Source organism: Actinophytocola sp. KF-1 (assembly GCF_054661535.1).
The window spans coordinates 279,707-335,935 of record NZ_BAAFVK010000013.1 but is presented as its reverse complement, the minus strand read 5'-3'; the positions used below and the strand labels follow the sequence as shown (position 1 = coordinate 335,935).

The window sequence follows — 56,229 nt, the reverse complement described above, 5'->3', positions numbered from 1 at the left end:
TCTCCGACCTGCCCCGGTTGACGGCGACGGCGGACGAGGTGCGTGGCCACACCGCCGCCGCGCTCGCCGCCGCCTTGGCCCGCCTGCGTGAGGTGCACGCGAACTACTGGGAACGCGACTGGCGTCGGCAGCACCGCGGCAACTACCGGTACCCGGAGAACGCCCTTTGGGAAGCGGTGGACGGCTACCTCGACCTCTTGGATGCGGCACGGCCGTCCGACGAGTGAGGCTGTCACTGCCATGCACTGGCATGTCGCCGGTGTCTCGTGGTCGGAAGAAGAAAAAGAAGAGTCGGGGCGCGCCGCGTCCTCGTTCTTACAGAAAGCTGCTTCGGGGCGGCCAGTGGGCGGCCGCAGTGGTTCGGGGCGGCGCTCCAGGGGGTGCTTGACGGGGCCACGGCGCTCGGTTCAGCGGCCGGCCCGGCGGGAAGTCGAGCAGATCACGGCCAAGTTGATCGGGCCGAATCGCATCGCCTGAGCAGGCGGAGGTGTGCCGCAAGGCGTTGCAGGGGATTGCGGATGCAGCAGAGGGGCTGGACGACCTCCTGCACATCTCGGCGACCGGTGAGGTGCTACGGATGCGGGACGCTTACGGCACGAGGTTCGGGGAGGTCGCGGGCTTCTCGTACGGCGACACGCCGGTCGTGTGCCTGTTCGACATCGATGGGTCGGAGTCGGTACGGCTGCTTTCGCCGGTGTCTTCGACGACGTTGACCAGGCTGTCGCTGCCTGGCGCGCGGAGGTCGGGCGTCGGTGGGCGGGGTGACGCCGCGACCGGTCGGTGGGCTTGCGGACCTGCCGTGCCTGACCGAACTCGCGATCGGCGACCTTCACATCGTCGGTGACGAGTCCCGCGTGATGATGGACAACTGGTTCCGGGTACAACGCCGCGTCGACGACCTCGCGGACCTGCTGCCTCCCGCGGCGTCGCTGTACGACATCGACGCCACGCCGATGGTCGCCGCATTCACGGCCTGGTACGAGCACCAGCGCGGTGCGGAACCTGCCCCCGACGCCGTGGCCTCGTTGGCGGAGCAGTGGATGGAAGGCGTCCTGCCCGAAACCTGGTACTCGGTGTCCCCGCTGCGGATCCGCACACAGCGCGCGTTGATCGGCGACTGGCTGCCTGGCGACCCGGTGACGCTTGCCACGCAGGACCTGCCACCGGACTGGGCTACCTGGCTCAGCGAACGTGCGAAGGTCCCTGACCACCTGCGGGAGCGGGTGCTGGCCGCGACGAAGTAGAACTCAGGTCGTGAGCGGTGCTGTGCTGTTGCGGACGATCAGGTCCGTTGCCAGTTCCACCCGTGGGCTGTCCGTCTCCTCGCCGCGGGACAGCCGCAGCAGCATGCGAGCAGCCAACGTCCCCATCTCCGCCAGCGGCTGGCGGACCGTGGTCAACGGTGGCGATGCCCAGCGGGCTTCCGGAAGGTCGTCGAAGCCGACCACGCTCACGTCGTCCGGGACGCGCAAACCCTGCTGCCGCAGGCCTTCGTACACGCCGAACGCCATCTGGTCGCTCGACGCGAAGATGGCAGTGGGTGGCTCGGGGAGGGACATCAGCGCGGTCGCGCCACGGAAACCCGACTCGTGGTAGAAGTCGCCCGGTTGGATCAGTTCGTCGGCTACCGGCAGGCCTGCCGCGTCGAGGGCGGCTCGGTAGCCGTCCAGGCGGGCGCGGCTGCACAGCAGCGACGTCGGGCCCGCGATGAAGCCGATCCGGCGGTGGCCCAGGGACGTGAGGTGCTCCGTCGCGGCTCGGCCGCCTGCCCAGTTCGTCGCGCCGATGGTCGGGACCTCCAGCGCCGGGCCGCCCGCCGGGTCGATCACGACAGCCGGGACGTTCAGGCGACGTAATTCTGCCTGGTGGGAGGGCTGCAGTGTGGACGTCACCAGGATCACGCCGTCCGACTTCCTTGCCCGGAGGTTGTCCAGCCACTGGCGGGTGGCCGCTGAGTGGCGGTGGATCGCGCTGACCACGGTGCCTACCTGGGCCGCGTGGGCGACGTCCTCGACGCCGCGGATGATCTCCACCGCCCACGGGCTGTCCAGGTCGTTGAAGACCAGGTCGACCAGGCCCGCGTGTTCGCCCCGCCGGGAACCTCTGCGCTGGTAGCCGTGCTGGGCCAGCAGCGCCTCGATGCGCGCCCTGGTCGTCGGGGACACGTCTGACCTGCCGTTCAGCACCCTGGACACGGTGGGCACCGACACGCCTGCTTCCGCTGCGATGACGTTGATCGTCACCTTGCGTTCTTTCGCCACGTCGCACTCCCCGAAACGTTCCGAAACTTTCGGAATACTACTTGCTGCCCATGCCTGCGAGGCCCGCGATCAGCCACCGGCGCGCCACCAGGTACAGGACGAACACCGGCAGGGCGGTGAGCATGACCGCCATCATCATCCCCGGCACGTTGATCTGGAACTCCTGCTTGTAGCTGGTCAGGCTGAGCGTGAGCACCCGCATCGACGGGTCCTGCGTCAGCACCAGCGGGAACAGGAACTGGTTCCACGCGCCCAGCGCGGTATACGTGCCGACCGCGGCGATCGCGCCCTTCGACATCGGGATGACGAGCTGCCACAGGATCCGGAACGGGCCTGCGCCGTCGACGGTCATCGCGTCGTACAGCTCGTTGGACACGTCCCGCAGCGAACCGACGAGGACCAGGATGACCAGCGGTAACCCAAAAGCAACAGTGGGCAGGATGATCGCGGTCAGCGAGTCGTACAGCTGCATCCGGTTGATGATCAGGTACAGCGGGATGATCGTCGCCTGCGCCGGGATCGCGAGGCCGGCCAGGAACACGCGGAACATGGCGCCGGAGAACCAGCTCATGGACCGGACGATCGCGTACGCGGCGGGGATGGCGATCACGAGCGTCAGTGCCACGGAAGCAGCGGTGACGATCGCGGTGTTCAGCAGGTAGCGCATGAACCCGCTGTCGAACACCTCTGCCACGTTGGCGAACGTGATCGAGCCGGGCAGTGCGAGCGGGCCGCGGTCGAGGAAGCTGTCCCTCGTCTGCAGGCTCCACGACACCATCGCGTAGACGGGCACCCCGACGATCACGAGCCACACCGCGGCCATCAGACCCGCGAGGTAGTTCGGCCTGGTCTTCACAGCCCCTCCATGGTGGACCGCATCTTCGCGAAGCCGGAGAACCGCACGATGAGCAGCGAGATCGTCGTCGCCACGAGCACCAGCACGGACGCGATCGCGGACGCGTACCCGAACTCGTAGGACCGGAACGACCGGAAGTACATCTCCAGCGGCAGCGTGCGCGTCGACGTGCCGGGCCCGCCGTTCGTCAGCAGGAAGATGGTCTCGAAGTAGGTCAGGGAACCCACGATCATGATCGTCGACGACGTGATGACCGTGTTCCGCAGCTGCGGCAACGTGATGTACCAGAACGTGTACCAGCGCCCCGCACCGTCCACTGTGGCCGCGTCGTACATGACCTTGGGGATGTTCCGCGCCGCCGCCTGGTACAGCAGGGTGTGGAACGGGATGAACTGCCAGCCGACCACGATGACGATCGCCGTGACCGCGCCGGACGTGGTGCCGAGGATGTTGCGGAACGGCTCCAGCCCGCGGCCGATCCCGACGTACGGGTCGAACATCCGGTTGAACAGCAACGCGATCGCGGCCGTCGACAGCAGCAGCGGCAGGAAGAACAGCGCCGACAGCACGGCCCGGTTGCGCTGCGGCCCGGCCGCCCACACGCCGAGCAGGATGGACAGCGGCGTCTGCGTGACCCAGAAGAGCACGGTCAGCAGCAACGTCGTCGACGTGACGTCCCAGATCGCGTCGTTGTCGAACATGCGCACCCAGTTGTCCACGCCGACGAACGCGGGCGTGCCGATGCCGCTCCAGTCGGTCAACGACAGGTACAGCACGAGGACCAGCGGGAACGCCGCGAACAGGCCGAAGAACACCGCGGCGGGCAGGAGGTACCAGGAGCCGGGGCGGTTCACACGCCGGGTGCGCCGCCGCGACGGCGCCGGTGCGGTCCGCACCGGCGCCCGCGACTCCGTCATGACCGCCATCTACGCCGCGTCCTCGTTCGCCTTGACGAACCCGGCCGCGTCCAGCTCACCGAGGAACACCTTCGACAGCGCGTCGAGCATCGGCTGCGCCTGCGCGCGTTCGATGGCCTGGTCCCAGGACAGCTGGAACGTCGGCGCCTGCGTGACCATGTCGTAGACGACCTTGGCGAACGCCGGGTCCGCGGCCTTGTCCATCTTGTCCTCGAGCCCGGTCACCGCCGGCACGTCGCCCATCTCGAGCCACTGGTCGATGTAGGCGTCGGACGCCATCTCCTGCTTCAGGAACTCGATCGCCGCGTCGACGTGCTTCGAGTCCTTGCTGACGGAGAAGTAGTTGGTGGGGTTGCCGACGATCGCCTTCGGGTCGCCGACCCCGCCGTCGACGGTCGGGAAGGTGGTGAAGCCCTGGTCGTTCTTCGCGTACTCCGGCTGGTCGTTGACCTGGTTCGTGTACTCCCACGACCCCATCAGGTGCATCGCCGCCTTGCCCTGCGCGATCAGCGTCGACGCGCCCGCGCCGTCCCACCGCACGGACGCGAAGCTGTCGCCGAAGCCGCCGCGGTCGACCAGGTCGCGGATCATGTCGATGGCCTTCGCGATGGCCGGGTCGCGCCACGCGTTCGGCTCACCCGCGGCGACCTTCTGGAACACCTCGTACCCGCCGATGCGGTCGACGAGGTACTCCGGCCACACCAGTTCGGTCCACGGGTCGCCGCCCGCGAGCGCGAACGGGATGATGCCGTTCGACTTGGCGCGGTCGACGATCCGGATCAGCTCGGTCCACGTCGTCGGCGGCTGCACGCCGAGGTCGGCGAAGACCGCCTTGTTGTAGAACAGGATGATCGGCTGCATGCCGCGGGCGGGCACGCCGTAGTACTTGCCGTCGATGGTGCCCGCCTCGAGGACCGACGGCAGGAAACTGTCCTTCCACGCCTTGTCCTCGTCGAAGTACTTGGTGAGGTCGACCAGGAGGTCGTCGCGGGCGTAGGTGCGGATGCTGCCGCCGCCCCAGTTGTAGAACACGTCCGGCTTGTTGCCGCTGCCCATGGAGACGTGCAGCTTGTCGGTGTAGCCGTCGTTGGGGGACGCGACGATCCGCGCCTTGACGCCGGAGTTCTTGTTGAACCGGTCGACGGCGCCCTCGTGCGCGACGTTCTGGCTCTCCTCCTGGAGAACCCACACCTGGAAGCTGCCGCCGTCGCCGCCCGCGGTGGAGTCAGTGCCGCACGCGCTCGTGCCGAGGACGCTCGCGCCGACACCCGCGCCGAGCAGACCGAGGAAGGATCGTCTGGGTAGCCGATGGGGAACCATGGGCGCGCCTTTCAGAAGTGGCCCGCGCGCCGAGGCGGACAGCAGCTCGCCCCAGCGCGATCAACCTGCCGTAAGTTTCGGAATACATCCGGTAGTTGGCCGGAGATTACGGCGATCGTCTCGGCGAGGTCAATACCTTGATACCGGTACAGGTCGCCGATAACTTGGGCTTCGGTCGGTCGTAACCGATCGAAACTTTCGGGATTGGAGTGCGCGATGCGCGACGAGCCGTGGCGGGATCCGGCGCGCTCAGTCGACGAGCGGGTCGCCGACCTGGTCGGCCGGATGACGCTGCGCGAGAAGCTGGGCCAGCTGTACGGGGTGTGGCTTGGACAGTCCTCTTCGGACGAGGAGGTGGCGCCGTTCCAGCACGAGCTGGTGGACGACGACCTCGACTGGCCCGAGCTGATCAAGAACGGGCTCGGTCAGCTGACCAGGCCGTTCGGCAGCGCGCCGGTCGAGCCGGCCGAGGGGGCGGAACGGCTGGTGCGGCTGCAGCGGGAGGTCATGGCGGCCGGCCGGTTCGGCATCCCCGCCGTCGTCCACGAGGAGTGCCTCTCGGGGTTCATGACCCACGGCGCCACGATCTACCCGACCGCGCTCGCGTGGGGTGCCGCGTGGGACCCGGAGCTGATCGAGCGGGTCGCGGCGACCGTCGGCGCGTCGATGCGGGACGTCGGTGTGCACCAGGGGCTCGCGCCCGTGCTCGACGTGACGCGGGACGTGCGCTGGGGCCGCACCGAGGAGACCATCGGCGAGGACCCGCACCTGGTCACCGCCATCGGCACGGCGTACGTGCGGGGCATGCGGTCGGCGGGGATCATCCCGACGCTCAAGCACTTCGTCGGCTATTCGGCGTCGCGCGGCGCACGCAACTTCGCGCCGGTCGCGGCCGGTCCGCGCGAGGTCGCCGACGTGCTGCTGCCGCCGTTCCTCGCGGCGCTGAAGGAAGGCGCGGAGTCGGTCATGCACTCCTACGCCGACGTCGACGGCGTGCCGCCCGCCGCCGACCGCGCCCTGCTCACCGGGCTGCTGCGGGAGCGGTGGGGGTTCGAGGGGACCGTCGTCTCGGACTACTTCGGCGTCACGTTCATCGAGAAGCAGCACGGTCTCGCCGCCGACGCCGGCGGGGCCGCCGCGCTCGCGCTCACGGCCGGTGTCGACGTCGAGCTGCCGCAGGTGCGCTGCTACGGCACGCCACTGCTGGACGCGGTGCTCGCCGGTGAGGTCCCGGAGTCCGTCGTGGACGCCGCCGTCACCCGCGTGCTGCGGCAGAAGTGCCTGCTCGGCATGCTCGACCCGGGCTGGCAGCCGACCACGACGTCCACTGTGGACTTCGACCCGCCGCCGGCGAGGGCGTTGGCGCGGAAGGTCGCCGAGGAGTCGGTGATCCTGCTCTCGAACGACGGCGTGCTGCCGTTGCGGGACGGTGTGAAGGTCGCGCTCGTCGGCGCGCAGGCCGACACCGACGCGGCGATGCTCGGCTGCTACACGTTCCCGCGCCACATCCCGTCCGCGCCCGACGGTGTCGCGATCCCGACGCTGCGGTCGGCACTGCCGCACGACGTGTACGCCGCCGACGGCCCGGAGGCGGTCGCCGCGGCACGGGACGCCGACGTGTGCGTCGTGGCGCTCGGCGACGAGTCCGGCCTGTTCGGCCGCGGCACCTCCGGCGAGGGCACCGACGCGTCCGACCTGCGCATACCCGGGCACGAGCTGCTGGACGCCGTGCTGGCGACGGGCACCCCGGTCGTCCTGGTGCTGCTGACCGGGCGGCCGTACGCGCTCGGCCAGTACGCGGGCCGGTGCGCCGCGATCGTGCAGGCGTTCTTCCCCGGCGAGGAGGGTGGACCGGCGGTCGCGAACGTGCTGACCGGGCTGGTCTCACCGTCGGGCAGGCTGCCGGTGAGCGTACCGGCCGATCCGTTCGCGCCGCCGTCCCCGTACCTCGGCGCGCCGCTGGCCAGGCTGAACGGCAGCAGCTCGGTCGACCCGACGCCAGCGTTCCCGTTCGGGCACGGGCTGTCGTACACGAGTTTCGAGTGGACGGACGTGACCGGCGACGGGCTCTCGGTCGGCGTGACCGTCACCAACACCGGGGACCGGGACGGCGCCGAGGTCGTGCAGCTGTACCTGCACGACCCGGTCGCGCAGGTCGCCCGGCCCGTGCAGAAGCTGATCGGGTTCGCGAAGGTGTGGCTGGCGCCCGGCGAGTCGCGGCGGGTCCAGTTCGACGTGCCGCCCGAGGCGACCGCGTTCACCGGCCTCGCGGGCACGCGGATCGTGGAGCCGGGTGACGTCGAGCTGTGGCTCGGCGCGTCGAGCGCGGACGTGCGGCACGTCCTGCCCGCGCGCGTCGAGGGTCCGGTGCGTGAGATCTCTCCCGGCGAGGAGCGTGACACGCGCGTTACGGTGACTTGATGGAGCTGTCGTGCGCGATCGTGGGCACCGGCGTGATCGCCGGGTTCCACGCCGAGGCACTGGCGGGCCGGGCCCGCATCGTCGCCGCCACCGACATCGACGCCGCCGCGCTCGCCACGTACGCGTCGAAGTGGTCGGTGCCCTCGGTCTACCCGACCCTGGACGACCTGCTGGAACACGAGAAGCCGGACCTCGCCACGCTGTGCACGCCGCCGGGACTGCACGCGCCGCAAGCGATTGCGTGCCTGTCCCGCGGGGTGTCGGTGCTGTGCGAGAAGCCGCCGGTGCTGAGCCTCGCCGAGCTGGACGCGATCGAGGCCGCGACCGGGGACGCGTTCTTCGCGACCGTGTTCCAGCACCGGTTCGGCAGCGGCGCCGAGCGGCTGCGCGCGCTCGTCGGCGACCCGCGCCTCGGCAGGCCGACCACGGCCGTGTGCCACACGCTGTGGTTCCGCCCGGACGAGTACTTCGCGGTGCCGTGGCGCGGGAAGTGGGCGGTCGAGGGCGGCGGGCCCACGATGGGGCACGGGATCCACCAGTTCGACCTGCTGCTGTCGGTGCTGGGCGAGTGGAGCGAGGTCGTGGCGGTCGCGGCCAGGCAGGCGAAACCGACCGCGACCGAGGATCTGTCGGCCGCGATCGTGACCTTCGAGAACGGCACCGTCGCGACCGTCGTGAACAGCGTCGTGTCCCCGCGTGAGCAGAGCTACCTGCGGTTCGACTTCGAGCACGCGTCGATCGAGCTGGACCACGTGTACGGCTACGCCGACCACAACTGGCGGGTCACGGCCGCGCCGGGACACGAGTCGTCGGTGACGGCGGCGTGGTCGGAAGGGCCGTCGGGCGTGGCGAGCGGGCACAAGGCGCAGTTCGCGGCGGTGCTGGACGCGATGTCGGCGGGCGTGGCGCCGCCGGTCACGCTGCCCGAGACGCGCAGGACGGTCGAGCTGATCGCGGCGATCTACGCGTCGGCGTTCACCGGCGCCCGGGTCCGGCGCGGCGAGCTGACCCCGGACTCGCCGTTCTACCACCGCATGGACGGGACGGGCGCGCCGTGGAACTGACCGACGACGGCGCCGCGCTGACCGCGGTGCACGACGGCGTGCCGCTGTGCCGGTACGTCTACCGGCCGCCGGAGCCGGCGGTGGAGTCGCCGCGGCCGTACTTCCACCCGGTCCGCACGCTGACCGGCGACGAGGTGTCGATCTACCGGCCGCACGACCACGTGTGGCACAAGGGCATCTCGTGGTCGCTGCCGCACGTGGGCACGCAGAACTTCTGGGGCGGGCCGACGTTCGTGCGCGACAAGGGGTACGTGCAGCTGGACAACAACGGGCGGCAGGTGCACCGCGCCCTGTCCATCTCGGGCGGCGCCGTGCGCCAGGAACTGGACTGGCTCGCCGCCGACGGGTCGTCGTGGTTCCACGAGGAGCGCGGGCTGCGGCTGTCGCTTGTGGACGGCGGCTGGGCACTGGTGTTCACGACGGCGATGACGAACGTGACCGACGCGGTGATCCCCATCGGCAGCCCCACGACGGCGGGCCGCCCCAACGCCGGCTACGGCGGGCTGATGTGGCGGGGCCCGCGGTCGTTCACGGACGGCGAGGTGCTGCTGCCGACGGGCACCGGCGGTGACGAGCTGATGGGCTGCCGCGCACCGTGGCTCGCGTACCGCGGCCGGCACGACGGCCACGGCCGGACGTCGACACTCACTTTCGTGGACGCGCCGGGGAACCCGGGGCACCCGGTCATGTGGTTCGTGCGGGCGACGCCGTTCGCGTGCGTGTGCCCGGCGCCGTTCTTCGCCGCGGAGGTACCGGTCGAACCCGGTTCGACGTTGCGGCTGGCATACGCGGTCGTGGTGGCGGACGGGTCACCGCAACCGGAGAAGCTCGTCTCCCAGGTGGACTTCACATAGTTGTCCACAGCCCACCCGGTTGTCCACAGCTCGCGGCTGAGCCCCTGGTTCTGTCGGTGGGTACCGGTAGACTGGCATGGCGGGTGGCCCCCGGGATCGGGTGGGGGTTGGCATCGCGCGCGCGAGCGGTGTGAGCTGACCCGGGATGCCGATCCCGGCATGAGGATGCCGACCTCGGAATGCCGGGCGCGCAGCGCCCGAACCCTGCGAAGCGGGCGAAGCCCCTATCACCCCGTGAGGGGTGCCTGCCATCCCGTCGACCTGGCGAAGCCCGATCACACCGTGTCAAGGGGGTCCGAAGCTCGACGCAACCCCGTGCCCAAGCCGTCGGGCCCCCCTTGACGCGGTGTGATAGCCCCGCGGGAGGTCGACGGGATGGCAGGCAGCCATGGACACCAGTCCTTGCCAACCCAGCCCCGTGCCCGACCCGCCGCCATCCCGGAGACCAGCCCGTCCGGCGAGGACCCCCCGGAGGGAAAACCCAGGCAAGGCACACCCCGGAGAGGGCTGCGCACACTCCGCGCCCCCGGCGTCTACTCCTCTTCGAGCGTTCGTTGCGCGATGGCGAACGCCGCGTTGGCGGCCGGGGCGCCGGTGTACACGGCCGTGTGCAGGAGGATCTCCGCGATCTCCGCCTCGGTCAGGCCGTGGCGGCGGGCCGCGCGGACGTGCATCGGCAGTTCCTCGTGCGCGCGCAACGCGGTCAGCGCCGCCAGCGTCACCGCACTGCGCGTCCTGCGGTCCAGGCCCGGGCGCGACCACACCGAACCCCATGCGCCCTCGGTGATGTACTCCTGGAACGGCCGCGTGAACTCGGTCGTCCGCGCCTCCGCTCGGGCCACGTGCTCGTCGCCCAGCACCTCTCTGCGGGTGGCCATGCCTGCGGCGCGGCGGTCGGGGCGGAGGTGGTCGATGATCAGGCCGGTGAACGCCGTCGGCTGCTCGACGTTCCCCAGGTGCGCGGCGTCCGGGACGATCGCGAACCGCGCGCCGGGGATGGCGTCGGCGATGCGGCGGCCGTGGTCCGGTGGGGTGGCCGGGTCGTCGGCGGCCGCGATCACCAGCGTCGGCGTGGTCACCGTCGGCAGGGAGTCCACAATGGACATCCGCTCGATCGCCGTGCAGCAGGACGCGTAGCCCTCGCCCGGGTGGCTCGCCACCATGTCACGCAGCCACCGCACCCGGTCCGGGTGCTTCTCCTTGAACGACGGCGTCACCCAGCGGTCGACGGCCGCGTCCGCCAGTGGCGCCATGCCTTCCGTCCGCGCGATCCGTGCGCGTTCCCGCCACATCGACGCGGGTCCGAGCGACGCCGACGTGCAGCACAGCACCAGCCGCTCCAGCCGCTCCGGCGCGTTCTCGGCCAGCCACATGCCGACCATCCCGCCGAGTGACAGGCCCACCAGCGAGACGCGCCGCAGGCCGAGCTCGTCGAGCAGCTCCAGCAGGTCCTCCGCCAGCTCCCGCAGCGTGTACGGGCCCGCCGGGGCGGGGGAGCGGCCGTGCCCGCGGTGGTCGTACCTGATCACCTGGAAACCGGCCGCCACCAGCGGCGCCACCTGCGGGTCCCACATGCGCAGGTCGCTGCCGAGCGAACCGGACAGCACCACGGGTGTGCCTTCGCCGGCGACCTCGTGGTGGAGGGTCATGCCATCAGGTCCGTCTCCGTGATGCCGGGGCCCTGACCGGCGCGGATGAACCACTCGGTGCCGAACGCGAACCCGAACGCCTCGTCCGGCAGCGCCAGGAAGAACGACTGCTCGCTGATCTGGCTGGCGTGCGCGCGCATCGCCTTGCGCTTGTGCTCGGTGTACGCGGTGACGTCGACCGCGCACGTGATCTCCTGCTCCGGGGTGCCGAAGTCGGGGCCGAGGTCGGGCATCTCGATCCCGGCGCGCTCGGCGAACTCCCGCTGGCCCGCGAGCGCGCGGTCGCGGTTGATCGTCGACTGGTAGACCTTCGGCGTGCCGGCCAGCTCGGCGGCACGCATGCCGACGCGGTGCACCTGGATGTGGTCGGGGTGGCCGTAGCCGCCGTGGTCGTCGTACACGGTCAGGACGTCCGCGTTCTCCTCGCGCAGGATCGCGGCGAGCTTCTCCGCGGCCTCCTCGACGTCCGCGGTCCAGAACGTGCCGGGCGCGTCGTTGGTGGGTTCGCCCATCATCCCGGAGTCGGTGTACCCGAGGAACTCGACGCGGTCGACGCCGAGGATGTCGGCGGCCGCGTGGGTCTCGACGACGCGGCGCTGCCACAGCTCCTCACCGTCGTCGAGGAAGCCGTCGGGCACTTCGCCCAGCTCACCGCGGGTGGCGACGACGAGGACGACGCGGTGGCCCTCCTCGTGCGCCTTGCGCATGACGCCGCCGCAGGTAATGCACTCGTCGTCGGGGTGGGCGTGGAAGGAAACCAGCGTGGCCATGACCTGAAAACTACGCGAGGTGGGTGCCGCGCGGCTCGTGACGGGGTGGTGTCACTATCCCTGCGTGACCAACGAACGGAGCTTGCCGGAGTGAGCATCAACCCCGAGTTCATCGCCGCCGAAGTCGTCTACTGCGAGGGCTGGGACCCCGGGTCGGGGACGGTCGTGCGGCCACTTCCCGAGTCCGTGGCGCGTGAGCGGGACGCGGCGGGCGAGCAGTACGCCGTGGTGTTGCTGGCCGGGGACGCGCCCCTCGCGCTCGTCGAGGTGTGCTGGCAGGCGCACCACGCCGCCGCCTGGCTGTTCGACGACCACGGCAGGCGCGACCGGCTGGTCGAGCTGCGCCGGTTCCCGACCGCCGACGGGGTGGGCCAGCTCGTGCTGCGCCTCGTCGAGCAGTGGTTGTACACCACGCCCGACCAGCCGGAGTTCGACGCGGACGCGCCGCGGCTGTCGAGCGAGTACAGCCTCGACGGCGACCGCCACGACTGGAACTGGTCGGACGAGGACGACGATGACGTCGAGCTGCTGGAGCTCGCGAAGACGTCCCGGCCGATGCCGCGCTTCGGCGACTGGTCGACGCTCGCGTACCTCGACGAGCTGCTGCAGGCGCCGGTCCGGCTGACGGTCCGCGAGGTCGAGGACGCCGGGCCGGACCCGGCCGAGCTGCCGTGGCAGCCGCCGTCGCCGATGCGGCCCGTCGGCCTGGACGAGGCGTTCACGGCGGGCGCGCGGTTCGAGCTGGACGACGACGGCCGCGAGGTGACGGTCGAGGTCGCCGAGGGCGGCAAGCTGTGGCTGCCGAGCGGCACGCTGGTCGCTGGTGATCCGGACCCGTGGCTGTTCGAGCAGGAGCCGTACGTCGACGTGGTGGAGCCGGGGGAGTACCCGCTGCTGCTGTCGGTCGTCCGGTTCGCCGACGACGCCGAGCACACCCGGGTGGCGGCGGCGAAGCTGGTGGTCGGCGACGCGCCGACGGTCCGCTGGGAGCCCGCACTGCGGGAGGGCGAGGACGTCCGGATGCTCGGCGACGACAGCTACTTCTCGGTCGGCGTCGACGGTGGGTTCCTCGCGCTGGTGGACGCGGAGGTGGCGGAGTCGTACGAGGACGTCATCGAGGACGTCGAGCTGGCGGGGCCGGTGACGGACGTGCCGGAACCGGAGTCGGGCGCGAACCTGCTGGCCGTGGAGACGGGCTGGGGCGACGGCGGCTACCCGGTGTGGGTGGGGCGCGCGGAGTCGGGCGAGGTCACGGCCTTCGTGTTCGACTTCCTGATCCTGCGGCACGCAACGCCGCTGGCCTGATCTGCCGGTGGCCGGGCGGTGGGTCTGCCGCCCGGCCACGGACGGTCGCTTGGTCGCGGATGGCTGCTTGGCCACGGATGGCTGCTTGGTCGCGGATGGCTGCTTGGCCACGGATGGCCGCTCGATCGCGGATGGCTGCTTGGTCGCGGATGGCTGCTTGGCCACGGATGGTCGCTTGGTCGCGGATGGTCGCTTGGTCGCGGGCGGCTGCCTGGCCACGGACGACTGCTCGGCCACGGTCTGCCGCTTAGCCACGGACGGCTGTTTGGTCGCGAACGACCGCTTGGTCGCGGGCGGCTGCTCGGCCACGGACGGCCACTTGGTCGCGGGTTCGGCTTCGGCGGCCGCCGGTCGGGAGACCGATTTCGGTCACCGCCCAGCCGGGGTGGTCGGCCCTGGCGGGCGCATGTCGGTGCCGGTGGTGGCTCGGTAGCGGAAGTCGCCGCCGACGTACTCCGCGGTGTCCACGCCGTCGGGTGACCGGCGTTGGCCTCCGGCCCCCGGTTGCCAGCCTCTCATGGGGCACCGACATTTCCCGGTCGTCGAGCGGGGGTTGTCCACAGGCGACCGAGTTGTCCACAGGTGACACCGACGACGCCTGGGCCTGTCGGTGGTCGCCCGTACGCTGGTGACCGGGGGCCGGAGGCCGCCCCCGCCGTCACGCGCGCGGCGCGGGTTCCTCCGTCACCGGTGCGGGCTCCACCTTCTTGGGCAGCGTCTCCGGCGCCGGGAACCACGCGAACGCGGCCAGCGCGCACAGCGACCCCGTCACCGCGAACGCCGCCGTGTACGACAGCCCGTCCGCCAGCAGGCCCGCCACGATCGGACCGAGAACCGCGCCGATGTCGGCCGTCATCTGGAACGTCGCCAGCACCGGGCCGCCGCGCCCGCGGGAGCCGATCACGTCCGCGACCGTCGCCTGCAGTGGTGGCGCCAGCAGGCCAGCGCCGAGCCCGGCGACGACCGTCGCGATCAGGAACGTCGGGACGTCCGTCGTGAAGCCGACCCACACCGTGCCGCCCGCGGAGACGACCAGCCCGAGCAGCACCGTCGGCTTGCGGCCCCACGAGTCGGCCATCCGCCCGGACACCAGCAGCATCAGCACGTTGCCCACCGCGAACACCGCCAGCGCCGTGCCCGCGAACGCGCCGTCCCGCCGCAGCACCTCCTCGACGAACAGCGGCACCAGCGACACGCGGACGCCGAACACCGCCCACCCGTTCGCGAACGACGAACCCAGCGCCGCCACGTACGACCGGTGCCGCACCGCCTCCCGCACGGTGAACGGCGACGACTCCGCGGTCACCCGGGCGGCGAGCGTCGAGTTGCGCAGGAACCACCACACGATGAGCACCGCGAGCAGCAGCAACAGCGCGTACACGACAAAAGGGGCACGCAGCGAGATGGTCAGCAGCCCGCCGCCGAGCAGCGGCCCCGCCACGTTGCCCATCAGGAACCCGGTGCCCCACAGCCCGGACGCCCGCCCGCGCATCGGCGCAGGCGTCAGCCGGATCAGCAGCGCGATGGCCGACACCGTGAACATGGTCGACCCGAACCCGCCGAGCGACCGGAACAGCAGCAGCTGCCAGTAGCTCGCGGCGAACGCGCACGCGCCGGTCGACACCGCCACGATCGTGATCCCCGTCAGGTACACACGGCGTTCACCGAGCGCGCTCACCAGTCGGCCACTTGCCGGGGCGAACACCAACCGGGCGACCGCGAACGCGCTCACCACGATCGACGCCGCGGTCACGCTCACGTCGAAGCTGCGGGCGAACGTCGGCAGCGCGGGCGCCACCAGCCCGAACCCAGCGGCGATGACGAAGTTGGCCGCGACGAGCACCCACACCTCGCTGGGCAGTCGTTCCTTGCGCGCGGTAACCGCGATCACCCCCACGTGTCTCGTCGTGACCCGATCCGGTCAACCTCGGACGTGCGCGCTTCATTCCTGATATACACGCTCGCATGTCACGGTCGGGGATCGCTCGGACGGCGGCGCTGGTCGCCGTCCTCATGGCGACGTGCGCCGGGGTCAGTGCCGCGGACGACGACGGCCCGGCCAACCGCGCGTTCGTCGACACCGCCGCCACCCAGGACGCGCTGGCCTCGGCCACGCGGCTCAGCGCGGACCTGTTCACGTTCGAGTACACCGACGTCAAGGCGCACGAGGCCAAGTTCGTCCGCCTCACCACCGGCGACTTCACCCGCGAGTACGGCAAGCTCTTCAACGACGTCATCGCACAGGCGAAGGCCCGGCAGACGTCGATGACCAGCACGGTCAACGCCGCCGCGGTGCGGGTGCTGCACGACGACCGGGCCGAGGTGCTCGTGTTCCTCGACCAGCGCGTCACGAGCGGGGCGAACGGTGACGAGACCGCGGCCAACGCCATGTTCACCGCCACGATCCAGCGGGTCGGCGGCACGTGGAAGGTCGCCGACATCGACCTCTACGAGGACCGATGACCTACCCGCAGCCGCAGCGCAAGAGCCGCGCCAACCTGGTCGCTGTCCTGGTGATCGTCGCCGTGCTCGTCGTGGGTGCCGTGGTCGCGATCGTCGTCACGACCACCCGCGACAACGACCGCGACAGCACCGCCGCGCCGACCCCGACGAGCACCGCGAACGCCGCCGAGGTGCGCACCGCGCGGGCCAGGGACGACGCGCTCGCCGACGGACGGGCCGCGGTCGAGGTGTTCAACACGCTCGACTACCGCCACGTCGACGAGGACCTGGACCGCTGGGAGTCCGTCGCCACCGGCGCGCTGCTGACCCAGCTGACCGAGGGCCGCGCCGCCGCCGCGGCTCAGATCCGGCAGGCGAAGTCGGCCACCACGGCCGAGATCCTCGACGCGGCGCTGTCGGAGTTCGACGAGGCGAAGGGCACCGCCACGCTGCTCGCCGCGGTCTCCGTCGAGGTCGCCGTGCCCGGCCAGGAACCGACGACGAAACGCCTGCGCATCGTCGCCACACTCGACCGGGACGGCGACGGTGACGGCGGCGAATGGAAGGTCAGCGACCTGCACCAGGCCGTGTGAAAGGGGCCCGGCCGGCCCGGGCCCCCTTCACTCACTCAGCCGATGTCCCTGCGGCGGAAGCCCGCCAGCCCGGCCGCGATGAACGCGGCGGCGACCAGCGTCAGCCACACCAGCGGGGTCGCGGTGAACTCGGCGCCGGGCAGCTTCGGCGTGTGCGTGAACGGCGAGATGTCCATCGCCCACTGCGGCAGCTCGAAGATCGGGCCCAGCTGGCCGAGCAGCAGGAACAGGACCAGCGCGCCCCAGCCCGCCATGACGAGTCCCGGCGCGACGCCGAACACCAGCACGGTGATGCCGGTCAGCACCCACACCGACGGCAGCTGCACCAGCGCCGCCACCAGCACGCGGCCGATCTCGCCCATGTCGCCGCTCGCCGCGCCGTGCGCGAAGCCACCGAACAGCCCGACGGTGAACAGCAGCAGCGTGGTGCCCGCGAGCGCGACGACGATGTGGCTCGCCGCCCACCGCACCCTGGCGATCCGGGTCGCCAGGATCGGCTCGGCCCGCAGCGCGGTCTCCTCCACCCGCAGCCGCATGGCCGAGGAGATCCCGAACGCCGACACGATCACCGCCAGGATGCCCATCTCCGCGGACAGGAACGCGTCGACCAGCCCCCGCTCGCCACCCAGCTTCTTGATCATGTCCTGCGCCTGCGGGGTGTCGAGGAACTCGCCGACCTGCGACGCGATGCTGCCCAGCACCATGCCGCCGACGACCATCCCGACCAGCCAGCCGACGACACCGCCGCGTTGCAGCCGCACCGCGAGCGCCAGCGGGCTGGACAGCGACCGCGCGGCCCGCGCCCGGCCGGGGCGCTGCGCGAGCAGGCCCGCGCCGTGGTCCCGGCGGGCGACCAGCGCGTACGCGGCGGCGGCCACCAGCACGGCGAACGCGACCAGGTACACGAGCACCCACCAGCGGTCACCCGCGAACGGCCGCACCTGCTGTGCCCAGCCGATCGGCGACACCCACGACAGCCACGTCGACGTGTCGGTGCCGGTCGCGTCGCCCGCGGCCCGCAGCAGGTACGCGGCGGCGAGCACGGCGGCCGCGATGCTCCTCGCGGTCCGCGCACCCTCGGTGACCTGCGCGGCGAGCCCGGCCACGGCGGCGAACGCGATACCCGCGCCCGCCCACGACAGGCCGAACGCGAGCGCGCCCTCGGCGGGCAGGCCGGTGCCGATGAGGCTGAGCCCGGTCAGCAGCGCCATCACGAGCGAGATGCCGACGGACAGCAGCAGCGCGGCGGTGAGCGCCGCGTACCGGCCGACGACCGTGGCACCGAGCAGCTCGGCGCGACCCGCCTCCTCCTCGGCGCGGGTGTGCCGCACCACGGTGAAGATCGCCAGCAGCCCGGCCAGCGCCGCGCCCATCGCACCCAGCTTGATCAGCGACACCGCGCCGAGCGACGTCGGGTCGAACACCCGGCCGTACAGCGCGACCATCGCGGGCGTGTCGTTGACCGCGTTCGCGGCCCGCACCCGCGACTCGAGCGTGGTGTAGAGGTCCTGCGACGCCGACGACGAGCTGGCCGCCATGATCACGAACAGCAGGATCCACACGGACGCGACGACCCGGTCGCGCCGCAGCGCCAGCCGCAGCAGCTGCCCCGTGCCCGCGAACCCGTCCCGCTGCGCGGCCTGCGCCGAGGTGGCGGGGCGCTCGGCGACCGTGGTGGTCATTTCGCCACCCCGGCCATGTCGCCCTCGTAGTGGCGCAGGAACAGCTCCTCCAGCGTGGGTGGCTGGCTGGTCAGCGTGCGCACGCCGACCCGGGTGAGCTGCTTGAGCACGCCGTCCAGCTCCTTGGTGTCCACGTCGAACTTCACGTGCGTGCCGTCGACCTCGAGGTCGTGCACACCGGGGTGGTCCGCGATGCCGTCCGGCGGCGCGGCCAGCTCGGCGGAGATCGACGTGCGGGTCAGGTGCCGCAGCTCGGCGAGCGTGCCGGTCTCGACCGTGCGGCCGAGGCGGATGATGCTCACCCGGTCGCACAGGGACTCGACCTCGGCGAGGATGTGGCTCGACAGCAGCACGGTGCGCCCGCGTTCCCGTTCTTCCTTGACGCAGTCCTGGAAGACGGCCTCCATCAGCGGGTCCAGCCCCGAGGTCGGCTCGTCGAGGATCAGCAGCTCCACGTTGGACGCGAGCGCCGCGACCAGTGCGACCTTCTGCCGGTTGCCCTTCGAGTAGGTGCGGCCCTTCTTCGTCGGGTCGAGGTCGAACCGTTCGAGCAGGTCCGCCCTGCGGGTCTCGTCGAGACCGCCGCGCAGGCGGCCGAGCAGGTCGATGACCTCACCGCCGGACAGGTTCGGCCACAGCGACACGTCGCCCGGCACGTACGCCAGCCTGCGGTGCAGCGACGTGGCGTCCGCCCAGGGGTCCCCGCCGAGCAGGCGGGTCTCGCCGGCGTCGGCGCGGAGCAGGCCGAGCAGCACCCGGATGGTGGTGGACTTGCCCGCCCCGTTGGGGCCGAGGAAGCCGTGTACCTCCCCGGTGCGCACCGTCAGATCGAGTCCGTCGAGCGCACGTGTCCGGCCGAAGGTCTTGACCAGGCCGGACACGGAAATTGCGGTTGTCATGGCTCCGAAAGTAGTGTGGTTTCACAAAGTTGTGAAGTTAAGAAAGCGTATAAACCTGATCGGGATCACACGTCCGGAGCGGAAGATGCAGAACGTGAGCACCACCCCAGGTCAGCCCAGTGACGTGGACCGCTTCGTCGAGCGGTTCGCCATGTTGTTGTCCGACGCCGGGCTCGGGCGGATGCCGTCCCGCGTGTTCGGTGCGCTCATCGTCACCGAGGACGGCAAGCTGACCGCGGGTGAGCTGGCCGAGCGGCTCAAGGTCAGCCCGGCCGCGATCTCGGGCGCCGTCCGCTACCTCGTGCAGGTGGGGCTGATCGTGCGCCGCCGCGATCCCGGTGAGCGCCGCGACCACTACGAGGTCACCGACGACATGTGGTACGAGGCCTACGCGAACCGGGACACCCAGCTGAAGTCGTGGTCGGAGGTCATGGCCGAGGGCGTCGCCGCGGTCGGCGCGGACACCAAGGCGGGCTGGCGCCTCGAGACCAGCAGGCGGTTCTTCGACTTCCTCCGCGAGCAGATCCCCGAGCTCATGCGGAAATGGCGCGAGTACCAGCAGGACCCGCCCAGGTAGCGTGACGGCCGTGACGAACACCGTGCCGCAGCTTTCCGACGAACTGCTCGAACTGGTTTTCCGCGCCGACCCGCTCTACGCGACGATCCTCGGCATCCCCGGACACGGCCGCGACCTGGCCGACCGCACCGTGGCGGCGCAGGAGGAGCTGCGCCGCCGCGTCCAGGACGTCGCCGCGCGGGCGGCCGCCGTCGACCCGGCCGGCCTGTCCCCGGACGACGTCGTGACCAGGGCGATGGTCATCCACCACGCTGGCCAGATGGTCGACGAGATCGACACCCGTACCGTCGAGTTCACCATCAGCGACCTGTTCGTCTCGCCAGCCGCCGAGCTGATCATGACGCTGCCGATGGTGCCGCTCGCCACGCAGGAGGCCCGCGACGACTACCTCGCGCGGCTGCGGGCGATCCCCGCCTACCTCGAGACCGTCCTCCAGCGGCACCGCGACGGCGTGGAGACCGGGCGCGTGCCGGTCGAGCGGCTGGTCCGCAACACGATCGCGCACCTCGACCGCTACCTCTCCGCGCCCGAGAGCGACCCGCTCGCCCGCCAGGAGGTGCCGGCCGACTTCGCCGCCGCGCGCGAGGAGGTCCTCGCCACCGTCGTCCGCCCGGCCTTCGCGGCCTACAAGCAGGCGCTGACCGACGAGCTGCTGCCGCACGGCAGGCCGGACGACGAGGTCGGCGTGTGCCGGCTGCCCGGCGGTGACGAGCTGTACCGCACGCTGGCCCGCATCCACACCACCACCGACCGCACCCCCGACGACCTGCACCAGACCGGTCTCGACATCATCGAGCGGCTCACCGAGGAGTACGCGGAGATCGGCGCGCGGGTGTTCGGCACCAGCGACCGCGCCGAGATCTTCTCCCGGATGACCAACGACCCGGCCACGCGCTGGCGCGACGCGGACGAGCTGCTCGCCTCCGCGCGCGAGGCCGTGACCAGGGCGGAAGCCGCCGCACCCGCCTGGTTCGGGCGGCTCGCGTCCCAGCAGTGCAAGATCGAGCCGGTGCCCGAGGCCGACGCGCCGGGGGCGCCCGCCGCGTACTACCTGTGGCCGTCGATGGACGGGCAGCGGCCGGGCATCTACTTCGCCAACACCTACAAGGCGGAGGAGCGCGACCGGTTCACCTCCGAGGTCACGGCGTTCCACGAGGCCGTGCCCGGGCACCACTTCCAGATCCAGCTCGCGCAGGAGCTGACGCACCTGCCGATGTTCCGCCGCGTGGTCAACCCGACCGCGTACGCCGAGGGCTGGGGCCTCTACACCGAGCGGCTGGCCGACGAGATGGGCCTGTACTCGTCCGACACCTACCGCCTCGGCATGCTCGCCATGGACTCCATGCGCGCCGGGCGGCTCGTCGTCGACACCGGCATGCACGCCAAGGGCTGGAGCCGTCAGCAGGCCGTCGACTTCCTGCGCGAGAACACGCCCATGGCCCGCCTGGAGATCGAATCCGAGGTCGACCGGTACATCGCGTACCCGGGGCAGGCGCTGTCGTACATGGTGGGGCGGCTGGAGATCGTCCGCCTGCGCGCGTTCGCCGAGGAGTCGCTCGGCGACCGGTTCGACATCCGCGAGTTCCACGACGTGGTCCTCGGCAACGGCTCGCTGCCGCTGGCCGTGCTCGCCGACGTGGTGACGGACTGGGTCGGCCGATCGCTCACCCGGCGCTGACGGTCTTCAGGATCTCCTGCGTCACCGACGCCTCGAGTGGCTCGGGGTCGGAGGGGCCGCCCGCGAGGTCGTTCACCACGACCAGCATGGCGACGCCGTCGGGCTGTCCTTCCGACTCCAGCAGCACGCCGACCAGCGCCACCTCGCCGGAGCTGGCCTGGCAGTCGGGCTTGGTGACGTTCGGCGTGACCTTCGCCGTCAGCATCAACGCGGTCCGGCCCTCGACCGGGGCCTCGGTCGGCTCCGGCAGGTCGACCTTCGCGTCGGTGCCGTAGTAGGTCGTGGCGAACGACTTCGCGAAGTCGGTGACCGTGGCCGCGAGGTCGAGGTCCTTGCCGTCCTTGCCCTGCACGTCACCGCTCGCCGCGAACGTGCGGACGTAGCTCGCGCCGTCGCAGTCGTAGATGCCGTAGTCGGCGTTGCCGGTGAAGTCGACGTCCAGGCCGCTCTGGCGCGACCGCGACGACTCCTTCCAGTCCGGCGGCACCTGGTAGCTCAGCCCGGCGTCGGCGCTGTTGTCGACGGTGAGCCAGTCGTCGTGGGTGGTGCTGCCACCGGTCGTGGGCGATGGCTCCTCCGACGACGACCCGCCCGTCGACGGCCCGGACTCCTCCGTCGGCTGCGTGGTGGTCTCCGGCTGCGGCTGTGCCGTCTGGGTGTCCTTGCGGTTCACCAGCACGATGGCCACGACCGCGCCGACGATGATCACGATCGCGATCAGGCTCAGGATCATCGGCAGCCGGGACCGCTTCGGCGGCGGTGGCGGCGGATATCCCTGCGCGGGAAAGCCACCCGACGGCGGATAGCCCTGGGCGGGGAACCCGCCGGTCTGGTAACCCGGCTGCTGGTACTGCGCGTACGGGTCGGCCGCGGCGTACGGGTCGCTGTAGGGGTCGGAGCCGTACTGGTTCGCGTAGGGATCGGTGCCGTACTTGTTCGTGCCCGGGTCGGGCCCGAAAGGCTGGGAATTCCAACCGCCCTGACCACCGTCGTTCCCTTGCCATCCGGTCACAGCGTGGACGATAGCCGGAACCCGCTGTGCGCGGGCAGATTCCCTGCGAAACGTTCCGCTTTCGCGCCCCGCCAAAGGGTGTCCGCGGTAGGGGTCATGCACCCCCAGTAGTTAGTGAATTACAACCCTGAGTAGAGTGCCGGATCGCCTGATCGACTCTCCTGTCACCGAGATGGGTGAGAGGGCTGAGCCAAGTGTCGTTCGGACGAGAAGGAGTGTCATGGCCAGTCGGTGGAAACTCGCCCGTGCAGGAGCAGCGGTGGCAGGCGCCTCCGTCGCGTTGATGATGTCCGCGGTCCTCCCGGCGGGCGCCGACCCGGTGAAGGGCGACGTCGACCAGAAGAGCTACGTCGACGGCTACGACGTCAACGTCGGCAAGGGTGGTCGTGCCAACCTCGACACGAGCCTGATCGCCCTCCGGCTCACCGACGGCACCATGCTCCGCATGTACTGCGTCGAGATCGACACCAACATCGACGCCGAGCACTCGATGGTCGAGCAGCCGTGGGACAAGTACCCCAACCCGGACTCGCCCTTCCACGACAACCGCGACCGGATCAACTGGATCCTGCACAACGGGTACCCGGTCGTGTCGGCCGACGAGCTGACCGAGATCCTCACCGAGCAGGGCGTGACCCCGAAGGACGGGATCGACGAGAAGGAGGCCATCACCGCGACGCAGGCCGCGGTGTGGCACTTCAGCGACAACACCGAGCTCAGCCGGTCCAACCCGCTGCCGGGCGGCCCGGAGGAGGCGAAGGACGACGTCCTCGCCCTGTACGACTACCTGATCGGCAAGGCGAACGTCGGCAAGGGCGACCAGCCGACCCCGGCCCTCGCGATCGCCCCCGGCGAGCAGTCCGGCGAGGCGGGTACCCGGATCGGCCCGTTCACCGTGAACACCACCGGTGAGATCGACAAGCTGACCGCGAACCTCCCCGAGGGCGTCAAGATCACCGACGTGGACGGCGCCGAGCTGACCGCCGACAAGATCAAGAACAACGCGCAGCTGTACCTCGACGTGCCCGCGGACGCCGAGCCGGGCGAGGCGTCGTTCGAGCTGACCGCGAAGGCCAGCGTCGACACCGGCCGCCTGTTCGTCGGCGAGCGGTACAGCGGCAAGCACAAGACGCAGTCGCTGATCGTGGCGACCGCCGGGAAGAGCGAGCTCCAGGCGTCGGCCAAGGGCAGCTGGACGGAGGCCACCACGCCGCCGAGCAGCACGACCGAGGCCCCGCCGTCGTCCACCACCGAGACGACGCCGCCGACGACCGAGACCACCACGTCGGCGGCCCCGGCCCCGCAGCCGAAGGCCAACGAGAGCGACCTGGCCGAGACCGGCGCGTCGGTCTTCGCGCCGATCATCATCGGTGTCGTGCTCGTCGGCGCCGGCGTCGGCGCGCTGCTTTTCCTGCGCCACCGGAAGCGCGCCTGAGCCGCGCGACGTAAGGTCCGTTGACGGTGGTCGTCCCCTTTTCGGGGGCGGCCACCATCGGCCGTAGTAGGTTGGACCGAGTGCGTGGAAGGAGGGGTGGTCGTGGGCATTGACTTCGACGCCCTGAAGGACAAGGCGGCGGATCTCGTCGAGCAGCACGGCGACAAGATCGAGGCCGGCGTGGAGAAGGCCGGCGAGTTCGCCAAGAGCAAGTTCGGCCACGACGAGCAGGTGGACACGATCGTGGACAAGATCCAGGACGCCATCCCGGACAAGCCAAGCCAGCAGTGACGACGACGCCGCCCGGCTCACGCAAGCCGATCATCGTGACATGGCAGGGGACGAACCGGACCAGCCTCGAGTCGGTCCGACTGTTCGTGTCCGACGGCAGGCTGCGCGCGTCCGGGCGGCTCATCGTCGCCGACGAGACCCCCTACAGCGCGTCCTTCGAGTTCACCGCCGCCCGCCGGGGTGACGTCGGCCGAGGGCTGCTGCGCACCACCGCCGCCGACACCGAGCGTTCCATTTCGGTGGGCCGCACCGAGGACGGCATCTGGCTCATCGACGACGGCAACGGCGCCACCGCCCGCAACGAGTTCGAGGGCGCGGTGGACGTCGACGTGGCCGGGTCGGTCACCTTCACGGCGCTCCCCATCCGACGGCTCGGTCTGCACCGGCGCGTCGGCGAGGTCGAGCTGCCGGTCCTGTACGTGTCGATGCCTGATCTGGCGGTCAAGCTCGTCCGCCAGACTTACCGGACGCTCGAGGTCACCGACCAGGGCGCGGTCATCAACTACACCGATGAGCGGCGCAGCGCCGACATCGTCGTCGACAAGGACGGCTTGCCGGTCACGTACCCGGACGTGGCGCAGCGCCTCTGAGTTGTCCACAGGTGGGGTGGTTGTCCACAGCCAAGATCGACATCCGTCCCCCTGTCGGTGGACCCCGGTAGACTGGACAGCGGGGTGCCCCCGGGAGTGGTGGGGGCTGCCCGTATGTACTGGGGTCGGGGTTTTCTTTCGGTTTTCGCAGGTCAGCTGCTTGTGCCCCGGGCTTTGTGGTTGGCCTTGTTGTGGGTTTTCCCTCCGGGGGGTCCTCGCCGGACGGGCTGGTCTCCGGGATGGCAGGGGGTCTTGCACGGGGTTGGTTTGGCAAGGACTGGTTTCCCGGGTCTGCCTGCCATCCCGTCGACCTCCCACGGGCTATCACACCGCGTCAAGGGGCCCGGCGGCTTGGGTGCGGGGTTGGGTCGTGCTTCGGGCCCCCTTGACCCGGTGTGATCGGGCTTCGCCAGGTCGACGGGATGGCAGGCAGCAGCCCTCTGGTGTGGTGGGTTAGCGCCCCCCTTTGGCCTCGCCGGGTGGCTTTGGGGTAGATCTGACCAGCGGGAACGCTTCGGTGCTCTTGCCTCTCGGGGTGTTGCTCGTCGTCTTGCTTGACCGGGTGTTTTGGGGCGGTCAAATGTGTGACAAATTGCCGGAACGCTGGGATCTTGGTCTTGGCCGGTGTTATTCTGTGTTGCTCGGTGGGCTTTCGGGGTGTCTTTTCCGCGGGTGGCGATGAGGTCATGGATGACGAGGCCTGAGTCAAGCATTGTCGACCCCAGTACGTTCGTGGACGGGCACACCTTCTCCTTTCGCTCCCAGCCCTACCTGCGTGACCTCTTCGAGGCCGTCGCCAACGGGTCGTTGCCGCTGGTTCTCGTGCTGGGGGCCGGGGTCTCGATGAACGCCAGCCTGCCGTCGTGGCGGGCGTTGATCGACAAGATGACCGCCGCCATCGATGAGGTCGCCTTGCGGAAAATGGCGGTCCGGGACAGTTCCGATCCCATGCGGAAAGCCGAGATAATTCTCAACCTCGTCAAGCAGGGCAATCTGAACGTGCAGGACCACGAGGTCATCCGGGACGCGCTTTACCACAAGAACTCGCCGGTGGTTCCCGGGCAGTTGGCGAACTCGCTCGCGCGGCTCATCTACACGCATCGCGCGCACGTCAAGGTGTTGACCACCAATTTCGACGACATCGTCGAGAAGGCGCTTTACCGGTACTTCGACGAATCGCGCGTCGGTGCCTTCTCCATCGCACAGGTGGACGAATGGCGGGAATGGGGTCGCACCGCCGGGAACATCGGCGTCATGCACCTCCACGGCCTGGTCCGGCAGGGGCAGGACCCCAAGGCGCCGATAATCCTGACCGAATCCCAGTTCCTCAAGTACGGCGCCCGGGTGCGGGCCGCGATATCCGACGTGATCGACGGGGCGTGCACGATCTTCGTCGGGCTGAGCATGTCCGACCCGAACCTGATCGGTCCGCTCTACCAGAGTGCCGGGACCACCTCGCCGCGGTTCGCGCTCGTCGTGCCTGCCCAGGAGGTCGACGCCTCGGCCGAGGAGGCCGCCCGGTACGCCATCGGGTCGGCGCGCTACCTCGAGGAGAAGCTCGGGCTGTCGCCGATCTTCCTCAAGTCGTACTCGCAGCTCAACCAGGTCATCTCCGACCTCGCGCTCGCCTCCGTGGAGCCCGAGCGGTACCTCGCCGTCGACGACCCCGCCGAGTCGCTGGCCTACGGTCACCGGCTCAGCCGCGCGCTCCACATGTGCTACGCCGCGATCGGCTGCACCGCCCACGACTGGGCGCCGGTCGGGCAGGCCGCCGTCGACTTCACCGAGCGCCTCTACCAGGCCTTGAGCATCCCCGGCGGACCGCTCGACGTCCTCGAGCGGATGAGCGGGCTCTACCGCACCACCAAGCTCGGCGGCCTCGACGGCGAGAACTTCGGGCTGTCGCTGTGGCTGCGGACGCGCGACCAGGTGGCCGCCAAGGAGACCTACTCGCTGTGCATGGTTGGGACCTCGGCCTACACGCACCGCGAGGAGTGGTCGGTGCGGCGCGAGATCCCGGTCTCCGCCGACACCGAGTTCACCGCCGCCCAGGCCGTGTTCCAGGGCAGCAGGCAGGCCGCCAACGTCGTGCCGTCACCCAACACGCGGATGTGGCGCGGGGTGGTCGCGGCACCCGTGGTGCTGGTGGCGAGCGGCAGCGACAAGAACATCCACGGCGAGCCCGCGGACACGCTGACCATCGGGGCGATCACGCTGAACTCGACCCACCTGGTGACCGACGACAATGACGCCGACGCGGCCGACTTCTCCATCATCAAACGGCTGAAGGCGGCGCACTACGACGAACTGATCGCCAGTCTCCAAAAAGCGGCCGAGTTCGTGTTAAACCTTGGTTGACTTCTTCGGCTTGGCCCGTTTGACCCGCACCATCGGCACCGGTCCGGGCACCGAGACGTAAACCCGGTCGCCGACGACTCTCCTCGGTGACTGATCGATTACCGACTCGGTCTGGTCGTCGTCGTTCATGGTGGCCACCGTCGCCTCGGAACTCGTCTGCACTGCTCTCATCCCTTCACGAAGCGTCAGGGTGCGAACACTCGCCGATGTTCCCATGGCGAATTCTCAATGCTACGGGTCGTGCTGAACAGTAGCAATCGCCCTATGCCGTCAGGGTCGTATTCTCCACTGGTCCTGTTACCACCCTGTAGCGCGATTATGCAGGAAGCGCGGCTATTGCGGTGTCTCCTTCCAGCCGCAGCAGCCGCCCGCCCGCCGTGCCCAGGTCACGCAGCGATTCGAACGCCTCCGGGTCGGTCAGGTCGATCGGGAATTCCTCCCGGTCCGCGTCGTGCAGGTCCGTCAGCGCCTGCCTGCCCTCGTGGCCGGCGCGGACCGTCGCCGCCAGGCCACCCGTCGACGCGAGCGCGCCACGGGCCGCGCCCAGGCGGCCCAGTGCCTCGTCCACCGCCTCCAGCAGCGGGCCCCGGTTGCCCTCGCACATGGCCAGCACCAGCTCCGGCCGCGTGGTCATCACCCGGGTGCCGTCGCGGAACGAGCCCGCCGCCAGCGACAGCGCGAGCGAGCCGCCGTCCGCGCCAGTGGACGCCAGCACCGCGGCCAGGATGTGCGGCAGGTGCGAGATCCGCGCGACCGCCGCGTCGTGCTCCCTGGTCGTCGTCGGGACCACCTCCGCGCCGCACGCCAGCGCCAGCTCCGCCGCCGCCCGCCACGCGTCGCGCGAGACGTCCTCGTCGGTCGTCACCACCCACGCCGCGCCGTCGAACAGCGTCTCCTCCGCCGCGTCCCAGCCCGACGCCGACTTGCCCGCCATGGGGTGGCCGCCCGCGTAGCGCGCGTTCGGCAGCCGCTTCGCGACCGCGTCCGCCACCGGCTGCTTCACGCTCACCACGTCGGTGAGCAGGCAGTCCGGGGCGTGCGCGGCCACCTCCCTCAGCACCTCGTCCACCGCGGGCAGCGGCACGGCGACCACCACCAGGGCGTCCGAGCGGGCGGCACGGTCGAGCGCCGCGGTCACCGTCGGCTCCACCCTCGGGTCCGCCACCGGCTCGAGGGACGCGCCGAACGCGTCCCACCCCGCTCTCGTCGCCGCCTTCAGGACGGAGCCGCCGATCAACCCGAGGCCGAGCACACACACAGATCGCACAGGTCCATCCTTCACCGCAGGGCGTCCAGCGCGAACGCCGCGTACAGCGCCACCCCGTGCGCGAACGCCGACTCGTCGAAGTGGACCCGGTTCGAGTGGTTCGGCGCCGCCTCGTCCGGCGTCACCCCCGGCGGGCACGCGCCGAGGAACGCCAGCGCACCCGGCACCTTCTGCAGCACGTACGAGAAGTCCTCCGCGGCCATCAGCGGTTCCGGCATCAGCGCGCTGTTCTTCTGGCCGAGCACGGCACCCGCCAGCGCGAGGACCCGGTCCGCGACCGCGCCGTCGTTGTTCGTGGGCGGGTAGCCGGTGTTGATCTTGAACGTGGACGTGCAGCCGTGGGCCGCCGCGATGTGCTCGCACACCTTCGGGATCTCCGCCTGCACCATCGAGCGGGTGCGGTCGGAGAGCGTGCGCACCGTGCCCTCCAGCTCCGCGGTCTCCGGGATGATGTTCGACGTCGTGCCCGCCGTGATCCGCCCGACGGTCAGCACCGCCGGGTCGAACACGCTGAACCTGCGCGTCACCATCGTCTGCAGCGCGCCGACCATCGCCGCCGCGGCCGGCACCGGGTCGATGGCGTGGTCGGGCATCGCGCCGTGCCCGCCCTTGCCGGTGACCGTGACCGTGTACGCGTCGGCGCTCGCCATCATCGGCCCCGGCCTGCACATCACGACACCGGACGGCGCCGTGGACGTGATGTGCAGCGCGAACGCCTGCTCCACCGGCCGCCCCGCCGCCTCCAGCACGCCCTCCTCCAGCATGTACCGCGCGCCGTGCTGCCCCTCCTCACCGGGCTGGAACATGAACACGACCTTGCCCGTCAGCGCGTCCCGCCTGCTGTTCAGCAGCCGGGCGGCGGACACGAGCATCGCGGTGTGCGTGTCGTGGCCGCAGGCGTGCATCGTGCCCTCGTGCTCGGAGGCGAACGCGAGCCCGGAGTCCTCCCGCAGCGGCAGCGCGTCCATGTCACCGCGCAGCAGCACCGTCGGACCGGGCCGGTCGCCGTTCAGCACCGCGATGACCGAGCTGCACGACTTGCCCGTGCTGACGTGCAGCCCGAGCCCTTCGAGCGCGTGCAGCACCGCCGCCTGGGTTTTCGGCAGGTCGAGGCCCTCCTCCGGGTGTTTGTGCAGCTGCCTGCGCAGCGCCACCGTCCTCGGCTGGAGTGCGCGTGCGGCCTCGAGCAGGCCGGTGAACCTCGGGTCGTCGGTGAGCGTCGCGGGAGTCATCCCTCGATGATCGCGCAACACTCCGGCCCCTGCTTCTTCCTGCGGCCGAACTTGAGGAATACCGTGTCCCCATGTCCGAGCAGGACCCGGTGACGGGCTTCGCGATCGCCGTCGTTCGCGAAGAAGGCAAGTGGCGGTGCACGGCCATGGAGAGCTCGGCGTTGAGCGAGCTCGACACGGCGATCACCGAGCTGCGCAAGATCAGATCGACGGGTGCTGTGTTCGGCCTCCTCGACGTGGACGACCAGTTCTTCCTCGTCCTGCGGCCGGGTCCGGGCGGCGTCCAGTTGCTCCTGTCCGACGCGGCGGCGGCGCTCGACTACGACATCGCCGCCGACGCGCTCGACCTGCTCCGCGTCGACCCGCCCGCCGACTACGACGACGACGAGATCTGGCCGGAGGGCGCGCTCGACATCCTCGCCGACATCGGCCTGCCCGCAGGCGAGCTGCAGGTGATCATCGGCGAGGTGGACCTCTACCCCGACGAGCAGCTGCAGATCATCGCGCAGCGGTGCGGCTTCGCCGACGAGTTCGGCAAGCTCCTCGACACCATGGACACCATCTCCCAGTGAGCGCACCGAGCCCGAGAGCCGACGAGGACCGGGTCCGCGCCGCCCTCGACGTCGCGCGCCGCGCGCACGCCACCGGTGACGTGCCGATCGGTGCGCTCGTGCTCGCGCCGGACGGCACCGAGCTGGCCGCCGCCTGCAACGCCCGCGAGGCCCTCGGCGACCCCACCGCGCACGCCGAGATCCTCGCGTTGCGCGAGGCGGCCACCCGCCACGGCGACGGCTGGCGTCTCACCGGTTGCACGCTCGTCGTCACGGTCGAGCCGTGCACGATGTGCGCGGGCGCGCTCGTGCTCGCCCGTGTGGCCCGCGTCGTGTTCGGCGCGTGGGAGCCCCGCACGGGTGCGGTCGGGTCCTTGTGGGACGTGGTGCGTGACCGCAGGCTGACGCACCGCCCGGAGGTGGTGGGCGGGGTGCTGGCCGACGAGTGCGCTGCGCTGCTGGACGAGTTCTTCGCCACCCACCGGCCCGGCAGGCTGAGCTAGGCCGACCAGACCACGGGCGTGACGGTCCCGGTTTCCCAGTCCCGGCGCAGGATCGCGTAGCCGACGGAGTCGCGTAAGTGGTCGGGGCCCGGCCAGGCGTCCCGGTAGTGGGCCTCCTTGACGTAGCCGACCTTCGTGAAGACGTGTCGCATGGCGTTGTTGTCCGCCCTCGTGGTCCCTTCGATCCGGTTGGTCGCGTAGTTGGTGAAGACGTGCGAGGTCAGCCACCGCACGGCGGCGGTGCCGACCCCACGCCCGCGTGCCTGCGCACGCACGCGTAAGTCGAACAGGGGAGTCCCGTCGTCGAGGTCGAGTAACCGCACGAGCCCGAGCCGCTCGCCGTCGTCGGTGATCCAGAAGGCGTCGTCGTACGCCCCACCGGCGACCCGGGCGCGCACGGCGTCGCCGTCGGGCTTCGGCTCGGTGTGGAACGGCCATTCCTCCGCGGTCATGAAGCCGACGACGTCGTCGGCCTCGTGCCGCTGGACCTGGGTGAACTCCATGGCGGCGAAGCTAGCAGCGGGCACCGACAAAAGCCGGGGGGTTTCCGGCCACACGATCGGGTGAACGGCACCTGACGGCGGCGCGTCACGTCAGTGCCAGGCGCATGCCCACGGTAAGGCGCTCGGGCATCTCCGTGACGCGGCAGATGAACACGCGCCGCCCGCCGACGTCGGTGTAGTCGTTGACGGACATCCGGTGGTCGGGCGGGGTGAAGCCGATGGGTTCGCAGCTGGCGTCGAAGCCGGTCGGCAGGCTGACCTGGTACTCGAGGTGCCGGACCTGCATCAGTTCCGTCGTGCCGATCACGAACCGTTCCGCGGCGCCGCGGCGCATCAGCGGCAGGCATTTGGCAGGCCAGAAACGCGTCATCTCCAGGCGGATCACCTGACCCATGCGAACTGGCGAATGAAAGTGCACGATCGACATCAAGCGGGCGGCCGAGAGCCACGAGTTCGTGATGCTCCAATGTTTGGTCGGCCGCCCGTCGATCTCGATGTTGTCGGCATTTACCAGCACATTCCTGCGGTACTTCGCGGGCTGCTCCCAATCGCTGCCGAGCTGGAACCTGATGAAATACACCTCGTCCCGCTCGGCGACCGCCTCCAGCACGACGACCTCGCGCACGTCCCCGTTCGCGTGAATATGCACTTTCTGGTGCCAGTTCTCGACGGACGCGAGCAACCCGTCCCGCGCGGCGGACCCGTTGCCCACCACGAAGTCGCAGTACCTGGCCACGAGGTGGCCGCAGTCCTCGGCCGCCCGCCCGGCGGCCCGCCGCTCGACGAGAAACACGGCGGCCACCCCGACCGCACACACAATGGCGACGACAGTTGCCGCTGCGCGAAGCGCACCATTTCCCAGAACCGCCAGCAATATCGCGGCAACTGCCGCCAGCGCCACGCCGGACATCACCCCGGTGTTCCACCGACGGAAAGAGAGGTAATTGGTGACCATGGATTGACCGCTCCTCCCCGTCATGCCCAAGGAAAGCGCGACCGCCTGCCGGTGAGCCGGCACGACAGGCGGTCGAACCCAGGATAGGGCAAAACACAACCACCCTGATTACGTCATTCAGGCGTATTTGCGAGGAAAGATATTAAGGAAAGGAGGGGCCGCGCCGTGACCTCATGCCCGGGCGCTGCTCCAAGGCCTCCAGGTCCACGAACGTCAGCGTCCCCGTCCGCAGCAACTCGATCAGCAGGTTGTGCTGGCTGCTCTGCACGACCGAGACGATGTGGCTCACCTTGCGCGCTGTCCAGTCCTGCTCGGAAACCAGCGCGGCCAGCTCCACCGCGGCCTCGTGCACGGTCAACGGGCGCGGCTCGCCGACCAGGTACCGCCTGCCGACGACCGAGAGCACCAACCGTTCCGCCGACGTCAGGCGCCAGCCGCGGGGCGGAGTGGTGACGGCGTCCTCGCCACCAGGGGAGGGTGACCACGGGAGGGGGTCCGGGGGCGAAGCCCGCCGGGCGGGTCTGGGGTCGCACCCCAGAAGAAATGGCGAGGCGACGAGGTCCGCGCTTTCCGCGGACACACGTCGCCTTCGCCGAGCGGTAGCGGTGGGATTTGAACCCACGGAGGGCGTGAACCCTCACGCGCTTTCGAGGCGCGCTCCTTCGGCCGCTCGGACACGCTACCGACGGGAACGATACCGGACGTCCTGAGCGGCCTCGCACGGGGCGGCCACGTCCGCGCCGACCCCCGATCGCGTGACGGGTGGTGCGGCTCCCGCTCGCCGGATGAGCGATACTGCCCGGGCCTGACGTGGGAGAAACGAGGAGGACGTCATGCCCGACGAGCAGGAGACCGAGGTCAGCCGGGGGAGGCACGCGGCGCCGGAGGGGGCGGAGCGGCACCCGCTGATCAACCTCGATCGAGACCCGACCCCGGGCCAGGCGGACCACGCCCGCCCCGAGGAGGACTGACACCACCGAGAGCGCCGGCCGAGGACGGTCGGCGCTCTCGCGTGGCACGCGAAAAGGCCCGGCGCGGACGCCGGGCCTTCGCTTGTTCAGAGCGCGGAGGATGCGGGATTTGAACCCGCGAGGGCTTTAACACCCAACACGATTTCCAATCGTGCGCACTAGGCCACTATGCGAATCCTCCGCCGGAGAGGGTACCGGACGGGGGTGGGGGTGCCCAAAACGGGTGGTCAGCGGTCACATGCGGGCCGGCGCGACGATGCCCAGCAGGTCCAGGCCGTGGGCGAGGGTCCTGGCGGTGAGCGTGCACAGCGCCAGCCGGTTGCCGCGGGTCGGGGCGGGGGCCGTCAGTACCGGGCACGTGTCGTAGAACGTGGTGAAGGCGCGTGCCAGGTCGTACAGGTACCCGCACACGCGATGGGGCTCCAGCGTCTCGTTGACCTCACCGAGCGTCGTGCCGTAGCCGTCCAGTGCCAGCACGAGCGCGCGTTCCGCGGGCTCTGGCCGCACGTCCGGGGCGACCGTCGTCGACGGGTCGCCTGCCTTGCGCAGGATCGACCGGACGCGGGCGTGTGCGTACTGCAGGTACACGCCGGTGTTGCCGCTCAGTGACACCATGCGATCGGTGTCGAACGTGTAGTCCCTGGTCCGTGACGTCGACAGGTCCGCGTACTTCACCGCGCCGATTCCCGCGAGTTCGGCGATGCGGTCGAGCTCCGCCGCCGCCAGGTCCGGGTTCTTCTCCGCCACGACCGCGCGGGCGTGGGACACCGCGTCGTCCAGCAGATCCATCAGGCGCACCGTGCCGCCGTCGCGGGTTTTGAACGGGCGGCCGTCCGGGCCCAGGACGGTGCCGAACGGGACGTGGCGGGCCTCGACCGCATCGGTGAGCCAGCCTGCGCGACGGGCGGCTTCGAAGATCAGCCGGAAGTGTTGTGCCTGCCGGGAATCGGTGACGTAGAGCAGGCGGGTGGCCTTCAGGTCGTGGATGCGGTACCGGATCGTGGCGAGGTCGGTGGTGTCGTAGCCGTAGCCGCCGTCCCGTTTGCGGACCATCAGCGGCACCGGCTTGCCCTCCGGGCCCGTGACCTCCTCGGAGAAGATCACCAGCGCGCCCTCGCTCTCGACCGCTAGGCCGGCGGCCTCGAGCTCGGCGATGGTCTCCGCGAGCATCGGGTTGTACTTGGACTCGCCCGCCGAGTCCGCCGGCGTCAGCAGGACCCCGAGCCGGTCGTAGATGTCGTGGAACGCCTTCTCCGACTCGGCGACGATCTCCCGCCAGGCGAGGACCGTGCCGGGGTCGCCGGCCTGCAGCTGCACCACCCGGGCACGTGCGCGGTCGGCGAAGTCCGGGTCGGCGTCGAACGCCCTGCGTGCGGCCTTGTACAGCTCGTCCAGCGCCGACACGGCCGAGCGGGCCGCCTCGTGATGCCACGTCGCGTCCTGGTGCTCGTCCAGGTACTGGATCAGCATGCCGAACTGGGTGCCCCAGTCACCGAGGTGGTTCTGGCGCACGACCTCCGCGCCGAGGAAGCCGAGCACGCGGGCGAGGCTGTCGCCGATGATCGTCGTGCGGAGGTGGCCGACGTGCATCTCCTTGGCGATGTTGGGCGCGGAGTAGTCGACGACCGTCCGGCGGCCCTCCGGCGTGCCGACGCCGAGCCGGTCGTCGGCGAGGCGCGCGGTGACCTGCTGCCACACGGCCCGGTCGGACACCGTGACGTTCAGAAAACCGGGGCCGGACCGTTCGACCGTGCCGATCACGTCACCGTGCAACGCGCCGGTCAGCTCGGTCGCGAGGTCCGCCGGCCTGGTCCGGGCGAGCTTGGCCAGGGCGAGCGCGGCGTTGGACTGGAAGTCCGCGTGTTCCGATCGGCGCACCACCGGGTCGGCCCCCGCCAGTTCGGGACGCGCGTTCGCGATCGCGTCCGACACCGCACCGGCAACCTGGTCGAGCAGTGGTGACACCGTCATGGTTCAACTCTTCATGGCTCGTCAACTCGTTTGACCTGCGCCGCACGCAGCGTGAGGTAGCGCTGTTCGGGGACGCTCGTGGTGCGGCTCGCCGCGACCCGGTACTCCTCGGCGGCCTTGTCGTGGTCGCCCGCCATCTCCAGCAGGTGCGCGCGGACGGCGTGCAGGCGGTGGTGGTTCGCGATCCGCTTGTCGGCGGCGACCGTGGTGAGCAGGTCGAGCGCGGCGGCGGGCCCGTGGACCATCGCGAACGCGACCGCGTGGTTGAGCGCGACCATCGGGTTGTCGGACATGCCGCGCAGCACCCCGTACAGGGCGAGGAGCTGCGGCCAGTCGGTGTCGTCGGCGGTCGCGGCCTCGTCGTGGACGGCGTTGATCGCCGCCTGCACCTGGTACGGGCCGACCGGGCCGCGGGGGAGCGCGGCGGTGACCAGTGCGACGCCCTCGGCGATCGCGGCCCGGTCCCAGCGGGTGCGGTCCTGTTCGGTCAGCGGGATCAGCTCGCCGTTCGGGCCGGTGCGGGCGTCGCGGCGGGCGTCGGTGAGCAGCATCAACGCGAGGAGGCCGGTGACCTCGCTGTCGTCGGGGAGCAGCGCGTGCAGTGCGCGGGCGAGCCGGACCGCCTCGGCGGACAGGTCGCGTCGCTGCAGGTCGGGGCCGCTGCTGGTGTAGCCCTCGTTGAAGATCAGGTACAGCACGTGCAGCACGGCGGCGAGCCCGGCGCCGCGGTCGGCGGGGAGGCGGAACGGGATGCCCGACTCCTTGATCTTCAGCTTGGCGCGGCTGATGCGCTGCCCCATCGTCTTCTCGGGGATGAGGAACGCGTGCGCGATCTCCGCGGTGGTGAGGCCGCCGACCGCGCGCAGGGTGAGCGCGATCGCGTCCGGCGGTTTCAGCGCCGGGTGGCAGCACATGAAGAGCAGCACGAGCGTGTCGTCCTCGTCGGGCACCTCCGGCGGCGGCTCGAACGGGTGCTCCTCCTCGCGCCTGCGCCGGGCCCGCTCGCTGCGGACGTGGTCCAGCATCCGGCGGTGCGCGACCTGGATGAGCCAGCCGCGCGGGTAGTCGGGCAGGCCGTCGCGCGGCCACTGTTCGGCGGCCGCGAGGAGCGCGTCCTGGACGGCGTCCTCGGCGGCGGCGAAGTCGTCGTGCCGGCGCATGAGCGCGCCGAGGACCTGCGGCGCGAGGTCGCGCAGCAGGTCCTCGGTGGTGCTCACGCGTCCTGGGCGGGCGCGGACATGATCTGCCGCACCTCGATCGGCAGGTTGAGCGTGACGCCGCCGGGGCCGGGCGCCGCCGACGCCGCGGCCGCGACCTCGATGGCGCGGTCGAGGCTCTCGACGTCGATCACCCAGAAGCCGGCGAGAAACTCCTTGGACTCGGGAAACGGGCCGTCGGTCACCGCGGGCGTGCCCGTCGCGGTCGCGCGGACGACCTTCGCCTCGTCGGGCCCGGCCAGCCCCTGCGCGTCGACGAACTCGCCGTCGGCGACGAGCTTCTTGCTGAAGTCGTGCATGAAGTCGATGTGGGCCTTGATGTCGGCGGGGTCCCACTCGTGGATCGGCGGGTGCTCGATGCGTTCGCTCGCCTGCATGAGGAGCATGTACTTCACGGGGTTCTCCTTGACGTTCTGCGCGCCCGGCGGGCAGCGGTCGCGGGTACGTCGGAGCGCCGGCGAGGATTTCTACCGGGTTTGGCCTCCGGCCCCCGGTTTCCACGCTACGGCATGCGACCGACAGTTCCGGTGCGCTTGGGGTGGGTTGTCCACAGGTGGTCCTGTTGTCCACAGGAGGCCGCCTGACCTGCGTTTTCTGTCGGTCCCCTGCCGTACGCTGGACACCGGGGGCCGGAGGCCGTCAGCCGAGGACCGCCGGCAGGTCGAAAGCCGCGAACACCCCCGCGTCCTGGAACACCACGTTGTGCGCGATCCGCCCGCCGACCACGGTGAACACCTGCAGCGTGTGCAGCGTGCGGTCCGGTGCGTAGGCGGCCACCGCGGGCTGGCCGTTGGCCGAGGTCGGGACCATGCGCCAGCCCACGCCGCGCATCGCGAACACGCGCCGGATGAACGCCGCGTAGTCGTCGCGGCCGGCGAACCACAGCGGCACCGCCGGCATCTCGAGCACCACGGCCTCGGTCAGCAAGTCGACCAGCGCCGCCACGTCCGCCGCCTCGAAGGCACGCACGTAGGCCGCCACGGTCCGGTGCACGGCCGGGTCGTCGGGTGGGGCGGCCGGGGTGCCCGCCAGTCCGGCGCGCGCCCGCTGCAGCGCGCTGTTCACCGACGCGACCGAGGTGTCGAGCAACCCGGCCACCTCGGCGGCGCTGAACTCCAGCACCTCACGCAGCACCCACACGGCGCGCTGGCGCGGCGGCAACAGCTGCATGGCCGCGACCAGCGCCAACCGCATGCTGTCGCGTCGCACCGCCCGTGCCGCCGGGTCGTCGGCGTCGGGGAACGGCTGCAGCCACGGCACGTCGAGCGCGGGCACCAGCGGCGCGTCGGGGTCCGTGCTCGGCGCCCCGAGCCCGGACGGGAGCGGGCGGCGTGCCCTGCCGCGCAGCGCGGTCAGGCACACGTTCGTCGCGATGCGGTACAGCCACGTCCGCACCGACGCCTTCTGCTCGTCGTAGCGGTCGCGTGCGCGCCATGCCCGCAGCATCGTCTCCTGCACCAGGTCCTCGGCCTCGTGGACCGAGCCGAGCATCCGGTAGCAGTAGGCCAGCAGCTCCGTGCGGTGTTCCTCGAAGTCGACGATGGGCATCGCGATGAGTATGACCGCGCCCCTCGGTATGTACCGGCACCGATCGAGAGGAGTCAGTCATGCCCAACCTGATCGTCATCGAGTTCGTCACGCTGGACGGTGTTGTCGAGGACCCGGACGGATCCGGCGCGACACCCGGCGGGGGCTGGGCGTTCCGGCACGGTCCGGAGGCGGTGGCGGGCGACAAGTTCGAGCTCGGGCCGCTGCTGGACAGCGGCGTCCTGCTGCTCGGCCGCACGACGTGGGAGCTGTTCGCGACGTTGTGGCCCGGCCGGACCGACGAGTTCTCGGCGAAGATGAACGCCATCCCGAAGCTCGTCGCGTCGCGCACGCTGACCAGCGTCGAGGGCTGGCAGAACTCGTCGCTCGTCGAGGGCGACCTGGTCACGGCGGTTCGCGAGGCGGACCGGGACGTGATCGTCACCGGCAGCATCAGCGTCGTGCACGCGCTGGCTCGTCACGGTCTCGTGGACGAGTACCGGCTCATGGTGTTCCCGACGGTGCTCGGCACGGGGCGGCGGCTGTTCACCGATGTGGCGGCGGAGCTGCGGTTGTGCTCTGTCGAGCGGAAGGGGAACGCCGCGCTGGTGCGCTACCGGACGGCGTGAGCGTGGCCGCCGGCCCCCTCGAACCACGTTACGGCATGGCACCGACAGTTCCGGCGCGCTCACGCGGCTTGGTGGCGGGTTGTCCACAGGTGGTCCGGTTGTCCACAGGAGACGGCTTGACCAGCGGGTTCTGTCGGTGCCCTGCCGTACGCTGGTGACCGGGGGCCGGAGGCCGCGGCGCGTGCGGCTCGAGAGCGTGATCTGCCTTCGTCGCTGAGGATCCGGGCGGGACTGCTGGACGTGATGCGTGTTGGTCCTGTTGTGGTGAGGGTGATCGGGATGAGCCGCGGCCGACCGGCTATCGCGGCTCGGCGTGGCCGCCGGCCCCCTCGAACCACGTTACGGCATGGCACCGACAGTTCCGGCGCGCTCCGCCGGGTTGTGGACGAACCTGTGGACAACCCCGTTCGCTGTGGACAAACCTCGTGGTCACGGCGGTTGTGCGACCGACACTGTCGGTCCTCGCCGGTACACTGGTGATCGGGGGCCGGCGGCCGCCCTCACCACGTCACGTGGCCGTACGTGACGCCCTTCCGGTACTGCGCCACCCCCGCCGTCGTGTACGGGACCGTGTTGTCCGGCAACTCCTCCACCCACCGCAGACCGCCGCACTTGTCGGGTTCCGCGTTCACCGGTTCGCCGCGCCACGACTCGGCCTCGAAGAAGAAGCCCACCCTCGGCGGCTCGCCCGGCCGCTGGACGTGCACGACCGTCGCCAGCCGGGCCTTGTCCACCTCGACCGCGACCTCCTCGCGTGCCTCCCGCACGGCCGCCGCCAGCAGCTCCTCGCCCGGCTCCACCTTCCCGCTCGGCAGGTTCCACAGCCCGTCCGCGTACCCCGTGTTCTCCCGCAGCGCCAACAGGATCCGCGAGCCGCGCACGAACAACAGGAACACGTCGAGGGCGACCACCCTCAGGACACCAGGTGCCGCGCCGCCGACGTGCCCAGACCGGTCAGCGCCCCCACCCGCGCGGGCACCGACGACAGCTGCCCGCGCAGGTCCTCCTCCGCGTACCGGTGACAGCCGCGGTGCCAGTTCAGGATGCCGGCCAGCCAGTCCCGCAGGTCCTGCACGTACGCGAGCATCGCGCCGCGCGCGTCGGCGGGCAGCCCGTCGAGCACCGCGGGCAGCTCGGCCGCCACCACGTGCTCGAACTGCTCCATCCGCGCCCTGAGCAGGTCGTTCACCACCTCGAACGCCCGCTCCTGCGAGCACGACAGGAAGTTCCGCACCACCAGCACGGCGTTGTGCAGCTCGCCCTCGTACTCGATCTCCTTGCGGTACGAGAACATGTCGTTGATCAGGCACGCCGAGTCGATCGCCGAGTTCTCCAGCGACTGCACCGGCCGCGTGCGGTACACGTGCTCCGGCAGCACGTCGAGGTGCGTGATCCGCGACAGGGCCTTCGTCATGTCCGAGCCGAACGTCCGCCTGCGCATCTCCACGTAGTCCACCGGGTCCGGGATCCGGTTCAGCCGCTGGTTGTCCAGCTCCCACAGCCAGCTGTCGAGCATCACCACGACCGATTCGCGGAACATGCGGCGCGCGCCGACCTGCATCGGGCCCGCGGTCCGCGCCCAGAGATCGGCGAGCCCGCGTTCCAGCGCCGTCGCGGGGAGGACCGTCGGCACCGTCAGTTCCACCGGCATCAACGCCTTGAGGCGTTCGGTGGCCGCACGCGCGCTGGCGACGTCACCGCCCCGGCCCCACACACGCGGGTACAGGTCGTCGCCGTAGGTGCCCCACGCCAGCCACGCGGACGAGAGGTCCAGCGCTTCCGGCGTGGCGGTCGGGTGGATGCCGGCTGCGCACAGCGGCAGGTCGATGTCCCGCAGCGCCTGCTCGTCCCAGATCCCCTCGGACAGGATGCCCATCGCCTGGCACCAGGTGACGACGTTCTCGCGCGCGGCGTCGAGGTGCGGCGACAGGCGCAGCTCGAACGGGACGTACATCTCCGGCAGCTCGTACGACCCGACCCGCTCGAACGGCACGTGGCTGAACGCCCGCGCCCGCTGCGGCGCGGTGCCGATCAGCGACCGCACGATCCGCGCCGCGGACGTGCCGATCCCGGCGGGCCCGTCGAGCGGCCGCGCGGTCTGGTTCATGTAGCGCGACGAGCGCATGTGCCATTCGTGGCCGCCGGACTGCCAGTCCTGCAGGCCCTTCACGTACGCGGCCACGCCGGCCGGGTCGGCGCCGTGCTGCGCGAGCAGGGGTGGCACCTCGGTCAGCGCGGTGTGCTCGAACTGGTGGAGCCGCGAGGTCAGCAGGTCGTTGACCGCGTCGGCGGCCTCCTGCGTGGACAGCCCGAGGAACTTCTCGAACACGAGAATGCCGTTGGACAGTTCGCCCTCGTCGAGCACCTCGCGTTCGTAGGAAAAGATGTCGTTGCGCAGGTGGACGGCGTCGGAAAAGGTGTCGCGCAGGACCGTCAGCGCGCGGCTGCCCGCGACGGAAGCGGGCACTTCCGCGCCGACGGCGTGCTCGATCAGATTGGCCGACCACGGCGCGCCGCCGACCTTGCGCCGCATCTCGATGTATTCGATGGGATTCGAGACACGGCCCTCGTTGATGTTCGCCAGTTCCCACAGGGATTCGTCGAGCAGGTTTTTCGTGCTCTCGACGAAACGCCGCCGGAAATCCTCGGAATGCGCGGGGACGGTGCGTTCCCACAGGTCGGCGAGACCGCGTTCGACGGGGTTGGTCGGTTGCTCGGTGATCTCCCCGTCGACGGGCATGAACAGGGCCAGCCGCTCGAGGTAGGCGCGTGCGGCGGGCAGGTCGCGGGTGCGTTTGAACAGTTCGAGGAAGTGGTCGTCGAAGTAGAACACCCAGACGTACCAGTCGGTGATGAGGTCGAGGTCGGTGCCGGAACAGTCCGGGTGCGTGTACGCGCACAGCAACGCGTAGTCGTGGGAGTCGAAATCGTGCTCGTCCCAGATCTTGGTGCCGTTCTGCGGTACGTCGATCATGTCCATCTCGCGTGCCCAGCCCTTGCTGTGCTCGCGGGCCCGCTCGAGATGCGGATTGAGCCGTGCCGGATAAGGCATGTAGAACTCCGGCAATTCGAACGGCTGCATAACGCCCCTTCCGCCGAGAAGACCCACCAGCAGGCAACCAGGGGGCATCGGGCGCGCCAACCCCTTGCCGGGAAGAACACCCATTCGAGAATCCCCGTCGCCCGACCAGCCCAACCCGGCACCACACGGAGGGTGGGTGCCCCACCCGAACGGCCGCGCGCCGCCGCAGTTGTCCACAGGTGCCCCGGTTATCCACAGATTCGCGGCGCGACCCGATTTTGTCGGTGGGCACCGGTAGACTGGCATGGCGGGTGGCCCCCGGGAATGGGTGGGGGTCCACGTACGTACTGGGTGGGGCGTTTTCGCAGGTCAGCGCCGTTGTGGCGGTTTGTGTTCCCGGGTTTTGTGGTGTGGCTTGCCTGGGTTTTTCCCTCCGGGGGGTCCTCGCCGGACGGGCTGGTCTCCGGGATGGCGGCGGGTTGGGCACGGGGTTGGTTTGGCAAGGACTGCTGTTGGGTGGTGTGCCTGCCATCCCGTCGACCTCCCGGAGGGCTATCACACCGCGTCAAGGGGGCCCGGCGGCTTGGGCACGGGGTTGGTTCGCGCTTCGGGCCCCCTTGACCCGGCGTGATCGGGCTTCGCCAGGTCGACGGGATGGCAGGCAGCAGCCCTTGTGGCGTGGTGGCAAGCACCAACCGCAGATCGCGGGCAAGCGAAGCGAGCACGCAAGCGCGCAAAGCGCGCGAAGCGCCGCAAGGCGCGCAGCGAAAGATGGTGACCCCGCTGGGTCGGAGGCAACCGCACCGTGGGGGTTTGGGGGGCTCGGCCCCCCAACATAACGACGAAGACCGACCCCGCGAAGGTTGCGAAGCAACCGAGCAGGGTCGGCCGGAGGTCGAGGGACCCCACGCACCCGTCAGAGCTCGCTTATCCTTGCTGCCTTCCGGCCCTGGGGAGGTTCACGAGATGAACGCCGCATGGGGTCCACGGTCAGTGTAGCGGGCGGAGTTGGGGGCGGGGCGGTCGGTGTCGGCGGGTATGGTCCTGGCGTGGCGCTCGCCCTTTACCGCAAGTACCGGCCGGCTACCTTCGCCGAGGTCGTCGGGCAGGAACACGTCACCGAACCGCTGCGGATCGCGCTTTCCGCCAAGCGGGTCAACCACGCGTACCTGTTCTCCGGCCCTCGGGGGTGCGGCAAGACCTCGTCGGCGCGGATTCTTGCTCGCTCGCTGAACTGTGAACAGGGGCCCACCCCGGATCCGTGCGGGGTGTGCGACTCCTGCATCTCGCTGGCGCCCGAGGGGCCCGGCAACGTGGACGTCGTCGAGCTGGACGCTGCCAGTCACGGTGGTGTGGACGACGCCCGTGAGCTGCGGGACCGGGCCTTCTACGCGCCGGCATCGTCACGCTATCGGGTGTTCATCATCGACGAGGCGCACATGGTCACCACGCAGGGGTTCAACGCCCTGCTGAAGATCGTGGAGGAGCCGCCGGAGCACCTCATCTTCATCTTCGCGACGACCGAGCCGGACAAGGTGCTGACGACGATCCGGTCGCGCACGCACCACTACCCGTTCCGGCTGATCCCGCCGAGCGCGATGCGTGAGCTGCTCGAACGCAACGTCGCCGCCGAGGGGGCGACCGTCGCGCCGCCCGTGTACCCGCTGGTCATCCGGGCCGGTGGGGGCTCCGCGCGGGACACGCAGTCGATCCTCGACCAGCTGCTCGCCGGCGCCGGGCCCGAGGGGGTCACCTACGAGCGGGCCGTCGCCCTGCTGGGGGTCACGGACGTCGCGCTGATCGACGACGTCGTCGACGGGCTCGCCGCCAACGACGCGGCCGCCGTCTACGGGACGGTGGACCGGCTGGTGGAGGCCGGGCACGACCCGCGGCGGTTCGCTTCCGACCTGCTCGACCGCCTGCGTGACCTGGTGCTGCTGCGTGCCGTGCCGGACGCGGGCCAGCGCGGGCTGGTGGCCGCGCCCGGGGACGAGCTGGAGCGCATGCAGGAGCAGGCGCAGCGGTTGGGGCCCGCCACGTTGACCCGGTTCGCGGAGATCGTGCACACCGGGCTGATCGACATGCGAGGTGCCACCGCGCCCCGGCTGCTGCTCGAGCTGCTGTGCGCGCGGATGCTGCTGCCCGGTGCGGTGCCGACCGACGCGGCCGCCGACTCCGCCGTGCTGCAGCGGCTGGAGCGCATCGAGCGGCGGGTCACCGCCGGGCAGACCGCCGGTGCCGCCGAACCGGCGCCCGTCCAGGCCGCCGCCGCACCCGCCGCGCCTGTTCAGCAGGCACCCGTCCCGGCCGCGCCCGCGCAGCCCGTGCGTCCGGCGCCGCAGGCCGAGCCCGTCGCTCCGCCCGCCGCCGAATGGCCCGCCACCCGGACCGCCGAAGCCCCGGTCCGGCCCGGCGCCGAGCCCGGTCCCGCGGACCGGGCGCCGGTCGCGCCGCCGCCGCCGGTCACGACGCCCGCACCCGCACCCGCGGCCAGCGGGGCGATCGACGCGGCCGTCGTGCGCAGGCTGTGGTCGGAACTGCTCGGCTCGGTCCGCAAGAACAGCCGCAGCACCGAGGCCATGCTGACCAACGCCACGGTGCAGTCCGTCGAGGGCGACGTCGTCACCATCGCGCACACGGCCGCGCCGCTGGCCCGGCGCCTCGCCGAGCCACGCAACGTCGACGCCATCGCCAAGGCGCTCAACGAGGTGCTCGGCGGGACGTGGCAGGTCAAGTGCGTGCACGCCGCGCAGAACACCACGACCCAGTCGGTGCAGCAGAAGCCGCGCACCGAGCCGCCCACGTTCACGCGGCCGAACCAGCCCGCCGCCGCTCCGCAGCAGCAGGCACCCGAACCGCAGCGGCCGGCGGCGCCCGCGCCGCCACCGCCCGCCGACGAGCCGCCGCCGCCCGAGCCGCCGGACGACGACTACTTCGAGGACGACGCTGGCGCCCCGGCGGCGCAGGCGCCCGAGGTGAACCAGGAAGAAGAGATGGTCAAGCTGCTCACCGACAAGCTCGGTGCGCGGCCGATCAACCGTTAGCCCAGGTAGGCGAGGATCCCGGCGGCGATGGCCGCCGCGTACGACGCGCGGCCGTCCGGGCTGCTGAACGCGGCGGCCTCGGCGGCGTTGCGCATGTTGCCGCACTCCACGAGCACCGCCGGGCGCTCCGACAGGTTGAGCCCGCCCAGGTCGTCGCGGGGGGACAGGCCCGCTGAGCCGATGTAGGTGGACGTGGCGAAGCCCTTCGCGACCATCGTGTCGCGCATGGTCGTGGCCAGCCGCATCGCCGGCTCGCCCTGCGCCGCGTTCAGCGGGGGCGCCGAGTAGGCGATGTGGAAGCCGTGCGCGGACGCGTCGGTCGAGCCGTCCGCGTGGATGGACACGACGGCCGCGGCGCCGGAGGAGTTGCCGATCGCGGCGCGGCGGTCGACGCACGGGCCGACACCGTTGTCGTCCGGCCTGGTCAGCACGACGCGCACACCCTGTGCGGCGAGCAGGTCGCGGGCGCGCACGGCGACGTCCCAGGTGAACGCGTGCTCCGGGTAGCCGGCGTTGGTGGCGGTGCCGGTCGTGTTGCACGCCTTCACCCGGCCGCGGCCCGCCGGGACCTGGCGGTTGATCTCGCCGGGGTTCGCCGCGTTCGCGCCGTTGTGACCGGGGTCGAGCACGACCACCGGCGCCGGTTTCGCGGGCGGGGTCGTGGTCGTCGTCCTGGTCGTCGTCGTGGTCGTCGTGGTGGTGCGCGGCGCGGGTGTGGTGGTGGTCGTCGTGGAGGAAGAAGCGGTCGTGGTGGTCGTCGTCGTGGACGGCGCCGCCGAGGGCTGGCCGCCGCACGCGGCGAGCGCCAGCATCCCGATCACCGCGAGTACAGGTCTCCGCACGGCGCTCACCCTGCCACAGCGATGCGCGACTACGCTGGGAGCAACCGACGAGAGGACTCGAAAGTGCAACCCGGTGGCATGCCCGACATGCAGCAGATCCTGCAGCAGGCGCAGAAGATGCAGGAACAGCTCATGTCCGCGCAGGAGGAGCTGGCCAACGCGGAGGCGACGGGCTCGGCGGGCGGTGGACTCGTCACGGCGATCGTGTCCGGCTCCGGTGAGCTGAAGTCCCTGACGATCGACCCGAAGGTCGTCGACCCCGACGACGTCGAGACGCTGGCCGACCTGGTCGTGGCCGCCGTCCGCGACGCGAGCGGCAAGGCGCAGCAGATGGCCGCCGACGCGATGGGCCCGCTCGCGGGTGGCATGGGCGGGCTCGGCCTGCCCGGTATGTGACCTCATGTACGAAGGACCGGTCCAGGACCTGATCGACGAGCTGGGCAGATTGCCCGGCGTCGGTCCGAAGAGCGCGCAGCGCATCGCGTTCCACCTGCTCGGCGCCGACCCCGCCGACGTGACCCGGCTGCAGACCGCACTGCAGAAGGTCAAGGAGGGCGTGGTCTTCTGCGACATCTGCGGCAACGTGTCCGAGCAGCCGACGTGCCGGATCTGCCGCGACGCGCGGCGCGACCCGCAGTCGGTGTGCGTGGTCGAGGAGCCGAAGGACGTCCTGGCGATCGAGCGGACCCGCGAGTTCAAGGGCCGCTACCACGTGCTGGGCGGCGCGCTGGACCCGCTGTCCGGCATCGGGCCCGACCAGCTGCGCGTGCGTGAGCTGCTGGCGCGGATCGGCTCCGACGACATCACCGAGGTCATCCTGGCCACGGACCCGAACACCGAGGGCGAGGCGACCGCCACCTACCTGGTGCGGATGCTGCGCGACTTCCCCGGCCTCACGGTCACGCGGCTCGCGTCCGGCCTGCCGATGGGCGGTGACCTCGAGTTCGCCGACGAGCTGACGCTGGGCCGGGCGCTGACGGGGCGGCGCTCGGTCTGACGGGGCCACCACCATGAGGATCGGACCACCACGCCTCGGCCGCACCAGGTTGGTCGCGGTCGACGGGCCGTCCGGCTCGGGCAAGACGACCTACGCGGCGCGCCTGGCCGGGGAGCTGGGCGCGACCGTCGTCAGCACCGACGACTTCGCCACGTGGGACGATCCCGTGTCCTGGTGGCCACGCTTCGTGCACGACGTGCTCGTTCCCATAGAACTGGGAAAAACCGCCGTGTACCGAAGGACCGAGTGGACGGACGGCCGTCCGCACCCCGGCGCCCTCCGCCGGGTGGAGGTACCGGAGGTGCTGGTCATCGAGGGTGTTTCCGCGGGCCGCAAGTCGATCTCCGACACGCTGTCCCACCTGGTCTGGTGTGAGCTTCCCGACGAGACCACCCGCCTCGAACGGGCCGTCGCCCGCGACGGCGACGACGCGCGGAAACACCTGCTGACCTGGCAGGACTTCGAACGCGGTTGGTTCGCTGTGGACCAGACCAAAGCCCGCGCTGAAACACTTATCGACGGATCGGATACCGAAGCGTTACAGACCAGGACTTCACGTCCGAGCACTCGGACGGGATAAGGTCGGCGACCAAAGTGTGAGACTCGAACCCTCTGAGGTGCGTAATGGTCAACCCCCGCACGGTCCGCTTGGCGGCGCTCGGCTTCGCCGCCGCTGTCGCGCTGACCGCGTGCGCTGAATCGCAGCGCGGTTCCGAAGAAGAAGGTGGCGGCCAGACAGGCGGCACCATGACCTTCGCGACCGAAGGTGCTCCGAAGCTGTTCGACCCCTTCTTCGCCACCGACGGTGCCACCTTCCGCACCTCTCAGCAGATCTTCGAGGGGCTGATCGAGTTCAAGCCCGGCACGGCCGACGCCGAGCCGGCCCTCGCCACCAAGTGGGACCACAGCGAGGACGGTCTCACCTGGAACTTCGAGCTCCGTGAGGGCGTGAAGTTCCACGACGGCACCGATTTCAACGCCGAGGCCGTCTGCGCCAACTTCGACCGCTGGTACGGCCAGAAGGGCGCGGGCCAGAGCCCCGCCGTCACCGGTTACTGGCAGGACAACTTCGGTGGCTTCTCCGACGGGGCGAACCCGTCGCTGTTCGAGTCGTGCACCGCGGACGGCAACAAGGCCGTGGTGAAGCTGACCCGCTCCACCTCGAAGTTCCCGGACATCCTGGGCCTGCCGTCGTTCGCCATGCAGTCGCCGACGGCGATGGAGAAGTACAAGGCCGACGAGGTCGTCCAGCAGGGTGACAGCTTCGTGTACCCGGAGTACGCGACCGAGCACCCGACCGGCACCGGCCCGTTCCGGTTCTCCAAGTACGACGAGGCCAACGGCACCGTCGAGCTGGTCCGCAACGAGGACTACTGGGGCGACAAGGCCAAGCTGGACAAGCTGATCCTGCGCGCCATCCCGGACGAGACCGCCCGCAAGCAGGCGCTGCAGTCCGGTGACGTCGACGGCTACGACCTCCCGTCGCCCGCCGACTGGCAGCAGCTCAAGGACGACGGCTACCAGCTGCTGATCCGCCCGGCGTTCAACGTCTTCTACCTGGGCATCGGCCAGAAGAACGTGGCGAAGCTGCGCGACCTGAAGGTCCGCCAGGCCATCGCCTACTCGATCGACCGCGAGGCGCTGGTCAAGCAGCAGCTGCCCGAGGGCGCCAAGGTCGCCGACAACTTCTACCCGGACACCGTCGACGGCTGGACCGACGACGTCGAGAAGTACAACTACGACCCGGAGAAGGCCAAGAAGCTGCTCGCCGAGGCCGGCGCGACCGGCCTGTCGGTGAACATCTACTGGCCGACCGAGGTCACCCGCCCGTACATGCCGAACCCGCAGGACATGTTCGGCCTGATCCGGGGCAACCTGGAGGCCGTCGGCCTGAAGCTGAAGGTCGTCAGCAAGCCGTGGAACGGTGGCTACCTGGAGGACGTGGACCAGGGCAAGGCCGACCTGTTCCTGCTCGGCTGGAACGGTGACTACAACACGCCGGACAACTTCATCGGCAACTTCTTCTCCGACCCGAACAACCGCTTCGGCACCGGCAACTCGCCGTGGGGCAAGACCCTCCAGCAGGAGCTGCAGGCCGCGGACTCGGAGCCGGACGCCGAGAAGCGGAAGGGCATGTACGAGGAGCTGAACAAGAAGCTGAAGGCCGAGTACCTCCCGGCCGTGCCGATCTCGCACTCGCCGCCCGCGCTGGTCGTGGCGAAGAACGTGAAGGGGCTCGTGCCGAGCCCGCTCACGGACGAGCGGTTCGACACGGTCAGCCTCGGCTGACAAACGGGAACTACGTAGGTGCTTCGCTACACGGTTCGGCGGTTGCTGCAGCTTGTGATCGTCGTCGGGGTGCTGTCGCTGCTGCTGTTCGCGTGGCTCCGCTCGCTCCCAGGAGGGCCGGTCTCGGCCCTCCTGGGCGAGCGGGCGACCGAGGCCACCCGGGCCCGGCTCACCGAAGAGCTGGGCCTGGACCAGCCGATCTTCGTCCAGTACTGGAAGTTCCTCACGCGTGCCGCGTCGGGGGACTTCGGCGTGTCGACGGGTGTGCAGCCCGGTGACACGGCGACCGAGATCTTCGCCCAGCGGTTCCCGGCGACGCTGGAGCTGTCGTTCCTCGCCATCGTCATCGCCATCGCGGTCGGCATCCCGCTCGGTTACCTCGCCGCCCGCCGCAGGGGCGGCTGGCTCGACAACCTGTCGATCGTCGGTTCGCTGGTCGGCGTCGCGGTGCCGGTGTTCTTCCTGGCGTTCGTGCTGAAGCAGGTGCTGGCCGTCGACCTCGGCTGGTTCCCGACGGCGGGCCGCCAGACCGGCGGCATCGACGCGACCCGCGTGACCGGGTTCTTCGTGCTCGACGGGATCCTGACGCAGGAGTGGGACGCGGCGTGGGACGCGCTGCGGCACCTGATCCTGCCCGCGATCGCGCTGTCGAGCATCCCGTTCTCGGTGATCTTCCGGATCACCCGTGCCTCGGTGCTGGACGTCCTCGACGAGGACTTCATCCGCACGGCCGAGTCCAAGGGCCTCACCACCCCGGTCATCCGGCGCCGCCACGTGCTGCGCAACGCGATGCTGCCGGTGGTGACCACCATCGGCCTGCAGACCGGCGCGCTGCTCGCGGGCGCGGTGCTGACCGAGAAGGTGTTCGCGTTCCCCGGCATCGGGCAGGCGCTGGCGCTCGGGTTCGAACGCCGTGACTACCCGGTGCTGCTGTTGCTGATCCTCTGTGCCGCCGGGGTGTTCGTGCTGATCAACCTGCTGGTCGACCTGTCGTACGCGTTGATCGACCCGCGCATCCGCACTGCTGGTGGTGCCCGATGATGAGCACGAAGACCAAGATCGACGCGCTCGCGGCGACCGCGGGCAAGATCGGCGACGATCCGGGCGTGAGCCTGGCCGCGGCCGCGTGGCGGCGGCTGCGGCGCAACCCGGTGTTCATCACGGGTGCGGTGATCGTCTCGGCGTTCGTGGTGCTGGCGATCCTGTCGCCGTGGCTCGCGCCGCACGACCCGACCGACCCGATGCTGGGCGACCAGGTCGTGAAGGCCCGCAACCAGATCCCCGAGTCGCAGCCGGGCCACCCGCTCGGCGGCGACCAGGTGGGCCGCGACCTGCTGTCCCGGCTGCTGGTCGGGTCGCAGCAGACGCTGCTGGTCGGCGTGCTCGCCACGTTGATCGGGCTCGCGGGCGGGCTGGTCCTCGGCACGCTGGCAGGCGCGCTCGGCGGCTGGGTCGACAGCGTGGTCATGCGCGCGGTCGACGTCATGCTGTCGATCCCGGGCCTGCTGCTGGCGGTGTCGATCGGCGCCCTGTTCGCGCAGCCGAACATCTACACGCTGATCGTCGCGGTCGCGACCGTGCAGATCCCGGTGTTCGCGCGGCTGTTGCGCGGCTCGATGCTCGCGCAACGGCACAGCGACCACGTGCTGGCCGCCCGTGCGCTCGGCGTGAAACAGCGGGCCATCGTGTTCCGGCACATGCTGCCGAACTCGCTCGGCCCGGTGATCGTCCAGTCCACGCTGGTCCTCGCGATCTCGATCATCGAGGCGGCCGGCCTGTCGTTCCTCGGCCTCGGCAACCCCGACGACCGCGTCCCGGAGTGGGGCCAGATGCTCGGCCGGGCGCAGAACGTCATCGACAGCCACCCCCAGCTCGCCTTCTGGCCTGCCGGTTGCATCATCGTGGTGGCGCTCGGCTTCACGCTCATGGGTGAGTCGCTGCGCGAGGCCCTCGACCCGAAGAGCAGGCGGTAATGGCACTCCTCGAAGTACGCGACCTGCGGGTCGTCTTCCAGCGCAAGGGCGAGGTGCCGTTCACCGCGGTCGACGGCGTCAGCTTCGACGTCGAGCCGGGGCAGACCGTGGGCCTGGTCGGCGAGTCCGGCTGCGGCAAGTCCGTGACCGCGATGTCGATCATGGGTCTGCTGCCCAAGCGCGGCAACAAGGTCACCGGCTCGGCGAAGTTCGAGGACACCGAGCTGCTCACGCTGTCCGACCGGCAGATGCGGGACCGGCGCGGCCGCGACCTGGGCATGGTGTTCCAGGACCCGCTGTCGTCGCTGAACCCGGTCATCCCGATCGGCCTGCAGGTCACCGAGGTGCTGGAGCGGCACCGCGACATGTCCCGCCGCAAGGCGTCGGTCGAGGCCGCCGACCTGCTCGACAAGGTCGGCATCCCGGACCCGCGCCGCAGGCTGGACGAGTACCCGCACCAGCTGTCCGGCGGCATGCGGCAGCGCGCGCTGATCGCGATCGCGCTGGCGTGCAAGCCGCGGCTGCTGATCGCGGACGAGCCGACCACCGCGCTCGACGTGACCATCCAGGCGCAGATCCTGGCGCTGCTGTCCGAGCTGGTGCGCGACACCGGCACCGCGCTCATCATGATCACGCACGACCTCGGTGTGGTCGCGGGCCTCTGCGACGAGGTCAACGTGCTGTACGCGGGCCGCGTGGTCGAGCGCGGCGGCCGGCACGACCTGTTCCAGGTGCCCCGGCACCCGTACACGCACGGGCTGCTGCAGTCCATTCCGCGGCTGGACGCGCCGAAGGGCGAGCGGCTGTCGCCGATCCGCGGGTCCGTGCAGGACAACATCCCGTGGACGTCCGGCTGCGCGTTCGCGCCGAGGTGCCCGAACGCGACCGACGTCTGCGTCGAGGTGACGCCCGAGATGGTGCCGGACGGCGCCGGTTCCGTCCGGGGCGAGCGGCTGTTGCGCTGCCACAACCCGGTTGCCCAGGAGGTACCAGCGTGACGGCGCCCGCTCAGCCGCTCGTCGAGGTCGACGACATCAAGGTGCACTTCCCGATCAAGCGCGGGATCGTGCTGGACCGGACGGTCGGCTACGTCTACGCGGTCGACGGTGTCGACCTGTCGATCAACAAGGGCGAGACGTACGGCCTGGTCGGTGAGTCCGGCTGCGGCAAGTCCACGCTCGGCCGCGCCATGCTCAAGCTCACCGAGCCCACGGCGGGCAAGGTCGTGTTCGACGGGGTCGACCTGTCGAGCATGAAGGGCGAGAAGCTGCGTACCATGCGGCGGCGCATGCAGATGGTCTTCCAGGACCCGATGTCGTCGCTGGACCCGCGCCAGTCGGTGGAGTCGCTGCTGATCGAGGGCATGCGCGCGCACGACCTCGACAAGGGCAAGGAGTCGACCGGCAAACGCTTGCGCGAGCTGCTGTCGGCCGTCGGCCTGCCCAGCACCGCGCTGCGGAAGTACCCGCACGAGTTCTCCGGCGGTCAGCGGCAGCGCATCGGCATCGCCCGCGCGCTGACCGTGGAGCCGGACCTGATCGTCGCGGACGAGCCGGTGTCGGCGCTGGACGTGTCCGTGCAGGCGCAGGTGATCAACCTGCTGGAGGACCTGCAGGAGGAGTTCGGCCTCACCTACCTGGTGATCGCCCACGACCTGGCGGTCGTCCGGCACATCTCCGACCGCGTCGGCGTGATGTACCTCGGCGGCCTGGTCGAGGAGGCCACCTCCGACGACCTGTACGCCGAGCCGCTGCACCCGTACACGCGAGCGCTGCTGTCGGCCGTGCCGGTGCCGGACCCGGTGGTCGAGGACCGCCGCGAACGGATCCTGCTGGCAGGCGACCTGCCCTCGCCCGCGCGGCCGCCGAAGGGCTGCCGCTTCCACACCCGCTGCCCGTGGCGGCAGGAGTCCCGCTGCGACACGGAACGGCCCGCTCTGCGCGAGATCACCCCTGGTCACCGGGTCGCGTGCCACTGGGCGGAGGACATCCGCGACGGCAAGATCCGGGCGCACGAGGTGAAGCCGGAACTGGTCGAGATGGAGTGGGACACCCCCGACGACGCGTCGCTGGCCGGCCCGGCGTCGGTCACGGAGACACTGGGGCCCTGACGACGACGTGCCTGGCGACCGGCCGGTGGGTCCACTCCCCGGCCGGGGCCCGGCGCAGGAACTCGTCGCGCAGGCGCTGGACGAACGCGGGTCCCTTCTCCTCGGCGAGCGGGCGCAGCGGGCCCGAGTGGATGTGCGCGTCGAAGCAGGTCGCCGCGTCCGGGTGCGTGATCGGGTGCGCCACCTCCTCGTCGCGCACGACGTCCAGGCCGTCGGTGAGGCCGTCCTCCCAGCCGCGGTCGGGTGCGCGGCCCAGGAGTTCGCTCATCAGCGCGAACGGGCCTTCGGTCTCGGCGCGGCCCGGCCAGAACACGACCGACATGAGGCCCCCCGGCGTCAGCGCCGCCGTCCACGAGCGCAGCGCGTGCGCCGGGTCGGGGAGCTGCTGGAAGCCGAACACCGACACCACGGCCGCGCACGTCGCCGTCCAGCGGGTGTCGAGGGTCGCCGCGTCGCCGTGCACGACCGTGACCCGCGGATACGCGGCGGCGTTGGCCTGGGCGATGCGGACCATGCCTTCGGACAGGTCGATGCCGGTGATCTCCCGGTCCGGCAGGTGCTCGACCAGAGCGGGCAGCTCCGGGAAGGTGCCGCAGCACGGCACGAGCACCGGTCCGTCCGGCAGGCCGGCGCCGGTGACCGCGCGCACCGCGTCCGCCACCCACGGGGCGAAACGCGGCACGTAGTAGGCGTCGTACCCCTCGGCCGCCGCGTCCCAGCCACGTGCGATCCGGTTGTCGTCGTCCATGTCGATCAGCCTGCCCGTCGGAGAGTGCCTGACACCTATCCTGGCGGCATGGTGGTCACGGTGCTCGGCTCGTCCGGCCGGACCGGACAGCTCATCGTGCGTTTGCTTGTGCGACAAGGACATCGGGTCCGTGCCGGCGTGCGCAACGGCCGCCGCAAGGAGGCCGTCGCGGGGCTCGGCGCCACGCCCGTGCTCGCGGACCTGTGCGTGCAGCCCGACGAGCTGGTGGACGTGTTCACCGGCTCCGACGTGGTGATCAACGCGGCCGGCGCCGCTGGCCCCGACCCGGCGGCGGTGGCGCTGGTCGACCGGGACGGCGCGACGAAGGCGGTCCGCGCCGCCGAGCGCGCCGCCGTCCGCCGCTACATCCAGCTGTCCGCGCAGTTCGCCGACGCGCCCGACCAGGGCGACCGGCTCGTGCGCTCCATCCTGTACGCCAAGCAGGTCTCCGACGCCGCGCTCCGCCGGTCCACGCTCGTGTGGACGGTCGTGCGCGCGGGCACCCTGACCGACGAGCCGGGCACCGGGCGGGTCACGGTCGCCGGCCACCTGAGCGCCGGCCGCGTGCCGCGCCAGGACGTCGCCGCGGTGATCGCCGCGTGCCTCACCGAGCCGCGCAGCGAGAACCGCGGCTTCGACCTCCAGAGTGGACGCGTGCCCGTACCTGCGGCACTTGCGGCGCTGGACTGAAGCTCCAGCCAGGGCCGGAACGATCTTGCGCGGGGGCGGGTCTCGTAAGGGGTTGCCGGACCCGCCCCCAGCGTGTGCTCAGCGCGAGAAGCGGTTGACCGCCGACACCACCGCGCGCAGCGACGCCGTCACGATCGAGCTGTGGATGCCGACGCCCCAGAGCGTGCGCTCGCCGATCGAGCACTCCACGTACGCCGCGGCGCGGGCGTCGTCGCCTGCCGTGAGCGCGTGCTCGGTGTAGTCGAGGACCCGCACGTCGAAGCCCACCGAGGCCAGCGCGTCCACGAACGCGGCGATCGGGCCGTTGCCGGAGCCGGTGATCTCGTGCCGGTCGCCCTCGACCTCGACGACCGCGGTGATCTCGTCGTGGCCGCGGCCGTCCGTGTCGTCGGAGGCGGAGATGCGGTGCTCGCGCAGCACCAGCGGCGCGGTGTGCTCGAGGTACTCCGAGGAGAACGTCGACCACATCAGCGACGGCGACACCTCGCCGCCCTCCGAGTCCGTGTACCGCTGCACGACCTGCGAGAACTCGATCTGCAGGCGGCGCGGCAGCTCCAGCTGGTGCTCGGTCTTCATCACGTACGCCACGCCGCCCTTGCCGGACTGCGAGTTCACGCGGATCACGGCCTCGTACGTGCGGCCGACGTCCTTCGGGTCGATCGGCAGGTAGGGGACCTCCCACGGGTGGTCCTCCACCGGGTGGCCCGCGCGGTCCGCGGCGTCCTTCAGCGCGTCGAAACCCTTGTTGATCGCGTCCTGGTGCGAGCCGGAGAACGCCGTGAACACCAGGTCACCACCCCACGGGTGGCGCTCGCCGACCGGCAGCTGGTTGCAGTACTCGACCGTGCGGCGGATCTCGTCGATGTCGGAGAAGTCGATCTGCGGGTCGATGCCCTGGCTGAACAGGTTCATGCCCAGCGTCACCAGGCACACGTTGCCGGTGCGCTCGCCGTTGCCGAACAGACAGCCCTCGATGCGGTCCGCGCCCGCCTGGTAGCCCAGCTCGGCGGCGGCCACGCCGGTGCCGCGGTCGTTGTGCGGGTGCAGCGACAGCACCACGGCGTCACGACGCTCCAGGTTGCGGTTCATCCACTCGATCGAATCCGCGTACACGTTCGGTGTCGCCATCTCGACCGTCGCCGGCAGGTTGACGATCACCGGGCGGTCCGGCGTCGGCTGCCAGATCTCGGTGACCGCGTTGCACACCTCGGCCGCGTAGGACAGCTCGGTGCCGGTGTAGGACTCGGGGGAGTACTCGAACCGGAAGTCGGTGTCGGAGTACTTGCCCGCCAGCTCCAGCACCATCTCGGCGGCGGAGGTGGCGATCTTCTTGATGCCCTCGCGCTCCTCACGGAACACCACGCGCCGCTGGAGGATCGAGGTCGAGTTGTAGATGTGGACGATCGCCTTGCGCGCGCCCTGCAGCGCCTCGAAGGTGCGCTCGATCAGCTCGGGACGGCACTGCGACAGGACCTGGATGCTGACGTCGTCCGGGATGGCACCGTCGTTGATGATCTCGCGCACGAAGTCGAAGTCGGTCTGCGACGCGGCGGGGAAGCCGACCTCGATCTCCTTGTAGCCCATGCGCACGAGCAGGTCGAACATCCGCCGCTTGCGTGCCGGGGACATCGGGTCGATCAGCGCCTGGTTGCCGTCGCGGAGGTCGACCGCGCACCACTGCGGCGCCGTCGTGATCACCTTGTCCGGCCAGGTGCGGTCGGGCAGCGAGATCGGCTCGACGAGCTGGGCGAACGGCTTGTAGCGGTGGTAGGGCATGGACGAGCCGCGCTGCGTGTTCCACGCGGGCTGACCCTCGGGCGCCGGCCGGGACGGCATCCGGATGTTGCTGGTCGCGGCGCGCTGTACGTCGGGAATGCTCATGATCTGGGGAGTCTCCTGCTTGCGGGTCTGCGGACGTACGACCGGCAAGGCTTCGCCCCGCGGCGGGGAGCCGGTCTGGTCAGGCCCCGTCGCGGCAACGAAGGAGGAGAACACGTGCCACGGCCGACAGCCTAGCCACCGGACGTGGCGAACCAGAAGCGGGCCTCTCACATTGTGGGCCGAACGGCCTACGCGGATTGCTCCGCGCACGTCGTTTCGTCACGGGGGCCGCGGGCAATCCATGAGCCATGGCAACTCGTAGATGGAGCCGCACAGGCAGTGGGACCGCTGCGCGCGTCGTCCAGCTCATCGGGGCGGTCTTCGCGCTCATCG

Annotated in this window: 54 protein-coding genes, 2 tRNA genes and 1 other RNA gene (2 of these 57 only partly in view); 29 read left to right on the top strand and 28 right to left on the bottom strand. The window is 70.7% G+C overall.

What is annotated here, in order from left to right; genetic code table 11:
• Positions 1-227: the 3' portion of a DUF7711 family protein gene (locus tag ACYQ77_RS35200; RefSeq protein ID WP_459719370.1), read on the top strand. The gene continues 361 nt to the left of window position 1, outside the view; only the last 227 of its 588 coding nucleotides appear in the window; its start codon lies off the left edge, out of view; the stop codon is at positions 225-227.
• A gap of 534 nt (positions 228-761) precedes the next feature.
• Positions 762-1,244: a hypothetical protein gene (locus tag ACYQ77_RS35195; RefSeq protein ID WP_459719368.1), complete on the top strand. Its 483-nt coding sequence runs from the start codon at positions 762-764 to the stop codon at positions 1,242-1,244.
• Positions 1,245-1,247: 3 nt separating this feature from the next.
• Here the strand turns inward: ACYQ77_RS35195 and ACYQ77_RS35190 are convergent, their stop codons facing one another.
• Genes ACYQ77_RS35190 through ACYQ77_RS35175 form a run of 4 tightly spaced genes read right to left on the bottom strand, consistent with a single transcriptional unit; the run spans position 1,248 to position 5,354 of the window.
• Complete coding sequence (locus ACYQ77_RS35190; RefSeq protein ID WP_459719366.1) at positions 1,248-2,261, bottom strand: LacI family DNA-binding transcriptional regulator; 1,014 nt, start codon at positions 2,259-2,261, stop codon at positions 1,248-1,250.
• 37 nt (positions 2,262-2,298) lie between these two features.
• Complete coding sequence (locus tag ACYQ77_RS35185) at positions 2,299-3,117, bottom strand: carbohydrate ABC transporter permease (RefSeq protein WP_459719364.1); 819 nt, start codon at positions 3,115-3,117, stop codon at positions 2,299-2,301.
• Positions 3,114-4,043, bottom strand: coding sequence for a carbohydrate ABC transporter permease (locus tag ACYQ77_RS35180; protein WP_459719362.1), 930 nt, complete (start codon positions 4,041-4,043; stop codon positions 3,114-3,116). The genes ACYQ77_RS35185 and ACYQ77_RS35180 overlap by 4 nt, the downstream gene beginning before the upstream one ends.
• The gene (locus ACYQ77_RS35175; RefSeq protein WP_459719360.1) at positions 4,044-5,354 is read right to left on the bottom strand and encodes an ABC transporter substrate-binding protein; all 1,311 of its coding nucleotides are present in this window, start codon (positions 5,352-5,354) and stop codon (positions 4,044-4,046) included.
• 216 nt (positions 5,355-5,570) lie between these two features.
• Here ACYQ77_RS35175 and ACYQ77_RS35170 point away from each other — a divergent pair, with 216 nt between their 5' ends.
• The 3 genes from ACYQ77_RS35170 to ACYQ77_RS35160 are packed head-to-tail and all read left to right on the top strand — an operon-like array spanning position 5,571 to position 9,693.
• Entirely contained in the window at positions 5,571-7,775 is a 2,205-nt protein-coding gene (locus ACYQ77_RS35170) for a glycoside hydrolase family 3 N-terminal domain-containing protein (protein WP_459719358.1), read from the top strand.
• Entirely contained in the window at positions 7,775-8,839 is a 1,065-nt protein-coding gene (locus ACYQ77_RS35165) for a Gfo/Idh/MocA family protein (RefSeq protein ID WP_459719356.1), read from the top strand. Before ACYQ77_RS35170 ends, ACYQ77_RS35165 begins: the two co-directional genes overlap by 1 nt.
• Complete coding sequence (locus ACYQ77_RS35160; protein WP_459719354.1) at positions 8,830-9,693, top strand: DUF6807 domain-containing protein; 864 nt, start codon at positions 8,830-8,832, stop codon at positions 9,691-9,693. Before ACYQ77_RS35165 ends, ACYQ77_RS35160 begins: the two co-directional genes overlap by 10 nt.
• 533 nt (positions 9,694-10,226) lie before the next feature.
• On the opposite strand, the gene pcaDC is transcribed toward ACYQ77_RS35160, so the two are convergent.
• Positions 10,227-11,342 carry a bifunctional 3-oxoadipate enol-lactonase/4-carboxymuconolactone decarboxylase PcaDC gene (gene pcaDC, locus ACYQ77_RS35155; protein ID WP_459719352.1) on the bottom strand — a complete coding sequence of 372 codons (1,116 nt, stop codon included), beginning with the start codon at positions 11,340-11,342 and terminating at the stop codon, positions 10,227-10,229.
• Positions 11,339-12,112 (bottom strand): PIG-L family deacetylase, encoded by a 774-nt coding sequence (locus ACYQ77_RS35150; RefSeq protein ID WP_459719350.1) that lies wholly within the window; start codon positions 12,110-12,112, stop codon positions 11,339-11,341. The genes pcaDC and ACYQ77_RS35150 overlap by 4 nt, the downstream gene beginning before the upstream one ends.
• Before the next feature lie 90 nt (positions 12,113-12,202).
• Between ACYQ77_RS35150 and ACYQ77_RS35145 the strand changes: the two genes are divergently transcribed.
• Entirely contained in the window at positions 12,203-13,417 is a 1,215-nt protein-coding gene (locus ACYQ77_RS35145; RefSeq protein ID WP_459719348.1) for a DUF4241 domain-containing protein, read from the top strand.
• 658 nt (positions 13,418-14,075) lie between these two features.
• On the opposite strand, the gene ACYQ77_RS35140 is transcribed toward ACYQ77_RS35145, so the two are convergent.
• The gene (locus tag ACYQ77_RS35140) at positions 14,076-15,308 is read right to left on the bottom strand and encodes an MFS transporter (RefSeq protein ID WP_459719346.1); all 1,233 of its coding nucleotides are present in this window, start codon (positions 15,306-15,308) and stop codon (positions 14,076-14,078) included.
• 74 nt (positions 15,309-15,382) lie between these two features.
• Between ACYQ77_RS35140 and ACYQ77_RS35135 the strand changes: the two genes are divergently transcribed.
• On the top strand, positions 15,383-15,880 hold the full coding sequence (locus ACYQ77_RS35135) for a hypothetical protein (protein ID WP_459719344.1): 498 nt from the start codon (positions 15,383-15,385) through the stop codon (positions 15,878-15,880).
• Positions 15,877-16,452, top strand: coding sequence for a hypothetical protein (locus ACYQ77_RS35130; RefSeq protein ID WP_459719342.1), 576 nt, complete (start codon positions 15,877-15,879; stop codon positions 16,450-16,452). The genes ACYQ77_RS35135 and ACYQ77_RS35130 overlap by 4 nt, the downstream gene beginning before the upstream one ends.
• Before the next feature lie 35 nt (positions 16,453-16,487).
• Here ACYQ77_RS35130 and ACYQ77_RS35125 read toward each other — a convergent pair whose 3' ends face one another.
• Positions 16,488-18,134, bottom strand: coding sequence for an ABC transporter permease (locus ACYQ77_RS35125; protein ID WP_459719340.1), 1,647 nt, complete (start codon positions 18,132-18,134; stop codon positions 16,488-16,490).
• The gene (locus tag ACYQ77_RS35120; protein WP_459719338.1) at positions 18,131-19,033 is read right to left on the bottom strand and encodes an ABC transporter ATP-binding protein; all 903 of its coding nucleotides are present in this window, start codon (positions 19,031-19,033) and stop codon (positions 18,131-18,133) included. The genes ACYQ77_RS35125 and ACYQ77_RS35120 overlap by 4 nt, the downstream gene beginning before the upstream one ends.
• 94 nt (positions 19,034-19,127) lie before the next feature.
• On the opposite strand from ACYQ77_RS35120, the gene ACYQ77_RS35115 reads away from it, so the two are divergent.
• Positions 19,128-19,610 (top strand): GbsR/MarR family transcriptional regulator, encoded by a 483-nt coding sequence (locus ACYQ77_RS35115; protein ID WP_459719336.1) that lies wholly within the window; start codon positions 19,128-19,130, stop codon positions 19,608-19,610.
• Between the two features lies 1 nt (position 19,611).
• The gene (locus tag ACYQ77_RS35110) at positions 19,612-21,288 is read left to right on the top strand and encodes a DUF885 domain-containing protein (RefSeq protein WP_459719334.1); all 1,677 of its coding nucleotides are present in this window, start codon (positions 19,612-19,614) and stop codon (positions 21,286-21,288) included.
• Here ACYQ77_RS35110 and ACYQ77_RS35105 read toward each other — a convergent pair.
• Entirely contained in the window at positions 21,275-22,300 is a 1,026-nt protein-coding gene (locus ACYQ77_RS35105; protein ID WP_459719332.1) for a hypothetical protein, read from the bottom strand. The genes ACYQ77_RS35110 and ACYQ77_RS35105 overlap by 14 nt on opposite strands.
• Positions 22,301-22,559: 259 nt before the next feature.
• Between ACYQ77_RS35105 and ACYQ77_RS35100 the strand changes: the two genes are divergently transcribed.
• From ACYQ77_RS35100 to ACYQ77_RS35085, 4 genes are all read left to right on the top strand, one after another.
• A complete protein-coding gene (locus ACYQ77_RS35100; protein WP_459719331.1) occupies positions 22,560-23,735 on the top strand; it encodes a thioester domain-containing protein in 1,176 nt (391 codons plus the stop codon).
• A 102-nt stretch (positions 23,736-23,837) separates the two neighbouring features.
• Positions 23,838-24,026 (top strand): antitoxin, encoded by a 189-nt coding sequence (locus tag ACYQ77_RS35095; RefSeq protein ID WP_459719329.1) that lies wholly within the window; start codon positions 23,838-23,840, stop codon positions 24,024-24,026.
• A 35-nt stretch (positions 24,027-24,061) separates the two neighbouring features.
• Complete coding sequence (locus tag ACYQ77_RS35090) at positions 24,062-24,616, top strand: putative glycolipid-binding domain-containing protein (protein WP_459719327.1); 555 nt, start codon at positions 24,062-24,064, stop codon at positions 24,614-24,616.
• Between the two features lie 732 nt (positions 24,617-25,348).
• Complete coding sequence (locus ACYQ77_RS35085; RefSeq protein ID WP_459719325.1) at positions 25,349-26,974, top strand: SIR2 family protein; 1,626 nt, start codon at positions 25,349-25,351, stop codon at positions 26,972-26,974.
• Here the strand turns inward: ACYQ77_RS35085 and ACYQ77_RS35080 are convergent.
• The 3 genes from ACYQ77_RS35080 to ACYQ77_RS35070 form a co-directional block, all read right to left on the bottom strand.
• Positions 26,960-27,103, bottom strand: coding sequence for a hypothetical protein (locus ACYQ77_RS35080; protein WP_459719324.1), 144 nt, complete (start codon positions 27,101-27,103; stop codon positions 26,960-26,962). The genes ACYQ77_RS35085 and ACYQ77_RS35080 overlap by 15 nt on opposite strands.
• 187 nt (positions 27,104-27,290) lie before the next feature.
• A complete protein-coding gene (locus tag ACYQ77_RS35075) occupies positions 27,291-28,241 on the bottom strand; it encodes a prephenate dehydrogenase (RefSeq protein WP_459719322.1) in 951 nt (316 codons plus the stop codon).
• 11 nt (positions 28,242-28,252) lie between these two features.
• Positions 28,253-29,473: a M20 metallopeptidase family protein gene (locus ACYQ77_RS35070; RefSeq protein ID WP_459719321.1), complete on the bottom strand. Its 1,221-nt coding sequence runs from the start codon at positions 29,471-29,473 to the stop codon at positions 28,253-28,255.
• A 71-nt stretch (positions 29,474-29,544) separates the two neighbouring features.
• Here ACYQ77_RS35070 and ACYQ77_RS35065 point away from each other — a divergent pair, with 71 nt between their 5' ends.
• Together ACYQ77_RS35065 and ACYQ77_RS35060 are read left to right on the top strand one after the other, a co-directional pair.
• Positions 29,545-30,045, top strand: coding sequence for a tRNA adenosine deaminase-associated protein (locus ACYQ77_RS35065; RefSeq protein WP_459719319.1), 501 nt, complete (start codon positions 29,545-29,547; stop codon positions 30,043-30,045).
• On the top strand, positions 30,042-30,527 hold the full coding sequence (locus ACYQ77_RS35060; protein WP_459719317.1) for a nucleoside deaminase: 486 nt from the start codon (positions 30,042-30,044) through the stop codon (positions 30,525-30,527). The genes ACYQ77_RS35065 and ACYQ77_RS35060 overlap by 4 nt, the downstream gene beginning before the upstream one ends.
• Here the strand turns inward: ACYQ77_RS35060 and ACYQ77_RS35055 are convergent.
• From ACYQ77_RS35055 to ACYQ77_RS35040, 4 genes are all read right to left on the bottom strand, one after another.
• The gene (locus ACYQ77_RS35055) at positions 30,524-31,030 is read right to left on the bottom strand and encodes a GNAT family N-acetyltransferase (protein ID WP_459719315.1); all 507 of its coding nucleotides are present in this window, start codon (positions 31,028-31,030) and stop codon (positions 30,524-30,526) included. The two genes, ACYQ77_RS35060 and ACYQ77_RS35055, sit on opposite strands and share 4 nt — an antisense overlap.
• 85 nt (positions 31,031-31,115) lie before the next feature.
• Positions 31,116-31,985, bottom strand: a complete 870-nt coding sequence (locus tag ACYQ77_RS35050; protein WP_459719313.1) for a hypothetical protein — start codon at positions 31,983-31,985, stop codon at positions 31,116-31,118.
• A gap of 142 nt (positions 31,986-32,127) precedes the next feature.
• On the bottom strand, positions 32,128-32,391 hold the full coding sequence (locus ACYQ77_RS35045) for a hypothetical protein (RefSeq protein WP_459719311.1): 264 nt from the start codon (positions 32,389-32,391) through the stop codon (positions 32,128-32,130).
• A 191-nt stretch (positions 32,392-32,582) separates the two neighbouring features.
• Positions 32,583-32,669 (bottom strand) — tRNA-Ser (locus ACYQ77_RS35040).
• Between the two features lie 149 nt (positions 32,670-32,818).
• On the opposite strand from ACYQ77_RS35040, the gene ACYQ77_RS35035 reads away from it, so the two are divergent.
• The gene (locus tag ACYQ77_RS35035; protein WP_459719309.1) at positions 32,819-32,956 is read left to right on the top strand and encodes a hypothetical protein; all 138 of its coding nucleotides are present in this window, start codon (positions 32,819-32,821) and stop codon (positions 32,954-32,956) included.
• 94 nt (positions 32,957-33,050) lie between these two features.
• Here ACYQ77_RS35035 and ACYQ77_RS35030 read toward each other — a convergent pair.
• The 5 genes from ACYQ77_RS35030 to ACYQ77_RS35010 form a co-directional block, all read right to left on the bottom strand.
• Positions 33,051-33,137: transfer RNA gene (locus tag ACYQ77_RS35030), tRNA-Ser, on the bottom strand.
• Positions 33,138-33,190: 53 nt separating this feature from the next.
• Entirely contained in the window at positions 33,191-34,927 is a 1,737-nt protein-coding gene (gene argS / locus ACYQ77_RS35025; RefSeq protein ID WP_459719308.1) for an arginine--tRNA ligase, read from the bottom strand.
• 11 nt (positions 34,928-34,938) lie between these two features.
• Positions 34,939-36,144, bottom strand: a complete 1,206-nt coding sequence (locus ACYQ77_RS35020; RefSeq protein WP_459719306.1) for an RNA polymerase sigma factor — start codon at positions 36,142-36,144, stop codon at positions 34,939-34,941.
• Positions 36,141-36,530 carry a YciI family protein gene (locus tag ACYQ77_RS35015; RefSeq protein ID WP_459719433.1) on the bottom strand — a complete coding sequence of 130 codons (390 nt, stop codon included), beginning with the start codon at positions 36,528-36,530 and terminating at the stop codon, positions 36,141-36,143. The genes ACYQ77_RS35020 and ACYQ77_RS35015 overlap by 4 nt, the downstream gene beginning before the upstream one ends.
• Before the next feature lie 253 nt (positions 36,531-36,783).
• Positions 36,784-37,692, bottom strand: a complete 909-nt coding sequence (locus ACYQ77_RS35010; protein ID WP_459719303.1) for a sigma-70 family RNA polymerase sigma factor — start codon at positions 37,690-37,692, stop codon at positions 36,784-36,786.
• Between the two features lie 59 nt (positions 37,693-37,751).
• Here ACYQ77_RS35010 and ACYQ77_RS35005 point away from each other — a divergent pair, with 59 nt between their 5' ends.
• Complete coding sequence (locus ACYQ77_RS35005) at positions 37,752-38,300, top strand: dihydrofolate reductase family protein (RefSeq protein ID WP_459719301.1); 549 nt, start codon at positions 37,752-37,754, stop codon at positions 38,298-38,300.
• 500 nt (positions 38,301-38,800) lie between these two features.
• On the opposite strand, the gene ACYQ77_RS35000 is transcribed toward ACYQ77_RS35005, so the two are convergent.
• From ACYQ77_RS35000 to ffs, 3 genes are all read right to left on the bottom strand, one after another.
• Complete coding sequence (locus ACYQ77_RS35000) at positions 38,801-39,211, bottom strand: NUDIX hydrolase (RefSeq protein ID WP_459719298.1); 411 nt, start codon at positions 39,209-39,211, stop codon at positions 38,801-38,803.
• A 2-nt stretch (positions 39,212-39,213) separates the two neighbouring features.
• Positions 39,214-41,382, bottom strand: a complete 2,169-nt coding sequence (locus ACYQ77_RS34995; RefSeq protein WP_459719295.1) for a terpene synthase family protein — start codon at positions 41,380-41,382, stop codon at positions 39,214-39,216.
• A gap of 834 nt (positions 41,383-42,216) precedes the next feature.
• Positions 42,217-42,311, bottom strand: an RNA gene (gene ffs, locus ACYQ77_RS34990) — signal recognition particle sRNA small type.
• Positions 42,312-42,371: 60 nt separating this feature from the next.
• Between ffs and ACYQ77_RS34985 the strand changes: the two genes are divergently transcribed.
• Positions 42,372-44,366, top strand: a complete 1,995-nt coding sequence (locus ACYQ77_RS34985; RefSeq protein WP_459719293.1) for a DNA polymerase III subunit gamma and tau — start codon at positions 42,372-42,374, stop codon at positions 44,364-44,366.
• On the opposite strand, the gene ACYQ77_RS34980 is transcribed toward ACYQ77_RS34985, so the two are convergent.
• Entirely contained in the window at positions 44,363-45,217 is an 855-nt protein-coding gene (locus ACYQ77_RS34980) for an N-acetylmuramoyl-L-alanine amidase (protein ID WP_459719291.1), read from the bottom strand. The genes ACYQ77_RS34985 and ACYQ77_RS34980 overlap by 4 nt on opposite strands.
• A 78-nt stretch (positions 45,218-45,295) precedes the next feature.
• On the opposite strand from ACYQ77_RS34980, the gene ACYQ77_RS34975 reads away from it, so the two are divergent.
• From ACYQ77_RS34975 to ACYQ77_RS34940, 8 genes are read left to right on the top strand one after another with little or no spacing between them, the layout of a single operon-like run.
• Positions 45,296-45,604 (top strand): YbaB/EbfC family nucleoid-associated protein, encoded by a 309-nt coding sequence (locus tag ACYQ77_RS34975; protein ID WP_459719288.1) that lies wholly within the window; start codon positions 45,296-45,298, stop codon positions 45,602-45,604.
• Positions 45,605-45,608: 4 nt separating this feature from the next.
• Positions 45,609-46,205, top strand: a complete 597-nt coding sequence (gene recR, locus ACYQ77_RS34970) for a recombination mediator RecR (RefSeq protein WP_459719287.1) — start codon at positions 45,609-45,611, stop codon at positions 46,203-46,205.
• Positions 46,206-46,218: 13 nt separating this feature from the next.
• A complete protein-coding gene (locus ACYQ77_RS34965) occupies positions 46,219-46,785 on the top strand; it encodes a uridine kinase family protein (RefSeq protein WP_459719284.1) in 567 nt (188 codons plus the stop codon).
• Between the two features lie 44 nt (positions 46,786-46,829).
• Positions 46,830-48,494, top strand: a complete 1,665-nt coding sequence (locus ACYQ77_RS34960) for an ABC transporter substrate-binding protein (protein ID WP_459719281.1) — start codon at positions 46,830-46,832, stop codon at positions 48,492-48,494.
• Between the two features lie 18 nt (positions 48,495-48,512).
• Positions 48,513-49,535 carry an ABC transporter permease gene (locus tag ACYQ77_RS34955; protein WP_459719278.1) on the top strand — a complete coding sequence of 341 codons (1,023 nt, stop codon included), beginning with the start codon at positions 48,513-48,515 and terminating at the stop codon, positions 49,533-49,535.
• Positions 49,532-50,467 carry an ABC transporter permease gene (locus tag ACYQ77_RS34950; RefSeq protein ID WP_459719276.1) on the top strand — a complete coding sequence of 312 codons (936 nt, stop codon included), beginning with the start codon at positions 49,532-49,534 and terminating at the stop codon, positions 50,465-50,467. Before ACYQ77_RS34955 ends, ACYQ77_RS34950 begins: the two co-directional genes overlap by 4 nt.
• The gene (locus ACYQ77_RS34945; RefSeq protein ID WP_459719274.1) at positions 50,467-51,465 is read left to right on the top strand and encodes an ABC transporter ATP-binding protein; all 999 of its coding nucleotides are present in this window, start codon (positions 50,467-50,469) and stop codon (positions 51,463-51,465) included. Before ACYQ77_RS34950 ends, ACYQ77_RS34945 begins: the two co-directional genes overlap by 1 nt.
• Positions 51,462-52,577, top strand: a complete 1,116-nt coding sequence (locus tag ACYQ77_RS34940; protein WP_459719271.1) for an ABC transporter ATP-binding protein — start codon at positions 51,462-51,464, stop codon at positions 52,575-52,577. Before ACYQ77_RS34945 ends, ACYQ77_RS34940 begins: the two co-directional genes overlap by 4 nt.
• Here the strand turns inward: ACYQ77_RS34940 and ACYQ77_RS34935 are convergent.
• A complete protein-coding gene (locus ACYQ77_RS34935; protein ID WP_459719268.1) occupies positions 52,555-53,325 on the bottom strand; it encodes a class I SAM-dependent methyltransferase in 771 nt (256 codons plus the stop codon). The two genes, ACYQ77_RS34940 and ACYQ77_RS34935, sit on opposite strands and share 23 nt — an antisense overlap.
• A 48-nt stretch (positions 53,326-53,373) precedes the next feature.
• On the opposite strand from ACYQ77_RS34935, the gene ACYQ77_RS34930 reads away from it, so the two are divergent.
• A complete protein-coding gene (locus ACYQ77_RS34930) occupies positions 53,374-54,015 on the top strand; it encodes an NAD(P)H-binding protein (RefSeq protein ID WP_459719265.1) in 642 nt (213 codons plus the stop codon).
• 78 nt (positions 54,016-54,093) lie between these two features.
• Here the strand turns inward: ACYQ77_RS34930 and leuA are convergent, their stop codons facing one another.
• A complete protein-coding gene (gene leuA, locus ACYQ77_RS34925) occupies positions 54,094-55,896 on the bottom strand; it encodes a 2-isopropylmalate synthase (protein ID WP_459719263.1) in 1,803 nt (600 codons plus the stop codon).
• 248 nt (positions 55,897-56,144) lie between these two features.
• Here leuA and ACYQ77_RS34920 point away from each other — a divergent pair, with 248 nt between their 5' ends.
• On the top strand, positions 56,145-56,229 hold the beginning of the coding sequence (locus ACYQ77_RS34920) for a hypothetical protein (protein WP_459719260.1). The gene runs 209 nt beyond the window's last position; 85 of the gene's 294 nt are visible here — the first part of the coding sequence; it begins with the start codon at positions 56,145-56,147; the stop codon falls past the right edge of the window.

What these genes read in the sequence shown, in the direction of transcription:
- ACYQ77_RS35180 (WP_459719362.1), bottom strand. Translation starts at nt 4,043, where the DNA reads ATGGCGGTCATGACGGAGTCGCGGGCGCCGGTGCGGACCGCACCGGCG.
- ACYQ77_RS35175 (WP_459719360.1), bottom strand. Translation starts at nt 5,354, where the DNA reads ATGGTTCCCCATCGGCTACCCAGACGATCCTTCCTCGGTCTGCTCGGC.
- ACYQ77_RS35170 (WP_459719358.1), top strand. Translation starts at nt 5,571, where the DNA reads ATGCGCGACGAGCCGTGGCGGGATCCGGCGCGCTCAGTCGACGAGCGG.
- ACYQ77_RS35165 (WP_459719356.1), top strand. Translation starts at nt 7,775, where the DNA reads ATGGAGCTGTCGTGCGCGATCGTGGGCACCGGCGTGATCGCCGGGTTC.
- pcaDC (WP_459719352.1), bottom strand. Translation starts at nt 11,342, where the DNA reads ATGACCCTCCACCACGAGGTCGCCGGCGAAGGCACACCCGTGGTGCTG.
- ACYQ77_RS35150 (WP_459719350.1), bottom strand. Translation starts at nt 12,112, where the DNA reads ATGGCCACGCTGGTTTCCTTCCACGCCCACCCCGACGACGAGTGCATT.
- ACYQ77_RS35135 (WP_459719344.1), top strand. Translation starts at nt 15,383, where the DNA reads ATGTCACGGTCGGGGATCGCTCGGACGGCGGCGCTGGTCGCCGTCCTC.
- ACYQ77_RS35130 (WP_459719342.1), top strand. Translation starts at nt 15,877, where the DNA reads ATGACCTACCCGCAGCCGCAGCGCAAGAGCCGCGCCAACCTGGTCGCT.
- ACYQ77_RS35125 (WP_459719340.1), bottom strand. Translation starts at nt 18,134, where the DNA reads ATGACCACCACGGTCGCCGAGCGCCCCGCCACCTCGGCGCAGGCCGCG.
- ACYQ77_RS35120 (WP_459719338.1), bottom strand. Translation starts at nt 19,033, where the DNA reads ATGACAACCGCAATTTCCGTGTCCGGCCTGGTCAAGACCTTCGGCCGG.
- ACYQ77_RS35080 (WP_459719324.1), bottom strand. Translation starts at nt 27,103, where the DNA reads ATGAACGACGACGACCAGACCGAGTCGGTAATCGATCAGTCACCGAGG.
- ACYQ77_RS35070 (WP_459719321.1), bottom strand. Translation starts at nt 29,473, where the DNA reads ATGACTCCCGCGACGCTCACCGACGACCCGAGGTTCACCGGCCTGCTC.
- ACYQ77_RS35065 (WP_459719319.1), top strand. Translation starts at nt 29,545, where the DNA reads ATGTCCGAGCAGGACCCGGTGACGGGCTTCGCGATCGCCGTCGTTCGC.
- ACYQ77_RS35055 (WP_459719315.1), bottom strand. Translation starts at nt 31,030, where the DNA reads ATGGAGTTCACCCAGGTCCAGCGGCACGAGGCCGACGACGTCGTCGGC.
- ACYQ77_RS35050 (WP_459719313.1), bottom strand. Translation starts at nt 31,985, where the DNA reads ATGGTCACCAATTACCTCTCTTTCCGTCGGTGGAACACCGGGGTGATG.
- ACYQ77_RS35035 (WP_459719309.1), top strand. Translation starts at nt 32,819, where the DNA reads ATGCCCGACGAGCAGGAGACCGAGGTCAGCCGGGGGAGGCACGCGGCG.
- argS (WP_459719308.1), bottom strand. Translation starts at nt 34,927, where the DNA reads ATGACGGTGTCACCACTGCTCGACCAGGTTGCCGGTGCGGTGTCGGAC.
- ACYQ77_RS35015 (WP_459719433.1), bottom strand. Translation starts at nt 36,530, where the DNA reads ATGCTCCTCATGCAGGCGAGCGAACGCATCGAGCACCCGCCGATCCAC.
- ACYQ77_RS35010 (WP_459719303.1), bottom strand. Translation starts at nt 37,692, where the DNA reads ATGCCCATCGTCGACTTCGAGGAACACCGCACGGAGCTGCTGGCCTAC.
- ACYQ77_RS35005 (WP_459719301.1), top strand. Translation starts at nt 37,752, where the DNA reads ATGCCCAACCTGATCGTCATCGAGTTCGTCACGCTGGACGGTGTTGTC.
- ACYQ77_RS34995 (WP_459719295.1), bottom strand. Translation starts at nt 41,382, where the DNA reads ATGCAGCCGTTCGAATTGCCGGAGTTCTACATGCCTTATCCGGCACGG.
- ACYQ77_RS34975 (WP_459719288.1), top strand. Translation starts at nt 45,296, where the DNA reads ATGCAGCAGATCCTGCAGCAGGCGCAGAAGATGCAGGAACAGCTCATG.
- recR (WP_459719287.1), top strand. Translation starts at nt 45,609, where the DNA reads ATGTACGAAGGACCGGTCCAGGACCTGATCGACGAGCTGGGCAGATTG.
- ACYQ77_RS34965 (WP_459719284.1), top strand. Translation starts at nt 46,219, where the DNA reads ATGAGGATCGGACCACCACGCCTCGGCCGCACCAGGTTGGTCGCGGTC.
- ACYQ77_RS34960 (WP_459719281.1), top strand. Translation starts at nt 46,830, where the DNA reads ATGGTCAACCCCCGCACGGTCCGCTTGGCGGCGCTCGGCTTCGCCGCC.
- ACYQ77_RS34950 (WP_459719276.1), top strand. Translation starts at nt 49,532, where the DNA reads ATGATGAGCACGAAGACCAAGATCGACGCGCTCGCGGCGACCGCGGGC.
- ACYQ77_RS34945 (WP_459719274.1), top strand. Translation starts at nt 50,467, where the DNA reads ATGGCACTCCTCGAAGTACGCGACCTGCGGGTCGTCTTCCAGCGCAAG.
- ACYQ77_RS34935 (WP_459719268.1), bottom strand. Translation starts at nt 53,325, where the DNA reads ATGGACGACGACAACCGGATCGCACGTGGCTGGGACGCGGCGGCCGAG.
- ACYQ77_RS34930 (WP_459719265.1), top strand. Translation starts at nt 53,374, where the DNA reads ATGGTGGTCACGGTGCTCGGCTCGTCCGGCCGGACCGGACAGCTCATC.
- leuA (WP_459719263.1), bottom strand. Translation starts at nt 55,896, where the DNA reads ATGAGCATTCCCGACGTACAGCGCGCCGCGACCAGCAACATCCGGATG.